Genomic DNA, 53,782 nt, shown 5'->3' on the forward strand with positions numbered 1-53,782 from the left:
CGCCTTGCCCTTCCTTCCACAGCCCCTGGGATTTGAGCCGGTCGGCCACATCCTTCGGCATATAGGTCTCGTCATGCTTGGCCAGCACGGTGTCGGCGACGAAGACATTCGTTCCCGGCGTAAACATGCCTTCGGTGACGACGCCCTGGCCCTCGCGGAAGAGATCGGGAAGGATGCCGGTATATCTCACCTTGACGGCATTGGCGCTGGCGTCGGTGACGGCAAATTCCACCGTCGAGCCGGTGCCGCGCACGACGCTGCCCTCGCCGACCAGGCCGCCGAGCCGGATGCGGGTTTCCGGCGCCACCGGCGTCTTCGCCAGATCGGCCGGCATGTAGAAATAGGCGACCGACTGGCTGAAGGCGAACATCACCAGCAGCACGGCGGCGGCGATGAAGCCCATGCCGCCGGCGATCACCGCAAGGCGCTTCTGCTTGCGCGTCATTGCGCCATTCCTTCCGTTGCTATGCCGAGTTCCCGGGCAAGCGCCAGCAGTTGTCGGCCTTGCTCTCCGGCCGGCGGAAAGGCTGCAAGCCCGCGCTTCAGGGCGCCGGCAGCACGATCCCTATCGTTCAATACGGCGTAAGAGCGGACGAGCCGCATCCATCCCTCGAAATTGTTCGGATCCTCGCTGAGCTTGGCATCGAGGCTTTCGACCATGCCGCGGATCATCTGCTGCCGGTCGCCGGCGTTCATGGTCTCGGCGGCCGCCACATCTTGCTGCGTGGGATTGCCCGGGGCAGCCGAACCGGCGCCCGGGGCAGCCGGATCGGCGCCCGGGGCAGCCGCATTGGCGCCCGGATTAACAGCTACCGGCGCGCCGCCGTTCTTGGCGATGTGTTGGTTGACCAGCGGCAGCCAGGGCGCATCGGGCGGCGATTGCTTCGCCAGCGCCTCGAAGGCCTGGCGCGCCTCATCGGGCCGTCCCGCCTGCTCGCTGCTGAGAGCGATGTAGAAGCGGGCGCGCGGATTGTCAGGCTCCAGCGTCAGCGACTGTTCCAGCACCTGGCGCGCCTCCTCCGTCACCACGCCGTCGGAGACCGCCATCAGCGTCTCGGCAAGGCCGTCGAGCCGGACCGGGCTCGGGCCGAGAAGCCGGATGGCATTGCGGTAGGCCACTTGCGCATCGTTGACGCGCATCGTGCGGAAATAGATCGGCGCCAGCACGTCCCAGCCCTTGCCGTCATCGGGCTTCTCGGCCAGGTGCCGTTCGGCCTTGGTGATCAGCACCGCCACATCGTTGCCGGGGTTTTCCAGCCGCGCTTCCAGCGGCTGCGAGGGCAGGTCCGGCCTGCCCGTCGCCAAGTAAAGACAGAGCCCGAGAACCGGCAGAACCAGGAGGACGCAGGCCTCGGTGAAACGGTGATGCCGTGCGGGTTTCGGCGTCTCAACCGGTTCGTCGGCAGAGACGGCGATCAGCCGGCGGCCGATTTCCGCCCTGGCGTAGTCTGCCTCCTCCGGGGTGATCAGCCCGCCACTGAGGTCGCGGTCGAGTTCACGCAGCTGGTCGCGATAGACTGCCGCCTCGCCCGCACGGATATTTTCCGCCGCCTTCGCTCCGCGCAGAAGGGGGTAGAGCAGGATGACGGCGACGACTGCCGTCAAAACGGCAACGAGAATCCAGAACAGCATACCGGCCCAAATACGTGAAGCGCGCCTTCATTCCAACTGCCAAAGCCGGAATGACGAAGATTTGAGGCTATAAGCCGCAATTCAGAGCGGCGACCAGCTGCCGTCCTCGTTGCGGCAGGCAGCGCCTCGCGCCACGGTGTCCTTGCCGTCGACGGTCAGCGTATGGGTATATTGCCGGCAGTTCTGCGAACCGACCTGATAGGGTGCGGCCGCGACGACCTTGCCGGTGACATCCTTGCCTGTCCACAGCACCGGTTGGCCGACGGCGGCGCCTTCCAGCGCCCGATATTCCGCCTCGAGCGCCCGCTGCTTGTCGCTATCGTTCAAGTTCACCCCGCTGCGGCCGACGATGCCGCCCTGCAGCGCGGTGATGAAGGTGGCCGATGCCGGGGGTTTGCCTGAAAAAATGCCGCGCGAAGCAGCGCTCTTCGTCGTCGTGCAGCCGGACAGCGCGACGGCGACGAGAAGAGCGGAAACGATCATGCCTTGCGAGCGTAAAATCATTGCGTCGAACCACGATCAGGGGTCAATTTCAGCCGATCGAAGTGCAGCGTCCCCGTGTCAGCATTAAGGCAAAGCATGCTATACATTTGCCAGTATCTTTGTGACATCAAGTAGTTGCTCATGCAACATCCTTTGTGATGCCGGGCAGGATAAGCTTCGCCTTCAACCCACCCCATTCGCCGCGGGAAAGCTCGAGCCGTCCCTGATACTCGCTGGAAATCTCGGTGACGATCGAAAGCCCGAGCCCGGTTCCGGGCTTGCTCTCGTCGAGCCTGCGGCCGCGCTTCAGCGCCTCGCGGATCTGGTCCGGCTCCAGGCCCGGCCCGTCATCCTCGACGGCGAGCTCCACCCAGTGGCGGCGTGCGCTGGCCTCCGCTCCCTTGACGTCGTCGCCGGCCTCGACGGCCGAAAGCCGCACCCTGCTTTTGGCAAAACGCGCCGCATTCTCCAGGAGATTGCCGACCGTCTCCTCGAGATCCTGCTGCTCCATGGCGACGGCCAGATGCGGCGGCGAGACGACGAGATCGAATTCGGTATCGACGTTCAGCCGGCGCATAACGCGCAGCAGCCGCTCCAGCGCCGGCTCGGCATCGGTGCGGGCGAGCACGGATTCTCGTTGCGCGGCGATGCGGGCCCGATTGAGATAGGACTGCACCTGCCCCTGCATCGATTCCGCCTGGCTGCGCACCAGCTCGCCATGGGATTTTTCCAAGACACGCGCCTCGTTCAAGAGCACGGCGATCGGCGTCTTCAGCGAATGGGCGAGATTGCCGACCTGCATGCGGGCCCGCTCGACGATGCGGCGGTTGCTGTCGATCAGCGCATTCACCTCGTTGGCGAGCGGCAGGATCTCGCGCGGGAAGTCGCCTTTCAGCTGCTCGCTCTCGCCGGCACGGATGCGCTCCAATGCGGCGCGTGCCTTGTCGAGCGGCTTCAGGCCGTAGAGAATCGCCAGCGCGTTGACGATCAGGCTGCCGACGCCGAAACCGGCAAGCGCCAAATAGAGGCTATGGGAAAAGGTGCGCACGTCGTCCTCGACGACATCGACATTGCCGGTGACGCGGACGCGGGCTGCGCGCCCGTCGGTATCGAGCACGACTTCGGTTTCGGCCACCTGCACGCGGTTTCCGGAGGCATCCGTCACCTGGTAGTAGCGCTCGTAATTCTTGTCGAAGGGCGCTTCGACCACCGAGGGAACCGGAATGAGCGCAGAGCCGAGTGACGGCGACACCAGCGGTGCTGTGGTATAGGTGCCAAGCGGTTCCACCACCCAGTACCAGCCGGTCTTCGGCTGGGCAAAACGCAAATCGCCGAGCTGCGGGCTGCCGCTGAGCGCGCCCTGATCGCCAATCGTCACCGAATTGATGACGTTATAAAGCTGCGCCCGCAACAGATCCTGAAAACCGCGTTCGGCGCTCTTGCGGTAAAGGGTGGAGATCAACAGGCCGATCACGACGAGCGCCACCGTCGACCAGACCGTGGTCAGCAGCAACACACGTGCGGTGAGCGACTTAATTCGCATGTTTCGGCGCTTGGATGCGGTAGCCGAGACCGCGCACCGTTTCGATCAGGTCGACGCCCATTTTCTTGCGCAGGCGGCCGACGAAGACTTCGATCGTGTTGGAATCGCGGTCGAAATCCTGGTCGTACATGTGCTCGACCAGCTCGGTGCGCGAGACGACCTCGCCCATGTGATGCATGAGATAGGCGAGCAGGCGATATTCGTGCGAGGTCAGCTTCAGCGTCGTGCCGTTGACCGTCGCCTTCGAGGATTTGGTATCGAGCCGCACCGGGCCGCAGATGATCTCGGATGAGGAATGCCCGGCCGCACGCCGGATCAGCGCCCGAATGCGGGCCAGCACTTCCTCGACATGGAAGGGCTTGGTGACGTAGTCGTCGGCGCCGGCGTCGATGCCGGCGACCTTGTCGCTCCAGCGGTCGCGCGCCGTCAGGATCAGCACCGGCACGCCGCGGCCGGCGCCGCGCCATTTTTCCAGAACGGTGACCCCGTCCATCTCCGGCAGGCCGATATCAAGGATGATGGCGTCATAGGGTTCGGTGTCGCCGAGGAAATGGCCCTCCTCGCCGTCGAACGCCTGGTCGACGACATAGCCCGCCTCCTTCAGCGTGTCGGCCAGCTGCCGGTTCAGATTAACGTCGTCTTCGACTACCAGGATGCGCATCGGTCCGCCTTCGTCCGCTTGAAATCATCAATGTCCTGAATAAGCCGATTCCGCTTACATCGGAACCTTTACCGTCACTTTGCGTGGACGCTGCCCATTGCCCTGCACAAGAACGGTGATGATGCAGGTATCGCCCACCGGTTGCACGGACAGGAGCTGGCCGCCCGTCTGCTCGACGACCTGGGCTGCGGCGGCGCTGCAATCGCCTGCCACGCGCAGGACAAGGGTGCTCGTGGCGTCCGATGAGGGCGCCGATACCACCAGTCCGGCGGCCAATGCTGCGACGCTCAGAGGAAAGGCCATGTGTTATGCTTTCAAGGTAATGCCAACTTGTCCCGAATATGTACTCACGCGACCTGAATGGCAAATGAATGCGCTGTAATGCAGGGCGTTTAGAACTGTTCTCGACTGTTCGGGACAGCCGGTTTCAGCGCCTGGAAACCACCGCCGCGGCAAGCTCCGACGGCCTTGCCCGGCGCTTGAAAATGATGCCCTCCGGCCTTGGTATCCACGCATTCTTCATCACCTCCCGCTAAGGCGTGGAGCCGGCAGGCCCCACCCCACGGCCATTGTCTGCGAATCGGCCACGCCGTTCCGATTCCGGCCGACGGCAGCCGGGATAGACCGGCCGATGTCCGCGCGCTTCAGCCCGCATCGGGTCGTCCTGAAATTGTACCGATGTTTCGTGTCATTCATGTCATCATTTCATCTTTTCGTCCGATCGGGGAAAGCGCAGATGGCGCGGCGGAATGCCGATCGCCGCTTTCGCCGACTGGTTGAAACTGTTATGTCCTTGCTGCTCCCCATTTCAGGCCGCTCAGCACCAATGCCAAAATCCTCCCGCTTCCGCTCGGCGCAGACGGTCACCGTGCTTGCCGTTACCCAGCTGATCGGCTGGGGCACAACATTCGACATGCTGGGTGTCATGGGCCGCGTCGTGGCGCCTGCTCTCGGCCTGCCGAACGAGGTGGCGTTTGCCGGCCTGACGATCATGATGATGGTCAGCGCCATTGCCGGCCCCGTGACCGGCCGCTGGCTCGGGCGCTACGGCGCCGCCCGCGTGCTTTCGGCCGCCTCGCTGACCTTTGCGCTTGGCCTGCTGCTGCTTGCCGCCGCAAACGGCATCGTGCTCTATGCCTGCGCCTGGGTCGTCATCGGCATCGGCGGCGCGTTCGGCCTGTCGGCGCCGGCCTATACCGCCGTCGTCGAGCGCGAAGGGGTAAACGGCAAACGCGTCATCGCCATCCTGATGCTGTTCACCGGACTATCGAGCGCCATCTTCTGGCCGATCCTCAGCCTGCTCAACGAGGCGGTCGGCTGGCGGCTCACCTTTCTCGTCTGCGCGGCGCTGCAATTCTTCGTCTGCCTGCCGCTGCATCTTTTCGCCCTGCCGAAACCGATCGTAGCGCAAGCCGAAGGCAGCACGGCCGGAATCGCTCCGGTACCGCTCACCAAGGCGGCGCGGCGCAAGGCCTTCCTGCTGATTGCCGCGGCGACGACGATCACGACCTTCATCACCTTCGGCATCTCGCCATCGCTGCTCGAAATCTTCCGCCAGTCCGGCGCCTCACCGGCCTTCGCGCTACAACTCGGCTCAGCGCGCGGCGTTCTCGGCATCTCGGCGCGTTTCCTCGACATGCTGCTCGGCCGGCGCGGCAATCCCATGCTCAGCGCTGTCATGGGCATCGGGCTGATGCTGATCAGTTTCCTGACGATGCTGGTCGCCAGTCCGTCGGCGCCGCTGCTCATCACCTTCGTGCTGCTCTACGGCTTCGGCGCCGGCGTCATGACCGTCGCCCGCGCGCTTCTACCGCTGGCGCTGTTCTCGCCGGGCGAATATGGCCTGCAATCGGCCCGGCTGCCGCTGCCGCAAAACCTCGCCAATGCCATCGCTCCCGTCGTCTTCACCGCCATCCTCGACCGCGCCGGCACCGGCCCGGCACTTTTTGCCTGCGCCGCTCTCGCGGCATTGTCACTGGCCTTCATATTGATGCTGATGGGGCTGGTGCGCGGCGCCCACGCATCGCAGCCAAGTCCGGTCGCTCCGTGAGAGCCCAGCCCGTAAAATCAGCCATTCTTAATCTGTCTTGATTATCATCGACATCGGGACGAGAGCACCTTTGCGTCCACCCAACGCGACCGCTGCAGCGATCTGGCGATGAACCGGCCGCCGCTTTTGGCGAATCTTTTGAATCGGTTGCCGTCGCCTTTTCGAAAATTGAATCCGGTGGCTCAGAAGTTGATTCAGATTCAGGGCGATGCGAATCCGGATGGCTTCTCATCCACTTGAAATTTCAACGAAATGTGGCTCGGCCGCCGGCTGCCTGGGGAAATCAGAGCGGCCGCGTCACCGCCGTGCGGCTCTCGTAGTCGGCGGCAATGCGCTTTTCCCGGAGCGGCCGCACGCGATCGATCGAGAGCTGATAATCGGGATGGGCCTTGTAGGCGGCAAGGGCCGCCTCGTCGTCGAATTCGCCGTAGACCACGAGATCGATCTCGGTGCCCAGTTGATCGGTCTTCACATTGGTGCCGATTTCCAAAAGCCGCGCATGCGGAATGCCGGTCAGTATGGAAAGCCCGGCCCTCACCTCCTGCAGATGTTCCTCCTGCACGGTGAAGAAGACGATATGGCGGATCACGCGCAAGCTCCTGTCAGATTTGTCAAAATGATGCAGCGACCTTGGCGCATCCTATCAGACGCGCGGCGCTCCAGATCTCAGCCGGGCGATAACACGCGCGCCCCAGGCCTTCAACCGCGCGCGCATGCCATGCGCAGCATCGGGACGTATCGCCGCATCGAAGGCCATGGCATAGGCTGCGAGCTTTTCCGCCCGGTCGGTACCATTGACGATGCGGCGCGCATTCACCCAGTCAGCGGTCGTCGCGTTCAGGTGATCGGCAAGCTTGTGGCCGGTAAAACTGCCCTGCAGCATGCCTTCGATCAGGATCGTCACTGCCGCGTCCATCTCCATCGCGCGGTCGGGATCGGCAACGAGGTCGATACCGGTCAGCACGCTCATCGCCTGATAATTCCGCTTATGGGTGAGTTGCACCAGGCCGCGACCAAGCCAGCTGCGGCCACCCTCATCCGGCCGCCAATAGGGCGTCTTTACCCAGGAAAGCCGGCCGGCGGCAAAGGCCGTCTCCAGGATTTCGACCGCGCGCCCATCGCTTTCGGCCAGCGTCTCCCGGACCGGCTGCATCGTGTAGGCGGTCTCGTGGTAAGCGGTTGCGAGGATATAGGCAAGCCAGCGCCAGTCGGCATCGGCAAACCGCCTTTCCCAGGCGTCGAGAATCGCCGTGATGCCCACTACCTGAGGCTGCGTCAGCTCTCCCTTGAAGAGTTCGCGCCGCACAGTATCGAAAAAGAAGGCCCGATCCATGTGGACAACCATTCCGCGCTTCCCATAAATTTCATGGTTAAAACCGTCTTAATCGATTAAAATCTATTTAATCGTTTAAAGTGTTTAAGCCACTGATTTACACACCTTTTGTCTTGTGCAATGCATCTTCTTGCCCTGAAGCCTTACCACGAAAAGAGGAGACTTCCGATGCAGATGCCCGCCAATGCCCCGACCACCATTCCCCAGCACGTTGTCGACCAGATGGAAAACGAATGGCGCCAGATTCGCCCTGAACGGGAAAATACGCGCCCGGCCCAACAGCCTCAACAACAACGCTGATATACGCAAAGCGATACCGATGTAAGCTCGAGCGCCACCCGCGCCCGATCAATGCCCCGGCCAGTCAATCGTGGCCGGGCGAATTTTCACAGTTGCCATAACGTCCCGATGGCCTGACTCATCACAGCACAGCATCAAGCCGTTTCGCCAGCGTTTCCAGCGATCGGGTGAAAACTGCTGTATCATCAAGCGCGCGCGACAGCACCAGCGCGCCTTGAATGCCCGCGACGGCCTCCTCGGCGAGCGCCAACGCCTCCTCCTCCGGACAGCCAGCCCGCATCAGCGCCGAGCGCAAGGCGCCGACCCAGCGGATGAAATAGTTGCCGATCGCTGCTGAAAACCGTTCCCGGGTCTCATCAAGCGCAAAGGCGCCGACGAGGCAGATGCGGCGGCCGGAGCGGAAATAATCGTTCACATTCGCCCACATCGCCGCGATCGCCTGATGGGCGTCGTCCTTCCTCAGCGGCCGATAGATCGCATGTTCGAACCAGGCATCGACCTCGGTGAGCACGGCGCCCGCCATCTCCTCCTTGCCGCCGGGAAAGAAGTGATAAAGGCTTCCCTTGCCGATGCCGGTGCGTTCGGTGATGCGGCTGAGCGACGTGCCCTCATAGCCGAACTCGCGGAAGATTTCGGCGAGCAGCGGTACGATGTCGGCGCGTTCGTAGAGGGTCTTCACCGGCGGGCTTTCCTGGTTCGCTCTAGAGACCGAGTTCGCTCAGGCCCGGATGGTCGTCCGGCCGTCGGCCGAGCGGCCAATGATATTTGCGTTCCGATTCCCGGATCGGCAGATCGTTGATGCAGGCGAAGCGGCGCTGCATCAGGCCGGCGGCGTCGAACTCCCAGTTCTCGTTGCCATAGGAGCGGAACCAGTTGCCGCTGTCGTCATGCCATTCATAGGCAAAGCGCACGGCGATGCGATGATCGGTGAAGGCCCATATCTCCTTGATCAGCCGGTAATCCAGCTCCTTTGCCCATTTGCGGGTGAGGAAGGCGACGATCTCGGCGCGGCCGGTGATGAACTCGGCGCGGTTCCGCCAGCGGCTGTCCGGCGTGTAGACAAGCGAGACGCGCTCGGGATCACGGCTGTTCCAGCCGTCCTCGGCGAGACGGACTTTCTGGGTGGCGGTCTCAAGGGTGAAGGGCGGGACGAGGCTGGACATAGGTTCTCCTGGACAAGGGGTTCTCCTGGACAAGGAGCTCTCCGGTACTGAATGGTTTCATTGTACCGATCGGTACAATGATTGGCAAGGTGGGGCGAAACGGTGTTTCCCCTCATAGGTCGCGAGGCAGGCTCCAGCGCAGCGGCAGGGAATCCGGGCGGAACACGACCGCTTCGGGGGTGAAACGCCACAGCCGTTCCGCCCGTGGAAAGGCGGTAATCTCAGGGGACTCCAGCAGCACCTCGGCTCTTCCCGTCATCTGCAGCATGTCGCCGGTTGCGAAATCGACGAAGGCCAACCCCGCCTTCGGATTGACGAGGAAATTGCCGAGCGTGTTGAAGAACCGATTGCCGGGAAAATCGGGAATGGTCAGCACGCCATCGGCGCCGACATCGATAAAGCCGGCGTAGCCGCCGCGATGCGACACGTCCACCTGCCGTTCACCATTGTTGCGATCGACATAGGAGGCGACAAAGAACGTATCGGCTCCCTCGACCATCCGCCGCGCCCGATCGTCGAGCTGGCCGGAATGAAGCGGCGGTATCGCTGTGGCCAGATCGGGATCGCGGACAAAGGCGGAAGAGCGAGGCTGGATATATTGCGGGCAATTGCCGAAACTCTGGCCGACGCGCACGTGGAAAGCTCCGGCATCCGCCCTGCGGATCACACCGTTCAGCCGATTGCGCCGCCGGGTCTCGAGCTGGATACCGAGCATCGCGATCGCATCGCCATCCTCCATGCCGGCGTCGGCAGGATCGGCCGGGTCGCGCGCCAGGCTGACATCAAGGATCTCCGGCTCCGGCGAGACCAAGAAACCCGGGTGGCCGGCCCGCACCGTCGCCCAGACCTCGCCCTTGGCATCGACCGCGCCGAGCACGATAAAGGGCAGCATCGGAAAGAAGGCGCGGTGCTGCTCCGGCATGGCCTTGCGGAGGAAATTGCGTCCCGGCCCGTCCATGCGCTCGACGACGCCGACGCTGCGCTGCATGGCGAGTTCACCTTCATGCCAGGGTGACGGCGCGTCCTGTCTTGTCTGCTCCAGCATCACGGGTCTCCTTGCGGGCATGGTTCGGGAAACCGGGACGGTGATCCGCCCCGGAGGATCTTATGCGGCAAGGCCGATCTTGGTCTTGCGAAAGCCGACGAAGCCCGGCAGCGCCTCGATGCGCGCAAGCCAGGCACGGACGTTTGGATAGGCCGAGATATCGACATTGCCCTCCGGCGCATTGGCAATGTAGCTGTAGAGCGCGATGTCCGCGATCACGGGATTGCCGCCGAGCAGGAAATTGCGGCCGTCGAGTTCCGCCTCGATCAGCGCCAGAATGCGATGCGCCCGGGCGATCACCTCGTCGGTGCGGAAGTCGGCGCCGAAGACGGTGACCAGGCGTGCAGCACATGGCCCGTAGGCGATCTCGCCTGCCGCAACCGAGAGCCATTTCTGTATCCGCGCCGCGGCCACCGCCTCTTCCGGCAGCCAGTCAGTGCGGCCGTATTTGCGTGCGAGATAGACGAGAATGGCAGAGGAATCGGCAATGACCGTGCCATTGTCGTCAAGGACCGGCACCTGGCCAAAGGGATTGAGCTTCAGGAAGCCCGGCGCCTTGTGGGCGCCCGCCGCCATGTCGACCTCGACCAGTTCATAGGGTACGCCAAGCAGCGACAGGAACAAATGGACCCGGTGCGAATGGCCGGAAAGCGGGTGATGGTAGAGTTTCATGATGGTTCCTTTGGTCTTCCTGATCGACGGGACGCGATTGCGATGGCCGTTTCGAAACCATCTGCTGCCAATTTACTGCCTTCCATCTGACTACAGTAGAATGCTAATCTGGAAGGCATACTCCCAATTCATGGAAGGATAGGATGGACCGCCTCGACGCCATGACCGTGCTTCTCGCCGTTGTCGAACAGGGCAGCCTGTCGGCCGCCTCACGGCATCTGCGATCCCCGCTCGCAACCGTCAGTCGCAAGGTTTCGGACCTGGAAGCCCATCTCAACGCCCAGCTACTGCAGAGAAGCAACCGGAAGATCACGCTGACAGAAGCGGGCCGCTCCTATGTCGAGGCGGCGCGGGAAATTCTCGACCGGGTGGAAGAAGCGGAACGGACTGCTGCCGGCGAATACAGTGCGCCGAAAGGCGAGTTGACGATGACCGCGCCGATCGTCTTCGGGCGGCTGCATGTCCTGCCCGTCGTGGTGGATTTCCTGAAAGCCTATCCCGATATCAATCTGCAGCTGATGCTCGGCGACAGGCTGTCGAACCTCGTCGAGGATCATATCGACGTGGCGCTCCGGATCGGCAACCTGCCGGACAGCAACCTGATCGCCACAAGGCTCGGCGCGATCCGCCGCACGGTCTATGCCAGCCCCGATTATCTCTTGCGGCACGCCCTGCCCCGGCATCCTGGCGATCTCGCCGCGCATGACTGCGTCACCTTCGAGGGCATGGCCTCGGCGCTGAGCTGGACCTTCACTGAAGGGAAACGCGATCTCACCGTGCCGATCCATTCGCGGCTTGCCGTCAACACCGCCGAAGCCGCGGTCGATGCGGCCGTCGCCGGTCTCGGCATCACCCGCGTGCTCTCTTACCAGGCCGCACGCGCCGAAATGGCCGGCCTGCTGGTGCCGCTGCTCCAGGATTTCGAACCGCCGCCGGCGCCGGTGCATCTCGTCTATCCCGCACAGGGGCTGGTGCCGCTGAAATTGCGGGCGCTGCTCGATTTCGCAACGCCGCGGCTGCGCGCGACGCTGAACAAGTCTCAGGCGAGCTTGCCCTCCTCCGCCTTGTAGAAATACTGGCTGGCGACCAGCCAGCCCTTCAGTGGCCGCAGCGGCGGAATGCAGGTGGCGAGCATGAAGGGGCCGGTGACCAGAAGCTGCACCCAGATCGGCGCCGAAAAGGCCACCTCCAGCCAGACGCCAAGCAGCACGCTCGGAATGCAGGCGAAGCAGATGACGAAGAAGGCCGGGCCGTCAGCCGGATCGGCAAAGGAATAATCGAGGCCGCAGACCTCGCATTGCGGCTGCAGCGTCAGAAAGCCCTTGAACATATGCCCCTCGCCGCAACGCGGGCAGCGTCCCCTGATGCCGGTCTGTATCGGAGGAAGTGGCGGATATTCGGTGTCCATGATGACCTCGTCCTATCTGGCGCGGAACATTGATTCCATCAATTCCGCACATTGAATGCATTCAATATAGTTACATTGCAAATGCATTACCAGTCAACTCGTCAGAATGCCGCAGGTTTCCTGCCGACTGGCCGGGGCTGATCAACGGCAAACATGAAAATGGAGATCAAAGCGGCGCCATAACGGGAGCGCACCGAATGCGGCGGCCGCATTCGGCCATCCCGAACGGTTCGAGTCGCGGCGGATTTGATGGGTGACCCTTCCGGCTTTCGGATGCGCCCGGTAGGTTCAGCCGCAACGCTTGAACGTCAGAAGAACGAGGCCGCCATCTCGGGCGGGCCTTCCAGCGCATGGGCCATGAATTCCAGCGCGCCCTGCAACTTCTCCCGGGTGATCGGTCCGCCGAGGCAGACGCGCACCGCCTCGGGCGCCGTGCCCTCCACCGTGAAGGCATCGCTTGCTACGACGCCGATGCCGGAGGAGCGGGTATGGCTGCCGAAGGTGGAGCGGGTCCAGCCGTTGGAAAGCGGCAGCCAGATGTTGAAACTGATCGGATCGGCGCGGTAGCTGCCGGCAGGCAGGATGGTGGCGACCATCTGCTGGCGGGCGGCGGCCTCGGCACGGATGAAGCGCAGGATCGTATCGGCGGTGCCATCCTCGATCCAGCGGGTGGCGAGCGCCACGGTCAGCGGCGAGGCCATGACGTTGTTGGCGCGCATGGCGCTGACGAAGGGCCATACGGCCTTGCTGTCGGGCGCCACGACATAGGCAAGGCGCAGGCCCGCACCGATGCATTTTGCCAGTCCGCCAATATGCCAGGTCAGATCAGGCGCTGTTGCCGCGAGCGGCGCCGGACCTTGCTGCGGAATGAAGCCGTAGGCATCGTCTTCGACAATCGGCACGTGATATTTGCGGGCAACGGCGCAGATTTCCTCGCGCCGCCTGACCGGGATGGTCAGCGTCGTCGGGTTCTGCAGCGTCGGATTGAGATAAAGCGCCTTCGGCTTCAATCTCTCGCAGGCCTCGGCAAAGGCGTCGGGCAGGATACCGTCCTCGTCCATCGGCAGGCCGGTCAGATTGAGCCGCAGCTGGGCGGCGATCGAGCGCATGCCGGGATAGGTGATGACTTCCGAAAGCACGGTTTCGCCGGGTTTTGCCAGCAGACCAAAAATCGCCAGCAGGGCCGGATGGGCGCCTGGCGTGACGAAGATCCGCTCCTGCGACGGCACCAGCCCGCGACGGCTGAGCCAGGAGGCTGCAGCCTCCTTGTCCATGCTGGAGCCGCCGAAACCCTGATAGCGCAGCAGCGGAATGAGGCTCGCCACTACTGCCGACATGCCCTCGCGCATGCGGGCAATCAGTTCCGGGTCATCCGGCTCCGGCGGCATGTTCATCGAGAAATCGACGACGGAGGCGCGGCGGGGATCGGGCGCGGCGTCGGGCGCAAAACCCTGGCGCTCCTTGTCGGCGCCACCGGTGACGAAGGTGCCGCGGCCGACATGCGAATCCACCAGCCCGCGCTTCTGCGCCTCGACATAACCTCTGGCTACCGTCGTGAAATCGACATTCAGCCGCTTGGCGAGTTCACGTTGCGGCGGCAGCCGGTCCCCAACCACCAGATGCCCGCTGCGCAAATCCATTTCGATCACGTCGGCGATCGCCATATAACGAGGACTGCTGCTGCGGCTGAGATCGGGATGCCAGTCTTTCATGTCGTGATCCGTGTCAGTCTGATTCCTGATGAGATTGACGGTATATTGTTGCACAATGCCGCTGTCACGAAAAATGTCGCGCGCCAAGTTGGGGAAGCGACGCTGGCCGGTATGGCGCAGCTTTTGCGCACTCCTTGATACGTTTTAATGACGGATTGTCGCCGGATTTGACTGCTATTTGCGCAAATACAATCTGGCACGTCAGCCGTCATCCACCGCGGGATCTCTTTTCCGGCAACATCCGCCCCGGCGAGGCGCTGCGGATCGAGTTGATCGGGCTTTCACCCGAGTAGTCCCGGGTGAGCCACGAGGACGGCAAGACAATCGGCAGCGTCTCAGCACGCATTGACGAGGGTTTGCCGCGAGCTATGGCTTCAGGCCGCCGCGAAAGCGTCAATGCCGGTCAACCTTGCCGACAGGATCCATAGGCGCGCTGCCTCCTCGGCATCGGCTGCATGGTCGCTGACACCGCCGGGTTCTCCATCCGTTGCGCGGATGGCGATATCGCAGTCCTCGCAATAGAGGCCTCCCATACCGTCGAGTTGCGGCGAGGTCGCCGCCCAGACCTGCGTGGCGGCCCCCTGGGATGGCGTCTTGAACGTCGGATCCATCGGATTGCCGTCCGCATCGATCCAGCCGGCACTGACCATTTCCTCCTTTGCGAGGTGGCGCTGCAAGGGGGTAAAAATCTTGCCCGGGTGCAGCGAGAAGGCGCGGATGCCGCTGTCGCGCCCGAGCCTGTCCAGATGCACGGCGAAAAGTGCGTTGGCAGTCTTCGACTGGCCGTAGGCCCGCCATTTGTCGTAACCGGTCTCGAATTGCATATCCTCCCATCGTATGGCGGAGTTGCGATGGCCACCGGAGGAAACCGAAACGATGCGAGCGCCGCGCGAGATTGCCGGCCAAAGGCGATTGACCAAGGCAAAATGGCCGAGATGGTTGGTCGCGAACTGTGCCTCCCATCCGTCGCCGACGCGCGTTTCCGGGCAGGCCATGATGCCGGCGCTGTTGATCACCATATCGATGCTGCGGCCAGACGCGACGAACCGCTCGGCAAAGACGCGAACGCTTTCGAGGTCGGAAAGGTCGATCCGATCAATCTCTACGCCATCGATGCCGGCGACCGCGCTGCGCGCCGCCTCGATGCTCCTTGCGCCGATGATCACCTTAGCGCCCGCGCCCGCCAGAGCCCGTGTGGCCTCGAGCCCGAGGCCGGAATGGCCACCGGTGACGATGGCGCGCTTGCCGGAAAGATCGAGACCGGCCAGAACCTCGTCGGCAGTCGTGTAGGCTCCAAATCCGGAGCCGATGGGGACTTGTTTGTCATTCATGATAACTACCCTTGTTCCGTGTTGCCGTCGCTCGGCACGACGACCGCGAGAATAAGGCGTGGCCTCCAGACGATCTATGCGCTAAAGTCCGTCATCTCTTCGCCATCGTCCGGATTTCTTATGGACCCATTATCCGATGTTCTCGCACTGCTCAAACCGCGCAGCTATGTTTCCGCTGGGCTTGACGCTGGCGGTGCGTGGGCGATCGATTTTCCGCCCCCTGATGGCATCAAGTTCAACGCGGTGATGTCAGGCGCGTGCTGGCTGAGCGTCGATGGCGTCCCCGAAGCTGTCCGCCTCGAGGAAAGCGACTGCTTTCTGCTGACGAGCCGCCGAGCCTTTCGTCTCGCCAGCGATCCGACTCTCGAAGCGATCCCGTCCGACGCGATCTATTCGATCGCCCGCGATGGGATTGCAACTTGCGGCGGCGGCGGCGATTTCTTCCTGATCGGCAGCCGTTTTTCCTTTTCGGGGGGAAATTCGGACATCCTTCTCGGAATCCTGCCGCCGATCGTCCATGTGAAGAAGGATTCCGATCACGCCGCCGTGCTGCGCTGGTGTCTCGATCGGATGACGCGCGAATTGCGTGACCAGCAGCCGGGTGGCTTTCTGATGGCGGAGCATTTTGCTCATGTCATGCTCATGCAGGTATTGCGCCTCCATATCGCATCGCCGAATGCGCGCGGCGTCGGCTGGCTTTTCGCGCTTGCCGACCGGCGGATCGGTGCGGCTATCCGTGCGGTGCACGCCGATCCGGCCCGCAAGTGGACCTTGCAGTCGCTGGCTGAACGGGCCTCGATGTCCCGGTCGAGTTTTGCTCTTCACTTCAAGGAAAAGGTCGGGCTTGCCCCGATGGATTATTTGACGCGCTGGCGCATGCTTCTCGCAGGTGACCGATTGACGAACTCGGCTGAAGCAATCGCCGGTGTCGCCCTGTCGCTCGGCTATGAATCCGAAAGCGCATTCAGCACTGCTTTCAAGAGAGTGATGGGATGCTCGCCGCGGCAATATGGTCGCGCTCAACCGCCCGGGGCCATGCGAGATAGTCTCGGCGCTCAGTGAAACCTTGATTGGTGCAGGCATCAGCGTTGGCCTGCCGAAATTCCGTCCGATACGGCCTTGCACCCGCCGTTCATTCTCTTACCTATTCAAGGAAGAATGCTCCGGCGCCCATCGGGATAAAAGCATGAATATCGATCCGATTCTGCGGTCAGTCGTGGCCGTCCGTTCCTCCATTCCGGAAGATGCCTTCACAGCGCAGACGCTGGGCACTGTCCGGGAGGGCAGCGGCGTGGTCATTCGCGACAACGGGCTGGTGCTGACCATCGGTTATCTCATCACCGAGGCTGAAGAAGTATGGCTCACGACCCATGACGGGCGCGTCGTTCCCGCGCATGCGCTTGCCTACGATCAGGAGAGCGGCTTCGCCCTGGTGCAGGCGCTTGGCCCGCTGAATGCGCCGGCGGTGGATCTCGGCGACGCGGCCACGGCCAAGCCCGGCGATTCTGTCGTGCTCGCCGATGGGATCGGAGAATTCGTCCAGGCAAACATCGTCGCCCGGCAGGAATTTGCCGGCTACTGGGAATATCTGCTGGACGAGGCGATTTTCACGGCACCGGCCCATCCCTCGTGGGGCGGTGCCGCATTGATCGGTTCGGACGGCAAACTTCTCGGCATCGGTTCGCTTCGCCTGCAGATGAGCCAGGGCGACGAGGTCGCCGATATCAACATGGTCGTGCCGATCGACCTTTTACCGCCGATCCTCGACGATCTGTTGAACCGGGGCCAGGTCAACAAGCCACCGCGGCCCTGGCTCGGTGCCTTCTCCGCCGAGAGCAATGGCGGCGTGGTGGTGATGAGCGTGGCCGAAGGCGGTCCGGCCGCCCAGGCGGGCCTGCGGCAGGGCGATATCATCTCGGAGATCCGCGACGAGGAGGTCGACGGCCTGGCCGATTTCTACCGCAAGCTATGGAGCAGCGGTCCCGCCGGCGCCGAGATCCCCATGCGGGTCCTCAGGAACGGCCGGGAAGCCTGGCTGCGCATCAAGTCCGCCGACCGCAACAGTTTTCTCAAGAAGCCTCAGTTGCAATAGGGGCGCGCCGGCGCCCCAAAACGCCGATTACATCCACCTCAAAGATTTTCCCGCGTGATCGTGAGGAAGCGCACTGGCTCGGCGCTGACTTCCACCTCGATGAGACCAAGCCTGTTCAGGGCAAGGTCTATCGAACGCCTCGCCTGGACCTCCGGCGCCTGATCGAGCACGATCGACATGATACCACGGCGGAGATAGTCCTGCGTCTGCCCGGTCAATTCGTGGCCGACCCAGAAGGGCCGCCCGGCCTTGTTGGCCGCGAGCACCCTGGCAACGCCCTTGTTGTCGCCGCCGGCGCTATAGACGCCGATGATGCCGGGCTCCCGCCTCAACGCCGCTTGCAGCAGTTCGATGGCATTGTGCTCGTCGTCGAGATCGAACATGACTTCGATGAAACGATGCTCGTTTGAAGCATGGTCCGAGAGATAGGCGGAGAAGCCACGGATCCGCTCCTTATGGTTCTCATAGGCGCCGCTATGGCAGAGAGCGACGAAGGAGCCGGGGCGCTGCGCCAGCATGCCCGACATGTAATGGGCGGCGGTGCGGCCGGCGGCGTAATTGTCGATACCGACATAGGGCAGTTCGGGGGCCGGACGGGTCATGATCTGGACGACGGGAATGCCGAGACCGGCCGCCTTCCGCACGCTGGTGACGACATCGGCATGGTCGGGCGCGACCACGATCAGCGCCGACCGGCGGGCCGTCGGGTTGGCGATATAGCGGGCAAATTGCGCCGGCTCGTTCTCGCGCACGAAGGTGCGGTGAACGACGATGCTGTCGTCGAGCGAGGCGGCGATGCGCTCGAACGCCCGGTTCAGGCGCGAATAGAAGCTGGTCTCCGGGCGAACCAGGATCACCTCGATCCGGATCAGGCCGCGATGGGCGACCGGCAGGCTTTGCCGGTATTCAAGCCGTCTTGCCGCTAGAAACACCTTCTCCACCGTCTCCGGCCGAACGCCGCCGCGATTATTGAGGACGCGCTCCACCGTCGCGGTGCCGACGCCGGCTTCCCGGGCCACATCCTTCAAAGTCACCTTCGTCACAGGCTTATTCACTCCCAAAGCTGACACAGCAGAGCATCCGCGCTTCGCACGGTCAATGATCAAATTTGATCATCGAAGCATTGGAATATCGAGGCGCCGCGGCAGTATCGTGGCGGCAATCCGGGAGGAGCACCGGAAGCATGAAACGAGATCAAGGAGCGTCCGCCGGCGATGGCTGGGGATGACGGAGGAACCAGATGAAGATCGCACTCGACCCGCATATGCACCGTCACCTCAACCTCAACGACCTCTGCCGCAAGGCGGCGGAGCTCGGCTATGAGCATATCGAGCTTTCGCCGCGTGACGATTTTCTGCCCTGGTGGGTGCGCCCGCGGGCACACAAGGAACGCATCGCGGAATTCAAGGCTGCGCTGAAGGATCATGGCGTCCAGCTCGCCTCGCTGCTGCCGATGTATCGTTGGGCGAGCCCGCATGAGGATGAGCGGCAGGCGGCGGTGCGCTACTGGAAGGAAGCGATCGAAATCGCGGCCGAAATGGGCTGCGATACGATGAACTCGGAATTCGGCCGCGGCCCGTCACCGGATCGCAGCCACCGCTCCAACTGCTGCGGCGGCATGCACACCCACGAGCACAGCGAGGCAGCCTGGTGGCGCTCGATGGAAGAGCTCGTTCCGGTGTTCGAGCGCGAGGGTGTCACGCTCAACATGGAGCCGCATCCGGAAGACTGGTGCGAAACGCTGCATCCGGCGATCGACATGCTGAAGACCATCGGCTCGAAGAACGTCAAGTTCCTCTATTGCGCGCCGCATACTTTCTATTTCGGTGACGACATGGCGCGGATGATCCGCGATGCCGGCCCGCTGATCGCCCATGTGCATGTGGCCGATACCTATAATCACAAGGCGTCGTCAGGGCTGCGCTACATCATCAACCCGCCGGGCGCCAAGGTCACGATCCATCAGCACATGGATATGTACCAGGGCGAGATCAACTGGGATGTGTTCTTCTCCTCGCTCGCCGCTGTCGGCTTCGACGGCATCATCACCGCCTGCGTCTTCGGCTGGGAAGACCGCGCCGATGAATCCGGCCGCTTCATGCGCGCCGAAATCCAGAAATATGTCGACAAATACTGGCCCGGGAAACGCGGCTGACCCTCGGCATCACCACTATCAGGAACAGAACCGTGACCATCACGATTACGACGGCCCCCTGCTGCTGGGGCGTTGATGACGTCAACAATCCAAACCTTCCCGCCTGGGAGCGCGTCTTCGACGAGGCCGCCGCCGCCGGCTATGGCGGCCTTGAGCTCGGGCCCTACGGCTACGTGCCGCTCGATGATGCGCTGGTCGCCAAGGCGCTTGCCGAACGCAATCTGTTCATCGTCGCCGGCACGATCTTCGACGATCTGGTCTCCGCCGACAATCGGGAGACATTGCTGCGGCAGACCGACGAAATCTGCGCCGTGATCACCCGGCTGCCGCAGCCGGAACAGGTGGCGGGCCAGCGGTTCAGGACGCCCTATCTCACGGTCATGGACTGGGGCCATGACGAGCGAGACTATGCCGCCGGCCATTCCGATCGTGCGCCGCGCCTCGACGACAAGGCCTGGGCCGGGATGATCGCCAATATCACGGCGATCGCCGAACTTGCTCAGCGCAAATACGGCGTTCGCGCCGTCATCCATCCGCATGCGGGCGGTTATATCGAATTCGCCGACGAGATCGAGCGGGTGGCGAACGACATTCCGCAGGCAGTCGCAGGATTCTGCCTTGACACCGGCCATACTTATTATGCCGGCATGGACCCGGTGGAGACGCTGCGCCGCTATGCCGACCGGCTCGACTACGTCCATTTCAAGGATATCGACCAGGCCGTCTTCGACCGCGTGCTCGGTGAAAGGATCCGCTTCTTCGAGGCCTGCGGACAGGGCGTGATGTGCCCGATCGGCCGCGGCATCATCGACTACCCCGCCGTCAAGCGGACGCTCGAGGAGATCGGTTATCACGGCTTCATCACCGTCGAGCAGGAGCGCGATCCGAGGAATGTCGCCGGCAGCCTCGACGATGTGAAGCAAAGCCGCGATTACCTCAGGTCCGTTGGTTTTTAGGGAAAACACTATGACGAATGACAGGCGAAAGCCGATCCGCTGGGGCATGGTCGGCGGCGGCAAAGGCAGCCAGATCGGCTATATTCATCGCTCGGCGGCGCATCGCGACGACGTCTTTGCCCTTGCGGCGGGCGCCTTCGATATCGATCCCGAGCGCGGTCACGCCTTCGGTCTCGATCTCGGACTCGACGCAGCCCGGAGCTACCCGGACTATGCGACGATGTTTGCCGCCGAAGCCGCACGCGCCGACGGTATCGAGGCGGTGTCGATCGCAACACCCAACAACACTCATTTCGCGATCTGCAAGGCAGCTCTCGAACATGATCTGCATGTGATCTGCGAAAAGCCGCTCTGCTTTACCATCGCCGAAGCCGAGGAGTTGAAGGCGCTTTCAAAAGCGCGCGGCCGGATCGTCGGCGTGACCTATGGCTATGCCGGCCATCAGATGATCGAGCAGGCGCGCGCCATGGTCAGGAATGGCGATCTCGGTGAGATCCGCATCGTCAACCTGCAATTTGCGCACGGCTTCCACAGTGCCGCGGTGGAGGAGCAGAACCCGTCGACGCGCTGGCGTGTCGATCCGAAATTCGCGGGCCCCAGCTATGTCCTCGGCGACGTCGGAACCCATCCGCTCTACATTGCCAAGGTCATTCTGCCGCACCTCAAGATCAGCCGCCTCCTCTGCACCCGCCAGAGCTTCGTCAAAAGCCGCGCGCCGCTGGAGGACAATGCGGTGACCCTGATGGAATACGACAATGGCGCGATCGCCACCATCTGGTCGAGCGCCGTCAATGCCGGCTCCATGCACGGCCAGAACATCCGCATCGTCGGCTCGAAGGCCAGCATCGAATGGTGGGATGAGCGGCCGAACCAGCTCTCCTACGAAATCCAGGGGGAACCCGCCCGCATTCTCGAGCGCGGCATGGACTATCTCTATCCCGAGGCCAGGATCGACGACCGCATCGGCGGCGGCCATCCGGAAGGCCTTTTCGAAGCCTGGGCGAACCTCTACCGTCGCTTCGGCTTTGCCATCAACAGAGCGCGCGGCCTCGCGCCGGCGGGCATTGAGGATCTGGTCTTTCCCGATGTCGATGCCGGGCTGGAAGGGGTGCGCTGGGTGGAAAACTGCGTGCGGTCCGCCGACGCCGGCGGGGTCTGGCTGGATTATCGCTAGGCCGTCAACCGCGGTGTGACGCTATGCTCAGATAAGCCGGTCGTCATCTTCCGCCGCCTGCGGCGCGCGGCGACGTGTGCTGTCGTTGGCGGCTTTTTTCTGCCCGTCGGCTGATGCCTCAGGGACTTTCTTGAGGCTTTCGCCGCCGGCGTCGTCTGCGGCTGGCTGCGGGTCGCTCTTTTTTTCAAAGCGGATCATGGGTCATTTCCTGCTTCAACAGTGGGAGCGCTCCGCAGATATATCGGAGCGCTCTGGAAGAACGGTGTCAGACGGCAAGCGCAGTGGCGCAGCCTTGAACACTTCGGCTGTCGGACGAGGTCTGCCCAGGCATGGTTGCCCAGCCGCCCGCCTCGACAAACTGACGCTGCTTGTAGCCATCGTTAAGCGCTTTGAACTCGATCAGTTTAGCGCTCGCATCCGGCGCCGCCTTGAAGCGCTCGACGCAAATGGCCGACGCCAATTCTCCGCGTGCGGTGTCGCCGGCGGCGGCTGCCGCTTTGCTTGACGTGCCGCCTGTGACCCAGCCTCCCCAGCTGAAGCCGATGATCATCGTGGCGATCGCCGTGACGACGCAGGCCCAGACGAGAAGCGTCTTGGATGGCTGGTAATTGTCGAAACGCTGGGTAATCGATGTCTTGCTGCTGCTCTGCACGGACATTGGAATTCTCCCTGTCTACTGTTCGGGTTGCGCCGTCCGGCGACGCCGGACCGGTTCAGGCTGGCCTCAGTATCCCATATCGCCCATGCCGCCATTTCCGGCTGCCGGGGCAGAGTCTCTTGCGGGAATGTCGGCGATCATCACCTCGGCGGTGATCAGAAGCGCCGCAATCGAGCCGGCGTCCTGCAGAGCGGTGCGTACGACCTTGGCCGGATCGACGATGCCGGCCTCGATCATATCAACATAGGTCTCCGTCTGTGCGTCGAAGCCCTGATTGTGATCATTGCTGCCGGCGAGTTTTCCGACGACGATGGAGCCTTCGAACCCGGCATTGTCGGCGATCTGCCGGATCGGGGCTTCAAGCGCCCTGAGCACGATCGAGATGCCGGCCGTCACGTCGGCGTTGTCGCCGGTCAAACCCGTCAGCGCCGACTTCGCGCGCAACAGTGCCACGCCGCCGCCCGGCACGATGCCCTCTTCGACCGCCGCACGGGTCGCGTTCAGCGCGTCGTCGATGCGGTCCTTCTTTTCCTTGACCTCCGTCTCGGTCGCACCGCCGACACGGATGACTGCGACGCCGCCGGCCAGTTTCGCCAGGCGTTCCTGCAGCTTTTCCTTGTCGTAGTCGGAGGTGGTCTCCTCGATCTGCGCCTTGATCTGCTGGATGCGCGCCTGGATGGCGGCTTTCTCGCCGGAACCGTCGATGATCGTGGTGCTCTCCTTCTCGATCAGCACGCGCTTGGCGCGGCCGAGCATATCGAGCGTGACGTTTTCGAGCTTGATGCCGAGATCCTCGGAAATCATCTGGCCTGATGTCAGCACGGCAATATCTTCCAGCATGGCCTTGCGGCGGTCGCCGAAGCCCGGCGCCTTGACGGCCGCGACCTTCAGGCCGCCGCGCAGCTTGTTGACGACCAGCGTCGCCAACGCCTCGCCTTCGACATCCTCGGAGATGAGCAGAAGCGGTTTACCGGTCTGCACGACGGCTTCCAGGATTGGCAGCATCGCCTGCAGGCTGCCGAGTTTCTTCTCGTGCAGGAGGATATAGGGTTCCTCCAGTTCCACGCGCATCTTCTCGGCATTGGTAACGAAATAGGGTGAGAGGTAGCCACGGTCGAACTGCATGCCCTCGACGACGTCGAGTTCGGTCTCGGCGGTGCGCGCCTCCTCAACGGTGATGACGCCCTCATTGCCGACCTTGTCCATCGCCTTGGCGATCATCTCGCCGACGCTGACGTCGCCATTGGCGGCAATGGTGCCGACCTGGGCGATCTCGCCTGACGATTTGACCTTCCTCGCCCGCGCCTGGATCTCCTTGACCACCGCAACGACGCCGAGATCGATGCCGCGCCTGAGATCCATGGGATTCATGCCGGCAGCGACGAGCTTTGCGCCTTCACGAAAGATGGAGGCCGCAAGCACCGTCGCCGTCGTCGTGCCGTCGCCGGCAAGATCATTGGTCTTCGACGCCACCTCGCGCACCATTTGCGCGCCCATGTTCTCGAACTTGTCGGCGAGCTCGACTTCCTTGGCGACGGTGACGCCGTCCTTGGTGATGCGCGGTGCGCCATAGGCCTTGTCGATGACGACGTTGCGGCCCTTGGGGCCAAGCGTGACCTTGACGGCGTTGTTGAGCAATTCGACGCCGCGCAACAGGCGATCGCGCGCATCGGTGGAGAATCTGATTTCCTTGGCAGACATGATATTGGTCCAGTTCGGTCTTGAGATACGGATCGGAATGCGATCGATCAGGCGGCCTTTTGAGAGGCCACTCCGATCTTTTCGACGATGCCCATGATGTCGGTCTCCTTCATGATCAGAAGGATCTCGCCCTCGATCGTGACCTCTGCCCCCGACCATTTTCCGAACAGAATGCGATCACCGACCTTGACGTCGAGCGGGTTGAGAGTGCCGCTATTGTCGCGCAGGCCCGGGCCGACTGCGACCACGTCGCCTTCCTGCGGCTTTTCCTTGGCGGCGTCTGGAATGATGATCCCGCCCTTGGATTTGACATCGCCTTCCGCACGTCGAATGACGACGCGGTCGTGAAGTGAACGGAATTTCATAGAGGTCTTTCTGCTGCCGGCGCATATGGCGGCTGCAACACATAAATAGCACCCGTGGCACTCGATTGATAGGAGTGCCAAGAAATATTATTCACGCTGAAAAATTCAGGAAATCATTTCGGCGGGATGTTTTGTAATAATTATGAATTGAATAGAATTTCTTGAGCCATTACGCTCCATTTTATTTACGTGACCGCGGAGTTAATTTGGCGTTTTTTATAGATAAATCCGAATTTATCTTGATTTAAACGCAATCCAGGCGTAACGATAAGTCTCGTCGATTTGGCCGACTTGGCTTCGCGGTGTCAGAGACCTACGACCCGCCATACACCACCGAATTCTCGATAGCGAATAATGACGTCGTTCCGGCGTGCATTTCGCGTATTCGATCCGGAATGAGCTTGGCGCTGACCGCGGATGTACCGGCAGCGCCGAGTTCGTCCGGTTCGGATCTCAACGATACAGGAAACGCATCGGCGTATTCCTGCGGAGGCCTTAGCCGTGACAAGCCGCACCACACAAACCGTCGTCCGCTTTTCATCTCCTTTCCGCCTGCCAGGTTTCGACGGGACACAGCCAGCCGGGGAATATCGCGTCGATTATGACGAGGAATTGATCGATGGCGTTTCCAGGCTTGCCTGGCGACGCGTCGGCGCTTTCATCCACCTGCCGGCGATCGCCGCACAGAGTTCGACGCTGCAGATGATGCCTATCCATCCGTCAGATCTCGAAATCGCACTCGAACAGGATCACCAGCAATCATGACCGCTACGCGCAACCCGCAACGCAACGGACGCCCCGTCCGACGCGAGGCAGCAACACATATCTTCAAGGTGGGGCAGACCGTCCGGTTGAAGGACGGGTTCTTCATCGTTCCCTCCAAACTCCCCGATACATACCGCATTACCGCCACGCTGCCTCCGAGAGGCAATGTGCTGCAATACCGCATCCGCAGTGACGACGAACGTCACGAGCGGGTGACGACGGAAGACAGCCTGGAACCGCTAAACCTATCGCCCGGCAGCGGCGCAACACTGATCGAGACAACGTTTGGCCACGGCCCGAATGACGGAAGGTTGACATCGTGAACAGTCATGAAGACGAAGGAAGACCGAACGCCTTTGCTGTCGGCAACAACAAGGGCGGCGCGGCCGGCCACTACGCCATGGACATCGGACGCGACCGCCGGATCGAACCCGCCCGTTCGTGGACCGTCTATCACGCGAGCGTTCCGACGCACGCGGACCATGCCGTGAACGGCGCGAGCCGTTCGCAGGCTGGGAGAGACATGCTGTCCTTCAATCTTCTCAACATCGGATACCGGAAGGAATGGCTCAGGCTATCCGACGCTGCGCAGATCGCTCGTGACACCCCGCCGGCTCATCCGTGGCGTTAGGATCCGGCCCCTACTCCGCCCTTCCCCCAAATCACGTGACAGCGTCGCAGGGCTTGCGCTGAACAGCGGCAATTCGGCGCGCCGATTTCTTCGCCAAGGCGCTCGAGCGGATCGCCAGCCTTTTTGAACGACGCCCTTTCGTTGACTTCGGACCGCGGTTGAAAGATGTTGGCGTCGTGCCATCTTGAGGGATGAGCCGTCCTTCGGAGACCAAGGGAAGTCAGGGAGTTTGCGTCCATGTTCGATCACGTCTCCATCGGCGTAAAAGACATCGAAAGAGCCCGCCGTTTCTACGACGCGGCGCTGGCGCCGCTCGGATATGAGCGGCTGTCCAATTCCGACACGATGATCGGCTACGGCCCGGAAAGGGTCGGCCTCTGGGTGATGCAGGTCGAACACCCCGTTGTTGCCGATCTGCGATCCGGGCTGCATTTCTGCTTCGTCGCCCCGAACGAGGCTGCGGTCGATGCCTTTCACGCGGCGGCCGTCGCCTCCGGCGGCACGGATAATGGCGAACCGGGGATCCGGCCGGATTACGGACAATTCTATTACGCCGCCTTCATCATCGACCCGGACGGCTACCGGCTCGAAGCCTATTTTCATAAAGGCGAGCTGTAACAAGCCGACTGACCGTCAGAAAACCGCGCATTTTCCCTTATAGGCTGATCTCAATAAGCCGATCCCGAGGGGTCGTTCAAATTATGGCGCTCGGATCCCTCGAGCGGCGGATTGAAGACGCTGACGAGGATCATATCCTGGTCACGGCCGCCGCGCAGCAGATGCTTGTCATGCTTGTCGAGCACATAGATATCGCCTTGACGGATCGGAAAGACGGTGCCGTCCATATCCTCCACCTCGCCCTCGCCGGCGATGCAATAGCAGGCTTCGAGATGCTGGCGGTATTCGAGAAGCGAAACGGTGTTGGCGCGCACGATCGTATGACAAACGGTAAACCCCATCCCGTCCTTTTCCGTCAGCAAACGGTGGCTCGTCCCATTGCCCCATTCCACAAAATAGTCGGTTGCTTCGACATCCTTCAGGCTGCGCACATACATTCCGCTCTCCTGGTGTAAGAAAATTTGACACGTCAGCGATACTGTTCAGATCCGCTTCCTGCAGTCATACTGGTGATCTCCATATTCGGACAAATGATGATTTCTATCGGATAGCTGAGGAAAACTTACAGATGACACTTCCATTCGGCGCATTGAGAGCCTTCGAAGCGGCAGCGCGTCTTTCAAGTTTCTCACGCGCCGGCGACGAATTGCGCGTCACGCATGCCGCGATCAGCCATCAGATCCGTCATTTGGAGGAATGGTTCGGACGTGCCTTGTTTCTGCGTGAAAAACGCGGCGTGCGGCTCGCACCCGAGGCCAAAAGCTTTGCCGAAACCCTATCGAGTAGTCTTGAAAGAATTTCCGCAGAAGCGGAATTATTGAAGCTCAGGACGAGATCCGAGATCACCGTCGGCTGCATCCCGTCCATCGCGACGCGATGGCTGATACCATCGCTCAGCGATTTCCTGGCGAGGCATTCGGATGTCACAATAAAGGTGGTCTACGCCATGGCCGAACAGCGTCTGCGTGAAACCGGCTGCGATGTACTGATTACGCTTGGCGCCGACACCTTCGAAGGCGTCGTTTGCCACCAGCTTTTCTCCCGCGCCACTCAACCTGTCGCCAGTCCGCGCTATCTTGAAAGAAAGGGCAGCATCGACCACGCGACACAGATCGCAACGGCAGACCTGCTCCACGACGAGACCACAGCGCATTGGGCGCAGTGGCTCGACAAGGCGGGCGTGCCGTTGACGCCAACGCTAAAGGGGCCGGTGTTTCAAGACTTCAATTTGCTCGCAACCGCCGCCATTGCCGGTCATGGCGTGGCACTTTGCCCGGTCGAGTTATGCCGCCGCGAAATCGAGAATGGCGACCTGATCGTGCTCTCGGACATCGCGATTCTCGCACAGGAGAGCTATTTTCTGATCTGCAGGGCTTCTCCCCAAAAATCAATTTCAGCCTTCTGTACGTGGTTCAAATCGGTCATTGAATAGACGGCGGCCGGGGCGACAATCTCGATGCAATCACCCCTGAGTCAAGCCGCAGCTCTCGATATCGATACGCGGCAGCCGGAGGCTTCGAGCGCCTCGCTGGCGACGTCAAGGAACAGGCCGCGGAACCAGCGCGCCCGGCCGTCCGCCTGGTCGACGCGGCGATAGAGCATGGTCACGGGATCGGCCGGCAGGGAAAGCGGCGGCTGGCAGATCGTCAGCCCATGCAATTGCGCCATGCAGCGACCGATCGATTCCGGCACCGTGGCGATGGCCGGCATGGCCCTGAGCGCCGTCGGCAAGGCGGAAAAACGCGGCACCGTCGCCACCACCTGCCTGACGTGGCCAGTGCGGCTCAGCGCGCTATCGATGCTGGTCGCGGCATTGCCTTCGAACGAAACGGTGACATGGGCGACATTGGCGAAATCCTTGAGGCTCAACGGCGCCTTCAGCCGGAGCTGGGCTTCATCGTAGATGCAGATCGAGGCCTGATCGAACAGCGGCGCGCGGATGTGCCAGGAGGCCGGCTCTTCGTGCACCGAGACGCTGAAGTCGAAGACGCCCTCGTCCAGCCGGCGCGCGGCATCGCGCTTGTCGGAAGCGATGCCGATCAGCCGGGCGCCGGGTGAGAGCTGGAGAAGACGGGCGGCAAGCGGGCCGAAGAAGGCCGATTCGAGATTGTCGCACATGCCGATGCGGAACTCGCCCTGCCAGCTGGCCGGATCGAATTCGGCCTGCGGGCGGATGGCACGCTCGATGCCCGACAGCGCATCCTCGATCGCCGGGGCGATGGAAAGGGCCCGTGGCGTCGGCTGCAGGCCGCGGCCGACGCGCACGAACAATTCGTCATCCAGTGCCTCGCGCAGGCGCCGCAAAGCGGCCGAAAGACCGGGCTGGCCAAGCAGCAGCCGCTCTGCGGCGCGGCTGACATTGCGCTCCTGCATCAGCACCGAAAAGGCCAGCAGCAGATTGAGGTCGATCTTGCGAAGAGTGGCATCATTCATCATCACCAGTAATACCTGGCATGGCTACTATCAATTTGCAATAGGAAAGGAAGCTGTACATTTTCTCGTTCCCTGCCGCCCGGCAACCTCCCCCGATGAGGCGGCAGCAAATAAGGAACGATTTCGATGACTCTTTCCAAATCGCGAAACGGGGCAGGGCTGGCATTGCTGCTGCTCTGCGCCGCCAATTTTCTCGACGCCATGGATGTCTCCACCATCGGCGTCGCGCTGCCTGCCATCCAGGCCGAACTCGGCATGGAGGCGACCTCGCTGCAATGGGCCGTCAGCGCCTATGTGCTCGGCTATGGCGGCTTCCTGCTGCTCGGCGGCCGGGTCGCCGACGTCTTCGGCCATCGCCGCGTCTTCCTCTGGTCGCTGGCAATTTTTGCCACCGCCAGCATCGCCGGCGGCTTCGTCGACAGCGGCCCGACACTGATCGCCGCCCGGTTGATCAAGGGCATTGCCGCCGCCTTCACCGCGCCGGCCGCCCTGGCGCTGCTGCTCTCCGTCTTCGGCGAGGGAACGGCGCGGGCAAAAGCGCTCGGCGTCTTCTCCTCCACCGGCGCCGCCGGCTTCGTGCTCGGCATGGTGATCGGCGGTGCTGCGACGATCTTCAGCTGGCGGGCGACGCTCGTCATGGGCGCGCCGGTCGCCATCCTGACGCTCCTTCTTGCGCCGCTGGTGCTGCCGGCCGACCCGAAAAGAACCGGACCGCGGCCGGCCTTCGACTGGGCCGGCGCGCTGACCATCACACCCGGGCTCTTGCTCTTCGTCTTCGGGATCACCAACGCTGCGGCAGCGGGCTGGCAGGCCTTCCCGACCTGTTGCTCGCTCATCGCGTCGCTGGTGCTGATCCTGCTCTTCCTCGCGGTCGAAGCGCGCCATGCCGATCCGATGGTGCCGCTCGGCATGTTCCGTCGGGCCAAGCTTCGGCATGCCAATGCGATTGCCGCCCTCTTCCAGGGCGCCTATGTCGGCTTCCAGTTCCTGGCGACGCTCTACTATCAGAACGCCATAGGCTGGTCGGCCTTCACCACCGGCTTCTGCTTTGCGCTTGGCGGCGTCTTCGTGATGTTCCTGGCGCCACGTTTTGCCACACTCGCGCAAAATCGCGGCGCCACCGGGCTGATGGCGGTGGGTGTCGGCCTGCAAGCCTTCAGCTACATCTTCTGGGTGACCGCGCTCGGACATGTCGACCCGATCCTGCTCGTTCTGTTCTCGCAGATCCCGCTCGGCCTCGGTTACGCCCTGACCTACCCCTCGGTGCAGGTCGCGGCCCTTTCCGATGTGGAGGACGACAAGGCTGGACTCGCCTCGGGACTGCTCTTTGCCTCCTTCCAGATCGGCGGCGGCATCGTGCTTGCGGCCGCCTCGGCGGTCTTCGGCGCCGCGCCGCATTTCGGCTGGGACCCTTATGTCGCCGGCATCGCCTTCGTGGCGTTGCTTGCCATCGCCATCACCCTGCTTGCAGCCGCCGGTCCGCGGACATCGGCCGCCCGGAGACCCAGCTATCAGGCGGCGGAATAACCATCTCGGCCCGCACCCTGACCGGTGCGGGCTGCCCATCAACCGGTGCGATATCCGCAGCAAGATTCCCGTTGCGTTGCCTCAGCGAAAGGCGCATGGTCCCGCCTTCGGCAGCCATCGCACGGGCGCTGCCGACTGAGGGTTTTTATACCCTCGCCCCGACGAAAGGAGGACCGATGTCTTCCACCTCAGAAAAGCCGCATCTGACCTCGTCCGATCTCGACATGCTTCAGGGCGTGCTCGACGACGCCGGCTACGACGCCAGAATCCTGATCGATGACGAACGGGTTTTCAACGTCGCGGCCATCCTGCTGATCAGGCTGTTCCAAGAGGGCGTCACCTCGCCGGCCATGCTCTCACGGGCGCTCGAACACCATTTCGGCAAGCCGAAGGCCCCGCCGAAAGTGGTAACTCCTGTCTGTAACCGATATGCGATACAGGGATTGCCCCGCGAAAGACGTGCCGCCGGCTAGCCAGCCGCCCGGCTCCGAAGGATTATTGTGCGGAAAACCCTCTTGCTTTGTATCTCAGTCGCAGCGGCCGCCTATTTCGGATGGGTGCAATTCGGAGCTTACCAGCAACGGCAGCAGGACAAGGATCTTGCAGACATCGACAAGGAGCGCCGGGTGGCGCTCCTTGAGATCGACGGCTGCCAGGCGAAAGTGGATCTGCTTCTGTCGATGACCGACCGCCTTCTCAAGGCCGGTGGCATGCGGGTGCCACTCGATATCGGGCGGGATATCGAACTCTGTTTGGCTCGCGGCATCATGTCGGCATCAGGCCTGGCCGAGATGGAAAGAACGAAGCTGATCCGGCTGTTTCCATTAAATGAATAAGCCCTGTGGAAATATGGCTTTCCTGCGGCGATGGCCTTAATGGCACCTCAATTTTATTCTATGAAGAGGGCTCGCTGATTTGGCCGATGCGGCATTTGCGGTGACCGGTTTTCCGGCCCCGCCATTTTCCCGATCGCGAAAGCATGGTGACGTCCCGTCTCAACGTCGGGTTTGGCTTTCGGTGACCTCTCCGGTCATCCGCCTCCAGACTGCGATGCGGTTTCAGCAGGCATCATTTTCATTCCATCCCTGCGGCCCGGTGTTGTCGGGTTGCCCCTCATGACGATCCCGCGATCTCCAGTCGCGACCGACAAGCGGGGCGAATACCACGCAGGCCGCGGTTTTTAATGTCGATCCAAAGGGAGACTCATCCATGGCAAAAGGACAGGTAAGAAGCAATCGCGAGGTCCGGAAGCCAAAAAAGGACAAGCAAGCTGCGAAAGTGGAAAGCACATTCGCCAACCAGATGAAGACGGCGACCAAAGCCGCCCCGCAGGGCAGTGCTCCAAAAAAATAGGGGCTCGTCTCGAGCCCTGGACGGGGCTCTCATCATCGATGGCGCATAACAGCGCAAATCAAGATCGATTTGCGGAAGGATTATGCGCAGATTCAAAGTCACAGCGTGCCCTTTCGGGCACGCCGCGCTCTGGCGCGACGGGATCACGCATGAACGTGTTTTAAAGAAAACGGAAGGTGCCACACAAAATGACCCCTCTTCATACCATGTACCGCTTCGACTATCCGCTATTCCTCATTCGCTCAGCCGTGGTGATTGCACTCGGCTTTTCGACTGTCGCTGCCTTTCACGGCGCTATTCTGTGATCGAATCTGCGCGCCGCAGCGAGTGCGAGGAAATCCGGGTTGCCCCTTCGGGCGAGCCTGACGAAAACCCGAAGCGATCCGAAGATCAAACCGCCCTTTTCACCGAGAAGGGCTGGTTGAAGATCCTTGCCCAATATCGCCAGCCACGGGCCGGACGCAGCGCCTTCGAGCTTGCCGTCACGGTCGTCCCCTTCGCGCTGTTCTGGGCCGCCGCATGGGCGGCGGTTCATTACAGCTTCTGGCCAGGTCTCATCCTCGTCGTTCCCGCCGCCGCTTTCCTGCTCCGGCTGTTCATGATCCAGCATGATTGCGGCCACGGCTCGTTTTTCGCCCGTCGCGGCGTCGACGACTGGGTTGGACGCACGATCGGCATCCTGACGTTGACGCCTTACGACTATTGGCGTCGGGCGCACGCAGAACACCACGCCTCGGCCGGGAACCTGGACGAGCGCGGCGTTGGCGACATCGAGACGCTGACGATTGCCGAATACAACGCGCTGTCGCGCTGGGGCCGGATCGGCTACCGGCTCTACCGGCACCCGATCGTGATGTTCGGCATTGGACCGGCATGGCTGTTTCTCATCAAGCAGCGCCTGCCTTTCGGCATGATGCGCTCCGGCGCCCTGCCCTGGATCTCGACCATGGCGACCAATCTTGCCATCGCAGCGGCCGCCGCACTGCTGATCTGGGCAGTCGGGATCGTCCCCTTTCTGCTGGTGCATCTGCCGATCGTGCTGCTGGCCGGCGCTGCCGGCGTCTGGCTGTTCTACGTCCAGCACCAGTTCGAGGAAACACATTGGTCGAAGAAGCCGGACTGGCAGTTCCAGCATGCGGCCCTGCACGGTGCCTCGCATTACGACCTGCCGCCGGTGCTGCGCTGGATCACCGGCAATATCGGCATCCACCACGTGCATCATCTGTCGAGCCGGGTGCCCTACTACCGGCTGCCGGAGGTGCTGCGAGACCATCCTGAGCTTGCCGATATCGGCCGCATCACGCTCATGGACAGCCTGCGCTGCGTCAAACTGGTGCTGTGGGACGAACAGGCGAAGCGGCTGGTGTCGTTTCGCGACGCAGCCCGGCTCGCCGCAGCAAGATAACCGGCGGGCTCTGAGCGGTTCCGCTTTTGAAGCGCAGACCGCTCTGACCTTTTGTTTTTACGAAAATCCAGGGAAACCGGTTGACGGTTTCCCTGGAATCGGTCGGGCTTTTGCAGACGCAAAACCCCGCGCAGTTTCGCTTTAGCGATAACCCGTCACATCCGCCGGCCTGCCCGGCTCCTGCACTTCCACCAGGTAGCGCCAGCAATCCGGCCGCGAACCGTCGATGTCGTCGAAGCCGTAGGTCTTCGCCACGCCGCCACTCGATAGCGACTGGCCGTTCCAGCGGCCGCGGTCGGGATCGGCGGCAATCGCCGCAACGGCGCGGCCGAGGAAACGCGGGGTTTCGGAAATGGCGAAATGCGGCTGTATCTTCGTCGCATCGCGCCAGTTCTCCTCGCGCACACCGTAGGCATCCAGCATCATTTCGGAGCGCAGCCAGCCGGGTGTGATCGACACGGCGGTGGCGCCGTGTTTCGCCAGATCCTGCGCATGCGCCCAGGCCATGCGGGTGACGCCTGTCTTGACGAGATCGTAGAAGGGCGAAAGCCGGTAATGCGTGTCATTGTATTCGGCCGTTCCGTCGGTTACTTCCACCAGCAGTCCACCCGGCCGCTCGATCATCAGCGGCAGCGCGTAGTGGGCGGTAATCAGATGTGTTTCGATGCCGAGCCGCAGCATGTGCAGGCCCTTGTCCAGCGAATGCTCCCAGACTGATTTGTCCCATTCGAACAGCTTCTCGCAGCCCCAGATGTCGTTGACGAGAATATCGAGCCGGCCGGCTTCCTCGCGAATGCGGGCGACCAGCGCCTCGACCTGTTGATTGACGAGGTGGTCCACCTGCACGGCAATGCCCTTGCCGCCGGCAGCGGTCACCAGCTCGGCCGTCTCCTCGATCGTCTCCGGTCTCATATATTCGGATTGCTGCGCGCGTGTCGTACGCCCGGTGACATAGACGGTGGCGCCGGCGGCGCCGAGCTCCATCGCAATGCCCCGGCCGGCGCCGCGCGTAGCTCCCGCCACCAACGCCACTTTCTCCCGCAAGTTCGCTGTCACTTCTCCATCCTCCACGCTAAAACGGCTCTCACGCCGAAATGGAAAGCGCCCCGGGTTTCCGGGGTTGGTTGTATATAAACGAATGATCGTTTACATTCAACATGAATGCGAGAGGAATTTCATGCCGCGCCGCCGCACAGTTTCCGATGAACAGCTTCTCGCCATGGTGCTTGCGCTGATCCAGGCACAGGGGCCGGATGCGGCGACCTTTGCGGCGGTGGCGAAAGCAAGCGGCCTTTCCGGCTCGACGCTGGTGCAGCGTTTCGCAACGAAGGCGGCGATGCTGCGCGCAGCATTGCTTTATGCCTGGGACAGGCTTGACGCGGAAACGGCGCGACTTGCCGGGACCGTGCCGAAAACCCCGGACGGTGCCGTCGCGTTGCTCGTCGGCCTGTCGCAGGACTACGGGGACGATGCCGCCGCCTATGGCGAAGGACTGCTGGTGCTTCGCGAGGATTTCCGCGATCCGGTGCTGCGCGCCCGGGGTGCTGCCTGGGGAACAGCGCTGATGGCTGATATCGCGCAATGTTTCGGATCGGCGAAGGCGCCGGAGACGATCGCCCGGCTGATGCTGTCGCAATGGCAGGGTTCGCTGCTCTGGTGGGGTTTTGGCGCCGAAGGGCCGGTGGCTGCCTATGTCGAGACCGAGTTGCGGCGTTTCCTCGGCGCGGTACCTGTCCATTCAGCCTAGGAGGCCGTGAAGATCATCGCCTTGATAAAATAAAGCAAGGCGGCGGTCGCGACGATCGTCGCCGATGTGAGCAGCAGTCCGATCAGGGTGACGAGACCATCCCGCTCCATCAGGGCAACGGCGAGCACCACCAGCGACAACACCGGCAGAATATTGCCGAAGGGGATCGGCAGCGCGATCACGACGGCGAGCAGAAAGACAGGAATGCCGAGAAGCGCCTGTACCGTTCGGCCGGTGAGGGCCTGCAGCCGGCCGGCGCGCACGAGCTTTTCCACCCGGGCGATCACCGGGACCGCGTGACCCACGATAAGATCAAGCGCCACGGACGAAACCCGGCGATCCCTGATGATAGCGGGCAACCAGACCTTCCGGCCACCCGCGACGATCTGGAGGGAGACCAGCGCAAGCGCGGTGCCGAAAACCATTCCGAACGGCCCGGGGATCGGGGTTAGAGCCGGGATTGCCAGGAACAGGATGGTGAAGGCGATGCTGGTCGGGCCCATCGCCTCCAGAGCCTCGCCGATGGAGAGTCCGCCTTTCGCCCGGGCGAGTTCCAGCATCTCCCGAAGCCGCGCGGTGGCCACACCGCGCGGTCGTCTATTTCCGTCGTGATCAATCACACGGTCCATTTTCAGCTGGTCGCGGTCACGCACCCTCGCCGGCTCCCTTCAGGGCGCTGGCAAGGGCTGCGCATTGTGGGTCGCTGCCGTCGAGAAGTTCTGCCGGCGCAGTATAGCCGATCGCTATGCTGACGACTGTGGCCGCCGCCCAGCCGTAGTCGCCGGCGGCGCGCTCGATGAGCTGCGGCCCCTGGGATGCCAGGCAGGCCTGGGACTGGCGGACGATCTCCACGGGAAGCCGGGCGCGCTCAGCCTGCTCCTGTATCTCAGCCTGCAGCGGACCGACGACGAGGAGGGCAAAAATCCAGCCGATGAAATTCGAAATCATATCCGGTTCCTTCCTTTGTTAGCGTTTGCGTGTGCAGAGCCCGCTCAGGCGGGCTGCTGCGGATCCCGCGTCTTCAGAAGGCTCCAGACCACGCCGGCGGCGATGATCGTGAAAGTGATGCTGAGCGAGAGCGCGGCCGGGAATTTTTCCAGGCCCAGCAGATCGGCGAGGAAGATCTTCGAGCCGATGAAGATCAGCACGATGGCAAGCGCGGGCTTCAGATAGCGGAAGCGATGAATCATCGCCGCCAGCGCGAAATAGAGGGCGCGAAGGCCGAGAATCGCGAAGATGTTCGAGGTGTAGACGATGAACGGATCGGTGGTGATCGCGAAGATCGCAGGCACCGAATCCACGGCGAAGATGACGTCTGCCACTTCGACCATCACGAGCGCCATGAAGAGCGGAGTGATGAACCAGGTCATCCCTCCCGTTTTGGGGTTTGCCTTTCTGACGAAGAACCGCTCGCCGTGATGTTCGTCGGTGACGTTAAAGCGGCTGCGCATGAAGCGGACGAGGACGTTCTTCGAGACATCAGGCTCGGCCTCCTTGACGAACAGCATCTTGATGCCGGTGACGATCAGGAACGCGGCAAAGATATAGAGAAGCCAGGCGAATTCGGCGACCAGCGTGGCGCCGACGCCGATCATGATGGCGCGCAACAGGATGACGCCCAGAATGCCCCAGAAGAGCACCCGGTGCTGGTAGATGCGCGGCACGGCAAAGAAGGAGAAGATCAGGGCAATGACGAAGACATTGTCGAGGGCCAACGTCTTTTCGACGACGAAGCCGGTCAGATAGGCAAGGCCCGCCTCGGATCCGAGATACCACCATACCCAACCACCGAAGGCGAGGCCGAGCGCGATATAGAGGGCGGAAAGCCTGACGCTTTCGCCGACGCCGATTTCCTTGTTCTGCTTATGAAGAATACCGAGATCGAACGACAGAATGGCGATGACGAGGGCGAAAAAGCTCGACCACATCCAGAGCGGCGTTCCCAGCCACTCGACGAACAAAAAAGAGAGATTCAAGGATAGTCCCCTGTCGGCACTGGTTGTCGGAGAAGAGGTCCGACATCGCAAGAGTGCCGAAGCTCTCGCCAGAGGGGCCCGGACCAGCGGGTCGCACCGCAAGTGGGGTCTCACTTTTCAATAATCAAGCAGCGGCCGGCGCCAATTTTATATCTCGCACGGGAGGCGGCAGTGCGAATGCGTCACTCGCCCCGCAACAGAAAGCCGGGAGCGCCGGCCGCCTCAGGCTTCCTCATCGTCCTTTACCTCACCCACGGTCAGCGGCCAGTCGACGACGTAGTCCTCGAGATCGTCGATATCGATCTCGTTTTCGCTGATCGTGCGGCCTCGCGCGGAAATGCCGGCGGCATGAACGGTTTCCGGGTCACCGGAGACGAGCGGGTGCCACCAGTAGAGGTCATGGCCTTCATTGACCAGCCGGTAGCCGCAGGTGGGCGGCAGCCAGGCGATATCGGGCACGTTCTCCTTGGTCAGCTGCACACAATCCGGCACGAAGTCCCAGCGGTTCTCATAGCTGGAGCAGCGACAGCTTTCGCCGTCGAGCAGCTTGCAGCTCACCGAGGTGAAATAGATATCGCCGCTGTCCCATTCCTCGATCTTGTTGAGACAACAGAGGCCGCAGCCATCGCAGAGGCTTTCCCACTCGGCGACGGTCATTTCGGCCAGCGTCTTGCTCTTCCAGAAGGGCAGATCGTTCATCGTTCGTTTCTTGCAACAGCGGCCCGCAAATTCGCGTGACCCTCATGCATCTCTCTTGTTATCAGCCGCAAAATCAATCAATTCTTCAATATACTCCTGGTACTCGGAGAATTCTCTCCTGGTATCGGAGAGCTTTGCGGCCATATGCGGGCCTTGCGCTTTCGTCGGAGATGACCGAAGCACGATCAGGCGGGAATACAGGACGTGCAGGATCCGGACAACCCAGAAAACGGGCCAGACAACGAGCCCGGAAAAGTGGCGAACGGGGCGGCGGACAAGCGGCCTAGGAAGAGCCGTCACATTCTGTTGCGCATCGATTCCTGGATCGATTCGACCGTCTGGAACGCCGGCTTCCGCGCCGCCGAGATCTGGGAAGACATCACCATCTTCTTCCGCCGCTTCCGCGTGCGCGGCTGGAAGCGCATGGTCTTCGAACTTGCCGGCGAAGGGCTGACGCTCGGAGCGGCCGGCTCGGTGCTGATGCTGCTGCTCGCCCAGCCCGCCTTCGAGGCGACCAAGGAGGACTGGCGCAATCGCGGCGATTTCGCTGTCACCTTCACCGACCGCTACGGCAACGTCATCGGCCATCGCGGCGTCATCCACCAGAATTCCGTGCCGATCGACGAGCTGCCGGATTCGCTGATCAAATCGGTGATCGCCACCGAGGACCGGCGCTTCTTCGACCATTTCGGCATCGATTTCATCGGCCTCTTCCGGGCCATGAGCGAGAATGCGCGCGCCGGCGAAGTCGTCCAGGGCGGCTCGACGCTGACCCAGCAGCTCGCCAAGAACCTGTTCCTGTCTAACGAACGCTCGATCGACCGCAAGGTCACCGAGGCCTTCCTGGCGCTGTGGCTCGAGGCGAACCTTTCCAAGAAGGAAATCCTCTCCACCTATCTCGACCGGGCCTATATGGGCGGCGGTACGTTTGGCGCCGCCGCGGCGGCACAGTTCTATTTCGGCAAAAACATCACCGATGTGAACCTTGCCGAATCCGCCATGCTTGCCGGCCTGTTCAAGGCGCCGGCGAAATATGCGCCGCATGTCAACCTGCCGGCAGCGCGTGCCCGCGCCAACGAAGTGCTGACCAATCTGGTGCAGAGCGGACTGATGACCGAAGGCCAGGTGATCGCCGCCCGGCGCAATCCGGCGACCGTCGTCGACCGCAACGAAGTGGAATCGCCTGACTTCTTCCTCGACTGGGCTTTCGACGAGGTGCAGCGGCTTTCACCGCGTTTCCACCAGCATTCGCTGATCGTGCGCACGACGATCGACATGGGCATCCAGCAGGCGGCCGAGGATTCGGTCGAAACGTCGCTGCGCGAATATGGCGAGGCCTATCACGCCAAGCAGGGTGCCATGGTGATGATCGAAAACGGCGGCGCCGTGCGCGCCATGGTCGGCGGCCGGGATTATGGCGAGAGCCAGTTCAACCGCGCCACCAGGGCACTGCGCCAGCCGGGCTCCTCCTTCAAGGTCTACACCTATTCGGTGGCGATGGAGAGCGGGATGACGCCGCAGACGACGATCGTCGACGCGCCGATCTCCTGGGGCAATTGGAGCCCGCATAATTATGCCAACCGCTATGCCGGCCGCATCACGCTCGAGACCGCGATCGCCCAGTCGATCAACACCGTGCCGGTGCGGCTCGCCAAGGAAAAACTCGGCATTCAGCCGATCCGGGCGATGGCGAAGAACCTCGGCGTCGAAACGCCGATCCGCGACGACGTCACCATCCCGATCGGCACCTCCGAGGTGACGGTGCTCGACCAGGCGACGGCCTATGCCACCTTCCCGGCCGGCGGCTACCAGTCGCGCCGCCACGGCATCACCCAGATCCTCGATTACGACGGCGACGTGCTCTATGATTTCGACCGCGACGAGCCGGCGCCGAAACGTGTGCTCTCGGAACAGGCCGACGCCTATATGAACCAGATGCTGTCGCGCGTTCCCTATGTCGGCACGGCGCGCAAGGCAGCCCTCGACAACGGCATTGTGACCGCCGGCAAGACCGGTACGACCCAGGCCTATCGCGACGCCTGGTTCGTCGGCTACACCGGCAACTACACCTGCGCCGTCTGGTTCGGCAATGACGACTATACCTCGACCAACGAGATGACCGGCGGCTCGCTGCCGGCGATGACCTTCAAGCGCGCTATGGACTATGCCCATCAGGGTGTGACGCTGCGCCCCATTCCCGGCATCGAAAACCCCCTGCCCTCGGAAAAGGACCTCGCCAAAACCGCCGCCGCCAAGCCGCAGGACGGTTTGCCGCAGCTCATCCGGCCGCGCATGCTCTCGGTTCAATCGACCGACATCCTCAAGAAGCTCGGCGAGAAGCTGAAGAATGCCGCTCCGCTCGCGCCTGCGAAGGTGGCGAGCGCGGAGTAGTTGGCGGCATCACGCGCGGATTCAGAAATCCTCGACCCGGCAGATCTTCGGTGCCTGCCCCTCATCCGGCTGCCGCCACCAACCGGGGATCAATCGGCGCCTATGTCGCGGCGCGGCATTCCACCCCGCCAGAATCAGTGGTAACCCTTTCATCCGATATGGTTTCCAAGGTCTTGACGTGTTTCGATTCCCCCTCTTTATCGCGATCACGCTGATCGTCGCCTTCGGCGGCGGGATCATGATTTCGCTTTATGCGCTGGATGCGACGCAGGGTTTCGGGGCGATCAAGCTCGGCGCCTGGGAGGCGTTTCCGGCGCTGCAGACGGTCGAAGCCGACCCTTACGCCAAGTCGCACCGGGCGCGCGCCGGCAAGCTGCTCTATGGCAGCGCCGAGGGCCTGACCTTTACGGCGAGCGTCGACGACGAGGGCGGCCGGCTGAATGCCAACTGCCGCTACCGCATCAGCGGGCAGACGCCGCCTGCCCGGCTCTGGACCCTCTTTACCGCCGACAATGGCGGCAATCCGGCGGCGGTGAAGACCGGGCATCCCTCGGCGCTGAATTCCTGGACGGTGCTGCGCCAGCCGGACAGCAGCTTCTCGATCGAGATCGCAGCCGTCGCGCAACCGGGCAACTGGCTGGCCTTGCCGGAAGCCGGCACCTTCCGGCTGGTGCTGACGCTGTTCGACACCCCGACCGCCGGCAGCTCCGGCGTGATCGACCTCGCCATGCCGAAGCTCACCAAGACCGGATGCGGCAATGCTTAGGATATTCTTCGCTATCCTCACCGGTCTTTTCGGCGCAGCCCTGCTGCATCTGGTCATCATCCTGTCGCTGCCGCATTTCACCGGCAGGGATGCGGCGACCCGTGTGGAGGCGGAGGGCGACCTCAACAATTTCTATCTGCTCGCCGACCGGTATGACGAGGCCGGCCTTGCCAATGGCGACCCCTTCGTGCGCACCGCTGTCTGCTCCTTCGACATCGAAGATGGGCCGGTGCATTTCACCGCCAAGGGCAATGTGCCCTTCTGGTCGATCGCGATCTATGACAGCGCCTCCAATGAGGTCTTCAGCATGAACGACAGGACGTCGGTCGGCGGGGCGCTCGATGTGCTGGCCGGCGGTCCGATCCAGTTGACGGACCTGCGCAAGAACCTGCCGCAGGAATTGCAGCAGGCGATCCTGGTGGAAATGGCACGGCCGGACGGCTATGCCGTGCTGCGGACGCTGGCGCCGCAGGCAAGCTTTAATGAGGCCGCGCGCAACTTTCTCACGGAAGCCGGCTGCGAGCAATTCACCGCTCGCTGAGGTTGAACAAGCGGTTACTTCTTGTTGACGCGCGGCGCGGGCGCCGGACGATGTTTCGGGCTCTCGGCCAAGCGCTCGTAGCGAACGCCGGTGAACCAGAGGATCTTGGCTTCGCGGGGCTCTTTGTCCGGACGACGCGGCGCCCGCGGCCGCCGATCCGCCAATGCGACTACTATTGCCATTCTCGTCTCCATGCACTGCCCGAGACGGATGAACTTGCGATGGATTTCACCCTGCCCGCCAATGTGCGGGCCGGCGCGTCCTGCAGAACCGGGATGACCGGACCGAGGGCATTCGCGCCTTTCCCACGGCACCTGATTGAAATACCGTGATGCGGAGTTTCAACGATCCAAACACTCAAATCGCGTCGTTCCTATCCGAATTGAGACAGATGACAGTTAACAGTTTACTAATATTCGGCGGATGCCAAACACAGTTCACCTCACTTCCTCTGTAACGCGCGAAGAGTTGATTTGGTTTCACGCCGCCCACGGAAAGACAGGGTTGAAGATCGACGCGTAAAATTAGAAACAATTCATATAGTTGGCATTGAGGCGGCAAGCTTGCACGCGCGGAAAAAGGCAGTGTTGCAAAAATGCTTCATGAAAATATTTAATTGCGAGCGACTGAGATGCGCGTATTGTTGCTCTCATCGATCATACGTTTCCGGGCCCCGATCTTTCTCGCCTGAGGATCTCGACGTGCTGCGCAGTGCGCTCGACGACTGGTGCGCGGAACGGCGCATCGACATCAGAAGCGTCGAGGCGCAGTTTGCGGCATCCACCGCACTCGACCTCTATCAAGCCGGTTACGACAGCCGCGAAAAGCTGCTGCACGCGTTGCGCGATCACAGGATCGCCTGAACTTTTCCGCAATCACAGCGGCGATACGCAGGCGGCCCAACGCCCTTTCAAACCGCGCATTCTGATATTGCCGGCCAACCGTGCCGCGACACGCGTTGCGTGTATATTTCTGTTACATTTTAATAAAATCTTCAGCATGCATTAACCGTACCGGTGTAGGATTTATTCATAACCGTATGGCCCGACATGCGTTCCGCCAGCGCATATCGGCCTGTGGTCCCCTTATTCTGCGTTTTCGGGGTATTGTTGTGCGTGACCGGTTTCGAGACCTAGAAGGCCCCTTGGCCGTCAGGAAAAAGGACGTGGTATTGATGGCGACTGTCAGCAGTTTCGAGAACCTGTCGCATCCGACACGGTCCGAACTGCGCCAATTTGCCGAGCTTTTCATGCCGCTGTTCCAAGCCTCCTCCGACGAGGCCAAGCGCCAGGCGGTCGCAGCCCTGTCCCAATGCGAGAACATGCCGGCCGCCGTGGCGCTGTTCATCGGCAATCAGCCGATCGAGATCGCCGCCCCTTTTCTTGCCGCCTCAAAGGCAATTGCCGACGATACGCTGATCACCATCGCGCGCATGCAGGGTGCTGCGCATGTCAAGGCGATCGTCAGCCGAGATTCACTCTCGCCGAAGGTCATTGATGCGCTGGTGGCGCTGCGCCAGACCCAGCCGCGATCGGCCGCCGCCTCGGCGCCGATCACGGACTCGCCGGCAGTCCCGCTTTCGCCGACGCCCACCGAAACCAATGAGGCGGATGCGCTGGAGGAACAGCGGGTGGCCAACGAAGAGGCGTTGCGCGAGCGCCTTCTCGGGCTTGCCGGTCATCTCGGCCGTGCCGACGAGGACAGGCTCGGCCTGCGCACGCTCACCGACATTCAGGAGGCGTTGCTGGTGCGCTTCGCCCGCTCCCGCGAGGCGGCGCATTTCGCAACAGCCCTTGCCGATGCGCTGTCGGCCAGCCGCTGGCTTGCCGAGCGCATCATGCTTGATCTTTCCGGCCAACAGCTCGCCACGACGCTGACCAGCCTCGGCATGGGTTTTCTTGATGCCGTCTTCGTGCTCGAAAGGCTCTATCCGCATCTTGCCGAACAGCAGCACAACGTCACACGCGGCTGGATGGTGCTCGATGCACTTGATCCGGAAGAATGCCACGACCGTGTGGACGCCTGGCGGCGCGCCGATCGCTACACCTATAAGCCGGAGGCGCCGAATGTGACGCCCCCTCAGGAAACGCCGAACCACCGCTTCATCCGCCAGACGCCGCCGCAACGCGACATGCGCGTCATGGGACGGCGGTATCGCTGAGCCGACGAGGGTGCGGCTGTCAGCCGTCCTTGGCAAGCGGGACCACGTCTCCCAATTCCTCCGCCTCCAGCTCGACGATCCAAAGATCGGGATCGAACCTGCGTTCACGCTCCAGCATGGCGCGCACCGATTCCGGCTCGGCTCGCAACAGGCGGATCTCGAACAGCCGGTCGCCGGCCTGGCCTTCGTCGAAGGCGGTCTGCGGCGCCGGCGCATAGAGCGTTTCCAGGCCGTCGCGAAAATGCTGGCGGATGAAGATCGCACCCGCCTCCTCCGCCCCCTTTTTCTCGACGGCGGCAAAATCGCCGCTAGCGAAGACGCGACGCAGGAGGGCGGAAACGAAGATGTCGGCGCGTAATCTCATCGGCGCGGTATAGACCGGCGCGCCGGCGGCGGCAATGCAGGGTCAGTGTTTGACCCATGGAGTCAGAGTTTGACGAGGGTCAGACTTTGACTGCGAGCCGCAATCCACCCCAATGCCGTCCGCGGACGGTGATCGGAGCGGAGATATCCTTCATCATCACGAAATTGCCGCCGCCCATGTCGCGCCGATAGGTCTGGACGAGGAAGGGCGCGGTGCTGCGGCCGGCGGCAAGGCCGACGCGATCGGCAAAAATACGGCGGTTGCGGCAATTGGCGGTGTTCCAGACGACGTCGCCGGGGCGCTGCGGCTGCGAGAATTTACGGTTGTGGGTCGGCAGATAGCCGTTCTCGTCGATTGCCGCGCAGAAGGCGATACGCTCGTCCGAAGCTGCCGCGGGTTCCTGGATCGGTGGCAGCAGGCGATCGGTGAGTTCGGTGAAGGCAGCCATCACCTGGGCCGGATCCGAGCCCGGTATCGGCCGATAATGCCGGTCGAACAGAGCATCGAGCCCGATCTGTCCCTCGGCAGCGGCGCGTTCGAAGGCGGCGGAAATCTGCCTTGCCACCGACTGCGCTTCCTCGATCCAGCGGCTGTCGGCGGTCTTGACGCCGGCGCTCGCCGTCAGCTGGATCAGGGTTTCCGAGAGGCAGACGACGCTGTCGACGCGTTTTGCCGCCTGCTGCAACCTGACATTCGAGCCGGCGACCTCGGCCGACATCTCGCCGAGTTTCCCGACGAAGCCGGCGCATTGCAGGTCGACGGCCTCGGTGGTGTTGGCCATGACAGTCGAACTGTCGAGGATGCGGGTGATGACATGTTCCAGGCTTTCGAAGGCCCCGCGCATCGCCTCCGACTTGTCGCGCACACCGGCCGCACTGTCGCGCGCATCGCTGCCGACGGCCGACAGCCGGTCGATCTTCACACGCAGTTCGTCGAGCGTCTGCTGGATGGAGCCGGTCGCCTTCGAGGTCTGCAGCGACAGCGCCCGGACCTCGGCGGCAACGACCGCAAAACCCTTGCCGGCATCGCCGGCGCGCGCCGCCTCGATCGCGGCGTTCAGCGCCAGCAGGTTGGTCTGGCGGGCGATAGTACTGATCTCCTCGGCGATGTTGTCGACATCGGCAAGCGACTTGGAGAAGCCGGCGATCTCAGTGCCGATCTCGTTCGAGGACTGAATCATGTGGCCGATCTCGGCGACCGAGCCCGTCAGACGGTCGGCCGATTCCTTCAACATGTGACGGGCCTCTGCCGCCGTGCGGTCGGTTTCGCGCAGTGATACGGCGACCGAGCGGTTGGTCTCGGCGATCGAAAGCGCGGTGCGGGTGACATCATCGAAGGCGGAGGCATGCCGGGCCGACATTGCCGCCATATCCTGTATGGCGCCGGCGATATCGACGAGATCGATGCCAAGGGTGGAAGCCTCTTCGGCAAGGCGCAGCAGGATATGGCGCAACGCCTCGGGATCAGGGCCTTCCGCTTCGACCGCCGGTTCTCCGGCCAGATCGTCTATCGCCTTCAGCGCATGCATGCCGACGCTCCCCCGCCTCAATCAGAAAAGCTTCAGGCAACATGGTTAACAAGTTGCAAACAGCGGCCCCACCTTAGACTTAGGTTGTAGAGAGAAGGCCCGCTCGGTAACTGCGGAGCCGCTAGATCGCGCCAATTTCCTTGAGCTTCTTCAGCACCGCCTCGGTCGGCTCGCCGTTTTCGGGCAGGTTGTAGTGCTTCTGGAAATGCCGGATGGCTGCGCGGGTCTGCTCGCCGGCGACGCCGTCGACGCCGACATTGGCATAGGCCATGTTGGAAAGGCCCTTTTGGATCTTCAGTACCAGATCGACATTGGTGAGTCCGCCAGAGGGAACCTGCTTTGCGGCCGATGGAGACGTTTTGACCGTCTTTTCGGCGCTGCGGATCGCGGCTGCCACCGGGTCTTCCGCCGCCGCCTTCGAGCTCACATCCTCAGCCGGCTTTTCGGCGGGCACGGTCGAAGGGCCTGATGCATCGGTCTTCAGCGCCGCCAGCACCTCCGGCGTCGGATCGCCGGTCTGGGCCATGCCGACGGTCTCCTCGAAGAAGAGGATGGCTGCACTGGTGCGCGGACCGATGATGCCGTCGGGGGTGCCGTTATAGAGGCCGCGGCGCACCAGCTGCTGCTGGATCTCCATGACGAGCTGGCTCGGCTGCTGAGCGGGTGCCGCCGGCGCTGGCGTCGCGTTGGTGGTGGCGGCATCCTCCGGCCGTTCGATCCGGAAGGTGGTGACGTCGCCCTGTTGCTCCTCGGCCAGGCGGCGGGCGCCGAGCACGGCTGGAGATTGGGGATCGCGGGTGCGGAAGATCGGGTGCGGATGCAGACCCGGCTGATACCAGAGCGCATTGGCGGCGACGAAGGAGAAGATAACGACGAAGGTGATCGTGCCGCCGGCGACCGACGGATTGCGGCCGATGACGCCGCCGAGCGCGGATGCGCCCTGCAGGCCGAGCCCGCCAAGGGCGGCAGCGCCTGACATCAGTAGGCCCGGCTGCTGCCGTCCCCTTTTTCCCTTAGGCGATTTTCGCTTGCGCGCGGCCATCGAAGCGCCCCTCTTCCAGTTCTGCACCTGTATTGACCGCGCCCTTCAGCCGCGGCGGAAACTCGACAGCCGCACCATGGCCGGCGTCTTCGGCGTGTTTGGCGCCCGAGCCGTCCACCGCGATCTCGATGGTGATAATCGTGCCTTCGCCCGGCTGGCTGGCGATGGCGAAATATCCGCCATGCAGCGCCACCAGTCCCTTGACCAGGGAAAGGCCGAGGCCGGAGCCTTCGAACCGGCGGGTATAGTCGTTCTGGATCTGGACGAAGGGCTGGCCGAGCGAGGCCAGCTTGTCGGCCGGGATGCCGATGCCGGTATCGCTGACCGTCAGCTTGAGGATGCCGTCGCGCGCCGCCGCATCGACCGAGACGACGCCGCCGGCCTCGGTGAACTTTATGGCATTGCCGACGAGATTGATGAGGATCTGCTGGATGGCGCGCTGATCGGCGACGATCTCGCCGAGGCCGCGCTGGATACGGCTGGTCAGCGTGAGGCCTTTGGTCTTGGCCTGCAATGCCAGCATCGATTCGCAAGATTTGACGGAGCTCGAAATATCGAAGGCTTCAAGGATCAGCTCATAGCGACCGGCTTCGATCTTGCTCATGTCGAGCATGGTGTTGACGACGGACAGCAGATGCGCGCCGGATTCGCGGACCAGACCGACATATTCGCGCTGGCGGTCGTTTTCGAACTTGCCGAAATATTCGCCGATCAGGATATCGGAAAAACCGAGAATGGCGTTCAGCGGCGTGCGCAGCTCATGGCTGACGGCGGCGAGGAAGCGCGATTTGGCGTCGTTTGCCGATTCGGCATCGGCCGCGCGGTTCTGGGCTTCGTCACGCAGCTGCTGCTCGACGGAGACATCCCGCAGCTGGGCAATGATGGCGGCAAGTTCGCCGTCGGCATCGCGCCGGGCCGTCATGTCCATTCTGAGATAGGCGAACTGGCGCTGATCGCGCGAGACCGAGGGCCGATCGAGGCGCAGATCGACGCTTGCCGCATCCTCGCCCCGGCGCATGTCATCGAGCGCCTGCAGGAAAAGAATGCGGTCGGAGACATGCACCTGCTCCAGAAAGCCCCTGCCCTTGGGATCGCGCATCCAGGCGAGGAAATCGCGCCGGTCGCGACCGCCGACGGTCGCCACACTGCCGTGCGGGTCGAGGAAGAAGACGAGGCCGGGAGTGGCGGCAAGGAAGAAATCCTCGGCCGACTGCGTGGCGATACCGGCGGACGAACCCTGACGGGCGAGCGCGATGCTGCCGACGGCGGAAAAGAGAAAGGCGGCGCAGACCATGGCGACACCGGCCGGCAGCGCGACAGCCGGACTGGTGACCGCCGAAAGACCGATGGGCGCGGCGACAAGAGCGACCGACGAGAACAGCACGAGGCGGCGCAGGATCGCGAGCTCGCGTTGACGCACGGCTTCACCGCCCCCGGTCCGGGAGAGCCAGCTTGTCGCTGCCCGGTCTACGAGGGCCGTCACCCAGCCGCCAATGTTACTCAATACACGCACGCAATACCCGCCCAAAAGGCTGTCTATCGATCCGGACAATAGGCCTTGGCGACTTAAAGAAAGGATAAGGCAAAAGCGCAGTTCACAGCCTGAAACGACCGAATTTCCCGTTTTGAGGCATCTGGAAGCGTCTTTGCCTTTTGTGGTTAATAGCAGGTAAGCGACGGATTTTCCTCATATTTCAGCATTGCGTTAACTCCTGTGGCAAGGCGAGCCGGCAAAAGCCCTGCAATTGCAAGGAGGTCCTGCCCTGATGCTTAACGCCGATCGCTCGCATTCGACTAAAATGTCCCTCAAATGCCGTTCGCTAAAATTTGAACTAAATTTGCCGCAAATGCGCGTGAGTTTCGAAAAGCGGCATTCGCAACTTGGCGGTAGGGTGAAAACACACCGGACAACCGGCCTGATTCGGCGACAAGAACCGGACGGGAAACAGGATGGGCAACGACAATGTGGTTTCTGATCAAAGGATCCTTCTGGTTTGGCCTTGTGCTCGTGCTTCTCTCCGTCTTCAGCACGGAGAGTTCCGACAAGTTCGCCAGCGGCCCGCAATTGCAGCTTTCTGACGCCTTCACCGCGGCCAGCGGCGCCTATGACTATCTCACCGGCATGTGCTCGGAAAAACCCGAGGTCTGCGCCAAGGGCGGCGAAACCCTCACCGCACTCGGTTACCGGGCCCGCGAGGGCGCCCGCGTCGCCTATGAACTTCTCGACAGCCAGTTCAAGGACGAGGCGCCGGCGACCGCTAAGCTTGGCGAACCGCAGACGCCGGTCGCACTCAACATGCCTTCGCTGGCAGCACCCACCATCCAGGAAAAGGTGCGCGAGGCAAAGGCCGCGCTCAACCAGCCGATGCCTTACCGCCCGCCCGTCGAGGATGATGCCGCAGCCGAGACGGTGGTAACGGGCGCGATTCCGCTGCCGACGCCAAAGCCGGCGATCTGACGAAATTTCGCGGGCACCCGCCCGCAGTGCCTTTCGGTTTTACAGCTTGCATCGGTGGTCCGCATGACGCGGAGATGCCCCATGCCTGACGTGCCTGCCCTGTTTAATTCAGCATGTTGCTGCGTCGTGAGGATGCCCATCCCTCACGGCGTTTTTTCTATTGTTTGCGCAATTCCTGGCCAAACCGCTTCGCGCTTTGCCTGGGAAAACCGCTTCACACTTTTCCTGGAATTGCTCCGGTCTGCGCAATTCCCGGCAAAACCGCTTCGCGCTTTGCCTGGGAAAACCGCTTCACACTTTTCCTGGAATTGCTTTAGTGGTTCAAAACTGCCGGTCTTTCACCTATATGCACATCTAGAGCATTTCCTCACGCATTCCGGACGCAAAACCGCTGCGCACTTTTGCTGGAACTGCTTTAACAGTGAAAGGCTTCTCCATGGCATCCCTCGACCAGATCATCGACGACTTCGCTTTCCTGGACGATTGGGAAGACCGCTACCGCTATGTCATCGAACTCGGCAAGGCGCTGCCCGACCTGGCCGAGGAGAAGCGCACCTCCGAGAACAAGGTGATGGGCTGCGCCAGCCAGGTCTGGCTGGTGACGCATACGACAGGCGATCCCGACAACCCGGTCATGAGTTTCGAGGGTGATTCCGACGCCCATATCGTGCGCGGTCTCGTCGCCATCGTGCTGGCCACCTATTCCGGCAAGCCGGCATCCGAAATTGCCGGGCTCGATGCCTTCGAGATTTTCTCGAAGATCGGGCTGGTGGAGAACCTATCATCGCAGCGCTCGAACGGACTGCGCTCGATGGTGAACCGGATCCGCGAAGAGGCGAAAGTCCGCGTCGCGGCTTGAACGCGATCATGGCCGATCGGCTTTGAAGCAAACAGGCGGTGGATTCGCAAGCGCCCGCTCTGGTGAATCCAGTATATTCACACTTTCTCATAGTATAGGAATACATTCTAAGTCCGCCGGCAAAGCATAAGACGGGATCGCGCACGCTCTCTGGACATCCGCACGAATCATTTGCGCAGGCTCGAAATACTGGAAAGATTATTTTCCTCGCCTTGAAACGGCACACAAAAACATGAGACCGGCCCCTCACTCTAACCTACCGGGTTCGAGCCACAGGGTCTCGACCCATCCTTCGGCCCCCGTAAACGGGGCGAAGGTGATGCCGCGCCTGCGCGAACCGGACAGCAATGGCATGACGCCGTGTCGAGAGCGAAGTTCCACAAATTGAAAAGCCGGGCACTAGGCCCGGCTCTTGTCGTCGACGCTTTCGAAAAAGCTCAGCCGCGGCCGCGCTTGCGGCGCTGACCCAGGCCCATCTCCTTTGCCAGGCGCGAACGCGCTTCGGCATAAGCGGGCGCTACCATCGGGTAATCGGTCGGCAGGTCCCACTTCTCGCGGTATTCTTCCGGCGAGAGGCTGTGATGCGTCATCAGGTGACGCTTGAGGGACTTGAAGTTGCCGCCGCATTCCAAACACGTGATCTGCTCGTCCTGTACGGACTTGCGGACAGAAACTGCAGGCTTCTGCTTTTCGACGATCGCCGCAGCAGGCTGCGGAACGGACGTGTTGCTCAGTGCCGAATGCACGTCGGAAATCAGATTGGCCAAGTCGCTGACCGGTACAACATGGTTGCTGACATAAGCCGCGACGATGTCGGCCGTCAGTTCCACAAGCAGCTCCGGCGCATTGCCGGTCGCTATATCCGTCATATTCTTTCTCCTGTTAGCATGCTCAAACGGTCTTTGACTGACACGTCAAAGACCCGCCTCGTAGAAGCGAACAGCAAAAGTACAGGAAGCGACCTTCTGTTTCGAAAAACGCGAAATCCACCCCTAGATTCCGAAGACCGATACCTATTCTTATACTGCCTGACTGGAAACCACTACGTCATGCTCCACGCGACGGCCTCAGTTTAGACATTAAAAATCAAAACTGAGGGACTTGGAAGCAGTACGATTGCAATTCACAATCAGAACTCTACTTGCATTTTCAAATACCATCGTTTGGCCAAAAGGCCAATTATTATTTGTCGTTTTTCTTGAGAAAAAATGACAGATGAAGAATTGAAGGGCTTTCCGGCAAGCTTTACTCACAGCTTCCTGTGCATAAGTTTTGCATAAATCTGGTAAAGTCGCCAAACAGCACAGGCTCAGCGATCCGGCATATCGTCACGAACCGAGAGTGCAGCGAGATCATATCCCGAATGATGGGCAGCTCTGGCAAGCAGATGGGCAGACACCGGCGCTGTCAGCAGGAAGAAGACGAAGCCGGCAATGGCGCGGGCGAGAATCGCCAGATCTTGCGAATAGAGGCCGGCGGCAAGCAGCAGCAGGCCTGAGCCGACCGTACCGGCCTTCGAGGCCGAGTGCATGCGCATGTAGAGATCGGGCAATCTGACCAGGCCGATCGCCGCCGCCAGCGCAAAGAACGCCCCGGCAATCAGCAACGCAGCGGTGATCGCAGCCACGAGATAATCCATCATCGCGTCTTGCCCCCTGCCCGGCGCTTATTCCCGCCACCCTTTGCTGCAGCTGCGGAAGGCGGCGATTTGATGTTGCCGCGCGACAGCACGAATCGGGCGAAGGCGACCGTCGCCAGGAAGCCAACGAGACCGAGCGAGATGGCGATATCGATATAGAGCGAAAAGCCGGTTTTGACCGCGATGACGCTGATGAAACCGATGGCGATGCCGGTCAGCATGTCGAGCGCCAGGATACGATCCGGCAATGTCGGCCCGGCGACGACGCGCCAGACCGTCAGAATCAGCGCCAGGCCGAGGATGACGAGTGCGGCCGAGGATGCGACCGCGACGATGGCGGCAGGTGTGATCACCGGAAGGCCTCCATGATCTTGCGTTCAAAACCGTTGGCGATGTCACGCTTGCTCGCCTCCGGATCGGAACAATCGAGCGCGTGGACATAAAGCGTGCGGCGATCTGTGGAGACGTCGACCGAAAGCGTGCCGGGCGTCAGGGTGATGAGGTTTGCGAGCAAGGTGATCTCGAAATCGCTCGTCACCGTCAAAGGGAAGGCGAAGATGCCGGGCTTCAGCTTCATATCGGGCGAGAGCACGGTGACCGTGACCTTCCAGGCCGACAGCGACAATTCCTTCAGGAACAAAGCGGCGAGCGAGAGCAGCGGGCCGATGCGAGGGATATGCCCCCCCTTGCCGCCGAAAGAGTCGCGGATGACGACCAGCGCCAGGGCCCCAAGCAGGAAGCCGAAGACGAGATTGTGCAGCGAGGCGCTGCCGGTGACGGCGACCCAGGCAATGGCCAGCAGCAGGTTGAAGAGGAAGGCGATCACCGCGCGCCTCCCGGGAAGACCGAATGAAGATAGGCCCCTGGTTCGACAAGGCCGGCGGCCGCCGATTGCGACAGCGCCAGCAGCCGCTCCGGCAGGATGCCGAAGCCGATGACCAGCGCCGTCAGCGCGGCGAGCGGCAGGCCGGTGCGCCAGTTCGCTCTCGACGGAGCGAGCACCATCGCCGCCGGGCGCCAATAGACGAGCAGGAAGAGGCGGCCGAAGGCGATCGTCGTCAAAAAACCGCCGACGAGAATCGCCGCCGCCAGCCACCAGGCGCCGCTATCGAGCGAGGCCTTGACGAGCATGACTTTCGGCCAGAAGCCGGAAAAGGGCGGCAAGCCGCAGGCAGCCAGGAAGAGCACCAGGGAGAGCGCGGTGAAGCCGCCGCTTTGCCGGTAGAGCCCGCCGAGGGCTGACAGTGAAAAGCCGCCGCCGCGCCGGGCGATCTCGCCGGCGGCAAGATAAAGTGCGGTCATCAGCACCATGGAATGGAGCGCATAGAAGACCGCGCCGCTGATGCCGCCAAGGCCGCTGACGCCGCCGAGAGCGACGCCGGCGAGCATGTTGCCGATGCCCGATATGACGACATAGCCGAACAGCCTGCGGATATCGTTTTCGGCAAGAGCGCCGAGAGCGCCGACGACAATGGTAGCGGCAGCGGTGAGCGCGATCAGCGGACTCAGTTCCGCGCGTTCCACCGGCAGCAGCATGACGATCACCCGTATCAGCGCGTAGATGCCGACCTTGGTGAGCAGGCCGGCAAACAGCGCGGAGACCACGATGCGCGGCGTATGATAGGCGGCGGGCAGCCAGAAATTCACCGGGAAGGCGGCCGCCTTCATACCGAAGGCGAGCAGGAAGAGGCTCGCCAGCGTCATCAGCGGTGCGGTGCCGCGCAAATCCCTCGCTCTTGCGGCGATATCGGCCATGTTGAGCGTGCCGAAGGCAGCATAGAGAATGCCGACGCCGATCAGGAACAGCGTCGTGGCGATGAGATTGAGCACCGCATATTTCAGCGCGCCGTCGATCTGTTCACGTTCGGAGCCGAGGATGATCAGCCCGAAGGAAGAGATCAGCAGCACCTCGAACCAGACATAGAGATTGAAGATATCGCCTGTGAGAAAGGCGCCGGTGACGCCGGCCATCAGCAGCATGAGCAGCGGGAAGAAACCGTACCGCCGGCCGCTCTGACCGATATCGGCCAGCGCATAGATGCCGCCGGCGAGCGCCGCAAGAGCTGCTGTGAAGGTCATCAGCGCACCGAAGAGATCGACGGTGAAGGCGATGCCGAAGGGCGGCAGCCAGCGCCCCATGACCATGGTCAGCGGCCCTTCGGCTGCGACCTTGGCGAGCAGCGCCGCATCGATCAGCGCCAGGCCCGCAAGCCCTGATATGGCAAGCCAGGCCTGCACACGTGGATAGCCACGGAGCATCAGCAGAACCGCACCGAGCGTGATGCAATGGGCGACCGGCAGGATGGCGAGCCAATGGGCGAGCGGCACCGGGGCGGCGATCAGGGCATCGGAGAGATCGACGGTGGTTGGGGCGGCCATCAGGTGACGCCTCCACTACCGCGAGAAAGGGTTTGCCATGGGGCAAGCATCCGCACCAGCATCCGC

The 53,782-nt window shown here is 62.3% G+C and carries 63 protein-coding genes; 26 read left to right on the top strand and 37 right to left on the bottom strand.

The features are described 5' to 3' along the window. From ccmE to EEQ99_RS10435, 6 genes are all read right to left on the bottom strand, one after another. Nucleotides 1-445, bottom strand: a 445-nt coding sequence (ccmE, locus tag EEQ99_RS10410) for a cytochrome c maturation protein CcmE (RefSeq protein WP_127430367.1), incomplete at its 3' end; no start/stop codon positions are given. Continuing rightward, nucleotides 442-1,632 carry a c-type cytochrome biogenesis protein CcmI gene (gene ccmI, locus EEQ99_RS10415; RefSeq protein WP_127430368.1) on the bottom strand — a complete coding sequence of 397 codons (1,191 nt, stop codon included), beginning with the start codon at nucleotides 1,630-1,632 and terminating at the stop codon, nucleotides 442-444. The genes ccmI and ccmE, both read right to left, overlap by 4 nt. An 81-nt stretch (nucleotides 1,633-1,713) precedes the next feature. Continuing rightward, complete coding sequence (locus EEQ99_RS10420) at nucleotides 1,714-2,136, bottom strand: membrane protein (protein ID WP_025554682.1); 423 nt, start codon at nucleotides 2,134-2,136, stop codon at nucleotides 1,714-1,716. Nucleotides 2,137-2,254: 118 nt separating this feature from the next. After that, a complete protein-coding gene (locus EEQ99_RS10425; protein WP_127430369.1) occupies nucleotides 2,255-3,658 on the bottom strand; it encodes a sensor histidine kinase in 1,404 nt (467 codons plus the stop codon). Continuing rightward, nucleotides 3,648-4,319: a response regulator transcription factor gene (locus EEQ99_RS10430; protein ID WP_018241306.1), complete on the bottom strand. Its 672-nt coding sequence runs from the start codon at nucleotides 4,317-4,319 to the stop codon at nucleotides 3,648-3,650. The genes EEQ99_RS10425 and EEQ99_RS10430 overlap by 11 nt, the downstream gene beginning before the upstream one ends. Before the next feature lie 54 nt (nucleotides 4,320-4,373). Continuing rightward, entirely contained in the window at nucleotides 4,374-4,622 is a 249-nt protein-coding gene (locus EEQ99_RS10435; protein WP_025554677.1) for a hypothetical protein, read from the bottom strand. A 523-nt stretch (nucleotides 4,623-5,145) separates the two neighbouring features. Here EEQ99_RS10435 and EEQ99_RS10440 point away from each other — a divergent pair. Continuing rightward, a complete protein-coding gene (locus EEQ99_RS10440) occupies nucleotides 5,146-6,369 on the top strand; it encodes an MFS transporter (protein WP_127430370.1) in 1,224 nt (407 codons plus the stop codon). Nucleotides 6,370-6,652: 283 nt separating this feature from the next. On the opposite strand, the gene EEQ99_RS10445 is transcribed toward EEQ99_RS10440, so the two are convergent. Both EEQ99_RS10445 and EEQ99_RS10450 read right to left on the bottom strand, forming a co-directional pair. Then, nucleotides 6,653-6,958: a Dabb family protein gene (locus EEQ99_RS10445; RefSeq protein ID WP_127430371.1), complete on the bottom strand. Its 306-nt coding sequence runs from the start codon at nucleotides 6,956-6,958 to the stop codon at nucleotides 6,653-6,655. A gap of 54 nt (nucleotides 6,959-7,012) precedes the next feature. Further along, a complete protein-coding gene (locus EEQ99_RS10450) occupies nucleotides 7,013-7,714 on the bottom strand; it encodes a hypothetical protein (RefSeq protein ID WP_127430372.1) in 702 nt (233 codons plus the stop codon). A gap of 156 nt (nucleotides 7,715-7,870) precedes the next feature. On the opposite strand from EEQ99_RS10450, the gene EEQ99_RS35365 reads away from it, so the two are divergent. Continuing rightward, nucleotides 7,871-8,002 carry a hypothetical protein gene (locus EEQ99_RS35365; protein WP_280178068.1) on the top strand — a complete coding sequence of 44 codons (132 nt, stop codon included), beginning with the start codon at nucleotides 7,871-7,873 and terminating at the stop codon, nucleotides 8,000-8,002. A gap of 121 nt (nucleotides 8,003-8,123) precedes the next feature. Here EEQ99_RS35365 and EEQ99_RS10455 read toward each other — a convergent pair whose 3' ends face one another. The 4 genes from EEQ99_RS10455 to EEQ99_RS10470 all read right to left on the bottom strand — a co-directional run bounded on the left by EEQ99_RS10455 (nucleotide 8,124) and on the right by EEQ99_RS10470 (nucleotide 10,882). Beyond that, nucleotides 8,124-8,681, bottom strand: a complete 558-nt coding sequence (locus tag EEQ99_RS10455) for a TetR/AcrR family transcriptional regulator (RefSeq protein WP_127430373.1) — start codon at nucleotides 8,679-8,681, stop codon at nucleotides 8,124-8,126. Nucleotides 8,682-8,703: 22 nt separating this feature from the next. Further along, complete coding sequence (locus EEQ99_RS10460) at nucleotides 8,704-9,165, bottom strand: nuclear transport factor 2 family protein (RefSeq protein WP_025554821.1); 462 nt, start codon at nucleotides 9,163-9,165, stop codon at nucleotides 8,704-8,706. A 112-nt stretch (nucleotides 9,166-9,277) separates the two neighbouring features. Then, nucleotides 9,278-10,210 (bottom strand): pyridoxamine 5'-phosphate oxidase family protein, encoded by a 933-nt coding sequence (locus tag EEQ99_RS10465; RefSeq protein ID WP_127430374.1) that lies wholly within the window; start codon nucleotides 10,208-10,210, stop codon nucleotides 9,278-9,280. Between the two features lie 60 nt (nucleotides 10,211-10,270). Continuing rightward, nucleotides 10,271-10,882, bottom strand: coding sequence for a glutathione S-transferase family protein (locus tag EEQ99_RS10470; protein ID WP_025554897.1), 612 nt, complete (start codon nucleotides 10,880-10,882; stop codon nucleotides 10,271-10,273). Nucleotides 10,883-11,025: 143 nt separating this feature from the next. Between EEQ99_RS10470 and EEQ99_RS10475 the strand changes: the two genes are divergently transcribed. Continuing rightward, complete coding sequence (locus EEQ99_RS10475; RefSeq protein ID WP_025554896.1) at nucleotides 11,026-11,952, top strand: LysR substrate-binding domain-containing protein; 927 nt, start codon at nucleotides 11,026-11,028, stop codon at nucleotides 11,950-11,952. Here the strand turns inward: EEQ99_RS10475 and EEQ99_RS10480 are convergent. From EEQ99_RS10480 to EEQ99_RS10490, 3 genes are all read right to left on the bottom strand, one after another. Next, nucleotides 11,922-12,290, bottom strand: coding sequence for a DUF983 domain-containing protein (locus EEQ99_RS10480; RefSeq protein ID WP_025554894.1), 369 nt, complete (start codon nucleotides 12,288-12,290; stop codon nucleotides 11,922-11,924). The genes EEQ99_RS10475 and EEQ99_RS10480 overlap by 31 nt on opposite strands. A gap of 308 nt (nucleotides 12,291-12,598) precedes the next feature. Further along, nucleotides 12,599-14,002, bottom strand: a complete 1,404-nt coding sequence (locus EEQ99_RS10485; protein ID WP_127430375.1) for an aminotransferase-like domain-containing protein — start codon at nucleotides 14,000-14,002, stop codon at nucleotides 12,599-12,601. Between the two features lie 374 nt (nucleotides 14,003-14,376). Further along, on the bottom strand, nucleotides 14,377-15,333 hold the full coding sequence (locus tag EEQ99_RS10490; RefSeq protein WP_097623204.1) for an SDR family NAD(P)-dependent oxidoreductase: 957 nt from the start codon (nucleotides 15,331-15,333) through the stop codon (nucleotides 14,377-14,379). A gap of 120 nt (nucleotides 15,334-15,453) precedes the next feature. On the opposite strand from EEQ99_RS10490, the gene EEQ99_RS10495 reads away from it, so the two are divergent. Then, nucleotides 15,454-16,395: an AraC family transcriptional regulator gene (locus EEQ99_RS10495; protein WP_127430376.1), complete on the top strand. Its 942-nt coding sequence runs from the start codon at nucleotides 15,454-15,456 to the stop codon at nucleotides 16,393-16,395. 124 nt (nucleotides 16,396-16,519) lie between these two features. Continuing rightward, complete coding sequence (locus tag EEQ99_RS10500; protein ID WP_127430377.1) at nucleotides 16,520-17,425, top strand: S1C family serine protease; 906 nt, start codon at nucleotides 16,520-16,522, stop codon at nucleotides 17,423-17,425. Between the two features lie 38 nt (nucleotides 17,426-17,463). Here the strand turns inward: EEQ99_RS10500 and EEQ99_RS10505 are convergent, their stop codons facing one another. Beyond that, nucleotides 17,464-18,468 carry a LacI family DNA-binding transcriptional regulator gene (locus EEQ99_RS10505; RefSeq protein ID WP_097595718.1) on the bottom strand — a complete coding sequence of 335 codons (1,005 nt, stop codon included), beginning with the start codon at nucleotides 18,466-18,468 and terminating at the stop codon, nucleotides 17,464-17,466. Between the two features lie 197 nt (nucleotides 18,469-18,665). Between EEQ99_RS10505 and EEQ99_RS10510 the strand changes: the two genes are divergently transcribed. Genes EEQ99_RS10510 through EEQ99_RS10520 form a run of 3 tightly spaced genes read left to right on the top strand, consistent with a single transcriptional unit; the run spans nucleotide 18,666 to nucleotide 21,710 of the window. After that, nucleotides 18,666-19,580, top strand: a complete 915-nt coding sequence (locus EEQ99_RS10510) for a sugar phosphate isomerase/epimerase family protein (RefSeq protein WP_047614347.1) — start codon at nucleotides 18,666-18,668, stop codon at nucleotides 19,578-19,580. A gap of 32 nt (nucleotides 19,581-19,612) precedes the next feature. Then, nucleotides 19,613-20,536 carry a TIM barrel protein gene (locus tag EEQ99_RS10515; protein WP_127430378.1) on the top strand — a complete coding sequence of 308 codons (924 nt, stop codon included), beginning with the start codon at nucleotides 19,613-19,615 and terminating at the stop codon, nucleotides 20,534-20,536. A gap of 10 nt (nucleotides 20,537-20,546) precedes the next feature. After that, nucleotides 20,547-21,710 (top strand): Gfo/Idh/MocA family protein, encoded by a 1,164-nt coding sequence (locus EEQ99_RS10520; protein ID WP_127430379.1) that lies wholly within the window; start codon nucleotides 20,547-20,549, stop codon nucleotides 21,708-21,710. 27 nt (nucleotides 21,711-21,737) lie between these two features. Here EEQ99_RS10520 and EEQ99_RS34540 read toward each other — a convergent pair whose 3' ends face one another. From EEQ99_RS34540 to EEQ99_RS10535, 4 genes are all read right to left on the bottom strand, one after another. After that, entirely contained in the window at nucleotides 21,738-21,908 is a 171-nt protein-coding gene (locus EEQ99_RS34540; protein WP_164735918.1) for a hypothetical protein, read from the bottom strand. Between the two features lie 67 nt (nucleotides 21,909-21,975). Continuing rightward, a complete protein-coding gene (locus EEQ99_RS10525; RefSeq protein WP_047614341.1) occupies nucleotides 21,976-22,368 on the bottom strand; it encodes a hypothetical protein in 393 nt (130 codons plus the stop codon). A 66-nt stretch (nucleotides 22,369-22,434) separates the two neighbouring features. Next, a complete protein-coding gene (gene groL / locus EEQ99_RS10530; protein ID WP_097542689.1) occupies nucleotides 22,435-24,069 on the bottom strand; it encodes a chaperonin GroEL in 1,635 nt (544 codons plus the stop codon). Nucleotides 24,070-24,116: 47 nt separating this feature from the next. After that, nucleotides 24,117-24,434 (bottom strand): co-chaperone GroES, encoded by a 318-nt coding sequence (locus EEQ99_RS10535; RefSeq protein ID WP_127430380.1) that lies wholly within the window; start codon nucleotides 24,432-24,434, stop codon nucleotides 24,117-24,119. Between the two features lie 501 nt (nucleotides 24,435-24,935). Here EEQ99_RS10535 and EEQ99_RS10540 point away from each other — a divergent pair. The 4 genes from EEQ99_RS10540 (at nucleotide 24,936) to EEQ99_RS10555 (ending at nucleotide 26,448) form a co-directional block, all read left to right on the top strand. Continuing rightward, entirely contained in the window at nucleotides 24,936-25,199 is a 264-nt protein-coding gene (locus EEQ99_RS10540) for a hypothetical protein (protein ID WP_127430381.1), read from the top strand. Then, on the top strand, nucleotides 25,196-25,522 hold the full coding sequence (locus EEQ99_RS10545; RefSeq protein ID WP_127430382.1) for a hypothetical protein: 327 nt from the start codon (nucleotides 25,196-25,198) through the stop codon (nucleotides 25,520-25,522). The genes EEQ99_RS10540 and EEQ99_RS10545 overlap by 4 nt, the downstream gene beginning before the upstream one ends. Continuing rightward, a complete protein-coding gene (locus tag EEQ99_RS10550; protein ID WP_127430383.1) occupies nucleotides 25,519-25,830 on the top strand; it encodes a hypothetical protein in 312 nt (103 codons plus the stop codon). The genes EEQ99_RS10545 and EEQ99_RS10550 overlap by 4 nt, the downstream gene beginning before the upstream one ends. Nucleotides 25,831-26,067: 237 nt before the next feature. After that, on the top strand, nucleotides 26,068-26,448 hold the full coding sequence (locus tag EEQ99_RS10555; RefSeq protein WP_047614333.1) for a VOC family protein: 381 nt from the start codon (nucleotides 26,068-26,070) through the stop codon (nucleotides 26,446-26,448). A gap of 50 nt (nucleotides 26,449-26,498) precedes the next feature. On the opposite strand, the gene EEQ99_RS10560 is transcribed toward EEQ99_RS10555, so the two are convergent. Next, entirely contained in the window at nucleotides 26,499-26,885 is a 387-nt protein-coding gene (locus tag EEQ99_RS10560) for an ectoine synthase (RefSeq protein WP_048338366.1), read from the bottom strand. A gap of 131 nt (nucleotides 26,886-27,016) precedes the next feature. On the opposite strand from EEQ99_RS10560, the gene EEQ99_RS10565 reads away from it, so the two are divergent. Then, entirely contained in the window at nucleotides 27,017-27,880 is an 864-nt protein-coding gene (locus EEQ99_RS10565) for a LysR substrate-binding domain-containing protein (protein ID WP_063476667.1), read from the top strand. A 41-nt stretch (nucleotides 27,881-27,921) separates the two neighbouring features. Here EEQ99_RS10565 and EEQ99_RS10570 read toward each other — a convergent pair whose 3' ends face one another. After that, entirely contained in the window at nucleotides 27,922-28,884 is a 963-nt protein-coding gene (locus tag EEQ99_RS10570; protein WP_063476666.1) for a LysR family transcriptional regulator, read from the bottom strand. Nucleotides 28,885-29,007: 123 nt separating this feature from the next. On the opposite strand from EEQ99_RS10570, the gene EEQ99_RS10575 reads away from it, so the two are divergent. The 5 genes from EEQ99_RS10575 to EEQ99_RS10590 all read left to right on the top strand — a co-directional run bounded on the left by EEQ99_RS10575 (nucleotide 29,008) and on the right by EEQ99_RS10590 (nucleotide 33,166). After that, the gene (locus EEQ99_RS10575) at nucleotides 29,008-30,408 is read left to right on the top strand and encodes an MFS transporter (RefSeq protein ID WP_063476665.1); all 1,401 of its coding nucleotides are present in this window, start codon (nucleotides 29,008-29,010) and stop codon (nucleotides 30,406-30,408) included. 95 nt (nucleotides 30,409-30,503) lie between these two features. Further along, nucleotides 30,504-30,881, top strand: a complete 378-nt coding sequence (locus tag EEQ99_RS10580; protein WP_174824448.1) for a hypothetical protein — start codon at nucleotides 30,504-30,506, stop codon at nucleotides 30,879-30,881. Nucleotides 30,882-30,908: 27 nt separating this feature from the next. Beyond that, nucleotides 30,909-31,244: a hypothetical protein gene (locus EEQ99_RS10585; RefSeq protein WP_047614326.1), complete on the top strand. Its 336-nt coding sequence runs from the start codon at nucleotides 30,909-30,911 to the stop codon at nucleotides 31,242-31,244. 373 nt (nucleotides 31,245-31,617) lie between these two features. Continuing rightward, entirely contained in the window at nucleotides 31,618-31,761 is a 144-nt protein-coding gene (locus EEQ99_RS34545; protein ID WP_164735919.1) for a hypothetical protein, read from the top strand. A 301-nt stretch (nucleotides 31,762-32,062) separates the two neighbouring features. Further along, nucleotides 32,063-33,166, top strand: a complete 1,104-nt coding sequence (locus tag EEQ99_RS10590) for a fatty acid desaturase (RefSeq protein ID WP_047614325.1) — start codon at nucleotides 32,063-32,065, stop codon at nucleotides 33,164-33,166. Nucleotides 33,167-33,307: 141 nt separating this feature from the next. Here EEQ99_RS10590 and EEQ99_RS10595 read toward each other — a convergent pair whose 3' ends face one another. Beyond that, nucleotides 33,308-34,222, bottom strand: coding sequence for an SDR family oxidoreductase (locus EEQ99_RS10595; protein WP_063476663.1), 915 nt, complete (start codon nucleotides 34,220-34,222; stop codon nucleotides 33,308-33,310). Nucleotides 34,223-34,343: 121 nt separating this feature from the next. Here EEQ99_RS10595 and EEQ99_RS10600 point away from each other — a divergent pair, with 121 nt between their 5' ends. After that, nucleotides 34,344-34,913 (top strand): TetR family transcriptional regulator, encoded by a 570-nt coding sequence (locus EEQ99_RS10600; protein WP_063476662.1) that lies wholly within the window; start codon nucleotides 34,344-34,346, stop codon nucleotides 34,911-34,913. Here the strand turns inward: EEQ99_RS10600 and EEQ99_RS10605 are convergent. From EEQ99_RS10605 to EEQ99_RS10620, 4 genes are all read right to left on the bottom strand, one after another. Further along, the gene (locus tag EEQ99_RS10605; RefSeq protein ID WP_063476710.1) at nucleotides 34,910-35,533 is read right to left on the bottom strand and encodes an exopolysaccharide biosynthesis protein; all 624 of its coding nucleotides are present in this window, start codon (nucleotides 35,531-35,533) and stop codon (nucleotides 34,910-34,912) included. The genes EEQ99_RS10600 and EEQ99_RS10605 overlap by 4 nt on opposite strands. Nucleotides 35,534-35,558: 25 nt before the next feature. Further along, nucleotides 35,559-35,861, bottom strand: coding sequence for a hypothetical protein (locus EEQ99_RS10610; RefSeq protein ID WP_127430384.1), 303 nt, complete (start codon nucleotides 35,859-35,861; stop codon nucleotides 35,559-35,561). 44 nt (nucleotides 35,862-35,905) lie between these two features. Next, nucleotides 35,906-36,889 (bottom strand): TerC family protein, encoded by a 984-nt coding sequence (locus EEQ99_RS10615; RefSeq protein WP_127430385.1) that lies wholly within the window; start codon nucleotides 36,887-36,889, stop codon nucleotides 35,906-35,908. A gap of 222 nt (nucleotides 36,890-37,111) precedes the next feature. Beyond that, the gene (locus EEQ99_RS10620) at nucleotides 37,112-37,588 is read right to left on the bottom strand and encodes a YcgN family cysteine cluster protein (RefSeq protein WP_048338360.1); all 477 of its coding nucleotides are present in this window, start codon (nucleotides 37,586-37,588) and stop codon (nucleotides 37,112-37,114) included. Nucleotides 37,589-37,792: 204 nt separating this feature from the next. Between EEQ99_RS10620 and EEQ99_RS10625 the strand changes: the two genes are divergently transcribed. The 3 genes from EEQ99_RS10625 to EEQ99_RS10635 all read left to right on the top strand — a co-directional run bounded on the left by EEQ99_RS10625 (nucleotide 37,793) and on the right by EEQ99_RS10635 (nucleotide 41,286). Continuing rightward, nucleotides 37,793-39,979, top strand: coding sequence for a transglycosylase domain-containing protein (locus EEQ99_RS10625; protein ID WP_127430386.1), 2,187 nt, complete (start codon nucleotides 37,793-37,795; stop codon nucleotides 39,977-39,979). A 178-nt stretch (nucleotides 39,980-40,157) separates the two neighbouring features. After that, nucleotides 40,158-40,745, top strand: a complete 588-nt coding sequence (locus EEQ99_RS10630) for a DUF1214 domain-containing protein (protein WP_048338358.1) — start codon at nucleotides 40,158-40,160, stop codon at nucleotides 40,743-40,745. After that, on the top strand, nucleotides 40,738-41,286 hold the full coding sequence (locus tag EEQ99_RS10635) for a DUF1254 domain-containing protein (RefSeq protein ID WP_047614314.1): 549 nt from the start codon (nucleotides 40,738-40,740) through the stop codon (nucleotides 41,284-41,286). Before EEQ99_RS10630 ends, EEQ99_RS10635 begins: the two co-directional genes overlap by 8 nt. Nucleotides 41,287-41,300: 14 nt before the next feature. On the opposite strand, the gene EEQ99_RS34550 is transcribed toward EEQ99_RS10635, so the two are convergent. Beyond that, complete coding sequence (locus tag EEQ99_RS34550; protein WP_003546657.1) at nucleotides 41,301-41,468, bottom strand: hypothetical protein; 168 nt, start codon at nucleotides 41,466-41,468, stop codon at nucleotides 41,301-41,303. 519 nt (nucleotides 41,469-41,987) lie between these two features. Here EEQ99_RS34550 and EEQ99_RS10640 point away from each other — a divergent pair. Next, nucleotides 41,988-42,149, top strand: coding sequence for a hypothetical protein (locus EEQ99_RS10640; RefSeq protein ID WP_244604790.1), 162 nt, complete (start codon nucleotides 41,988-41,990; stop codon nucleotides 42,147-42,149). Nucleotides 42,150-42,397: 248 nt separating this feature from the next. Next, nucleotides 42,398-43,447, top strand: a complete 1,050-nt coding sequence (locus EEQ99_RS10645; RefSeq protein WP_127430387.1) for a DUF2336 domain-containing protein — start codon at nucleotides 42,398-42,400, stop codon at nucleotides 43,445-43,447. 19 nt (nucleotides 43,448-43,466) lie between these two features. Here the strand turns inward: EEQ99_RS10645 and EEQ99_RS10650 are convergent, their stop codons facing one another. The 4 genes from EEQ99_RS10650 to EEQ99_RS10665 all read right to left on the bottom strand — a co-directional run bounded on the left by EEQ99_RS10650 (nucleotide 43,467) and on the right by EEQ99_RS10665 (nucleotide 47,894). Further along, the gene (locus tag EEQ99_RS10650) at nucleotides 43,467-43,811 is read right to left on the bottom strand and encodes a DUF1491 family protein (protein ID WP_127430388.1); all 345 of its coding nucleotides are present in this window, start codon (nucleotides 43,809-43,811) and stop codon (nucleotides 43,467-43,469) included. Between the two features lie 79 nt (nucleotides 43,812-43,890). Continuing rightward, a complete protein-coding gene (locus EEQ99_RS10655; RefSeq protein WP_127430389.1) occupies nucleotides 43,891-45,339 on the bottom strand; it encodes a methyl-accepting chemotaxis protein in 1,449 nt (482 codons plus the stop codon). A 121-nt stretch (nucleotides 45,340-45,460) separates the two neighbouring features. Continuing rightward, nucleotides 45,461-46,381 carry a peptidoglycan-binding domain-containing protein gene (locus EEQ99_RS10660; RefSeq protein WP_127430390.1) on the bottom strand — a complete coding sequence of 307 codons (921 nt, stop codon included), beginning with the start codon at nucleotides 46,379-46,381 and terminating at the stop codon, nucleotides 45,461-45,463. Beyond that, nucleotides 46,353-47,894 (bottom strand): sensor histidine kinase, encoded by a 1,542-nt coding sequence (locus EEQ99_RS10665; RefSeq protein ID WP_047614304.1) that lies wholly within the window; start codon nucleotides 47,892-47,894, stop codon nucleotides 46,353-46,355. The genes EEQ99_RS10660 and EEQ99_RS10665 overlap by 29 nt, the downstream gene beginning before the upstream one ends. A gap of 450 nt (nucleotides 47,895-48,344) precedes the next feature. Between EEQ99_RS10665 and EEQ99_RS10670 the strand changes: the two genes are divergently transcribed. After that, a complete protein-coding gene (locus EEQ99_RS10670) occupies nucleotides 48,345-48,839 on the top strand; it encodes a DUF5330 domain-containing protein (RefSeq protein WP_028757572.1) in 495 nt (164 codons plus the stop codon). Nucleotides 48,840-49,275: 436 nt separating this feature from the next. Beyond that, entirely contained in the window at nucleotides 49,276-49,698 is a 423-nt protein-coding gene (locus EEQ99_RS10675) for a SufE family protein (protein ID WP_028757571.1), read from the top strand. 437 nt (nucleotides 49,699-50,135) lie between these two features. Here the strand turns inward: EEQ99_RS10675 and EEQ99_RS10680 are convergent, their stop codons facing one another. The 5 genes from EEQ99_RS10680 to EEQ99_RS10700 form a co-directional block, all read right to left on the bottom strand. Next, nucleotides 50,136-50,567, bottom strand: a complete 432-nt coding sequence (locus tag EEQ99_RS10680; protein ID WP_003557810.1) for a Ros/MucR family transcriptional regulator — start codon at nucleotides 50,565-50,567, stop codon at nucleotides 50,136-50,138. Nucleotides 50,568-51,007: 440 nt separating this feature from the next. Beyond that, nucleotides 51,008-51,340, bottom strand: a complete 333-nt coding sequence (gene mnhG, locus EEQ99_RS10685) for a monovalent cation/H(+) antiporter subunit G (RefSeq protein WP_097542706.1) — start codon at nucleotides 51,338-51,340, stop codon at nucleotides 51,008-51,010. After that, a complete protein-coding gene (locus EEQ99_RS10690; RefSeq protein WP_063476654.1) occupies nucleotides 51,337-51,690 on the bottom strand; it encodes a cation:proton antiporter in 354 nt (117 codons plus the stop codon). Before EEQ99_RS10690 ends, mnhG begins: the two co-directional genes overlap by 4 nt. Then, nucleotides 51,687-52,163 (bottom strand): Na+/H+ antiporter subunit E, encoded by a 477-nt coding sequence (locus tag EEQ99_RS10695; RefSeq protein WP_127430391.1) that lies wholly within the window; start codon nucleotides 52,161-52,163, stop codon nucleotides 51,687-51,689. Before EEQ99_RS10695 ends, EEQ99_RS10690 begins: the two co-directional genes overlap by 4 nt. After that, on the bottom strand, nucleotides 52,160-53,716 hold the full coding sequence (locus tag EEQ99_RS10700; RefSeq protein WP_047614294.1) for a Na+/H+ antiporter subunit D: 1,557 nt from the start codon (nucleotides 53,714-53,716) through the stop codon (nucleotides 52,160-52,162). The genes EEQ99_RS10695 and EEQ99_RS10700 overlap by 4 nt, the downstream gene beginning before the upstream one ends. Nucleotides 53,717-53,782: the final 66 nt, after the last annotated feature.

The organism is Rhizobium anhuiense (assembly GCF_003985145.1).
GTDB lineage: Bacteria > Pseudomonadota > Alphaproteobacteria > Rhizobiales > Rhizobiaceae > Rhizobium > Rhizobium anhuiense.

Coding starts and splice junctions, on each gene's coding strand:
- EEQ99_RS10450 (WP_127430372.1), bottom strand. CDS start 7,714: ATGGTTGTCCACATGGATCGGGCCTTCTTTTTCGATACTGTGCGGCGC.
- EEQ99_RS10520 (WP_127430379.1), top strand. CDS start 20,547: ATGACGAATGACAGGCGAAAGCCGATCCGCTGGGGCATGGTCGGCGGC.
- EEQ99_RS10475 (WP_025554896.1), top strand. CDS start 11,026: ATGGACCGCCTCGACGCCATGACCGTGCTTCTCGCCGTTGTCGAACAG.
- EEQ99_RS10580 (WP_174824448.1), top strand. CDS start 30,504: ATGGTCCCGCCTTCGGCAGCCATCGCACGGGCGCTGCCGACTGAGGGT.
- EEQ99_RS10560 (WP_048338366.1), bottom strand. CDS start 26,885: ATGTATGTGCGCAGCCTGAAGGATGTCGAAGCAACCGACTATTTTGTG.
- EEQ99_RS34540 (WP_164735918.1), bottom strand. CDS start 21,908: ATGATCCGCTTTGAAAAAAAGAGCGACCCGCAGCCAGCCGCAGACGAC.
- ccmI (WP_127430368.1), bottom strand. CDS start 1,632: ATGCTGTTCTGGATTCTCGTTGCCGTTTTGACGGCAGTCGTCGCCGTC.
- EEQ99_RS10655 (WP_127430389.1), bottom strand. CDS start 45,339: ATGCATGCGCTGAAGGCGATAGACGATCTGGCCGGAGAACCGGCGGTC.
- EEQ99_RS10430 (WP_018241306.1), bottom strand. CDS start 4,319: ATGCGCATCCTGGTAGTCGAAGACGACGTTAATCTGAACCGGCAGCTG.
- EEQ99_RS10480 (WP_025554894.1), bottom strand. CDS start 12,290: ATGGACACCGAATATCCGCCACTTCCTCCGATACAGACCGGCATCAGG.
- EEQ99_RS34550 (WP_003546657.1), bottom strand. CDS start 41,468: ATGGCAATAGTAGTCGCATTGGCGGATCGGCGGCCGCGGGCGCCGCGT.
- EEQ99_RS10700 (WP_047614294.1), bottom strand. CDS start 53,716: ATGGCCGCCCCAACCACCGTCGATCTCTCCGATGCCCTGATCGCCGCC.
- EEQ99_RS10610 (WP_127430384.1), bottom strand. CDS start 35,861: ATGATTTCGAATTTCATCGGCTGGATTTTTGCCCTCCTCGTCGTCGGT.
- EEQ99_RS10575 (WP_063476665.1), top strand. CDS start 29,008: ATGACTCTTTCCAAATCGCGAAACGGGGCAGGGCTGGCATTGCTGCTG.
- EEQ99_RS34545 (WP_164735919.1), top strand. CDS start 31,618: ATGGCAAAAGGACAGGTAAGAAGCAATCGCGAGGTCCGGAAGCCAAAA.
- EEQ99_RS10660 (WP_127430390.1), bottom strand. CDS start 46,381: ATGGCCGCGCGCAAGCGAAAATCGCCTAAGGGAAAAAGGGGACGGCAG.
- EEQ99_RS10525 (WP_047614341.1), bottom strand. CDS start 22,368: ATGTCCGTGCAGAGCAGCAGCAAGACATCGATTACCCAGCGTTTCGAC.
- EEQ99_RS10600 (WP_063476662.1), top strand. CDS start 34,344: ATGCCGCGCCGCCGCACAGTTTCCGATGAACAGCTTCTCGCCATGGTG.
- EEQ99_RS10465 (WP_127430374.1), bottom strand. CDS start 10,210: ATGCTGGAGCAGACAAGACAGGACGCGCCGTCACCCTGGCATGAAGGT.
- EEQ99_RS10620 (WP_048338360.1), bottom strand. CDS start 37,588: ATGAACGATCTGCCCTTCTGGAAGAGCAAGACGCTGGCCGAAATGACC.
- EEQ99_RS10545 (WP_127430382.1), top strand. CDS start 25,196: ATGACCGCTACGCGCAACCCGCAACGCAACGGACGCCCCGTCCGACGC.
- EEQ99_RS10500 (WP_127430377.1), top strand. CDS start 16,520: ATGAATATCGATCCGATTCTGCGGTCAGTCGTGGCCGTCCGTTCCTCC.
- EEQ99_RS10675 (WP_028757571.1), top strand. CDS start 49,276: ATGGCATCCCTCGACCAGATCATCGACGACTTCGCTTTCCTGGACGAT.
- EEQ99_RS10440 (WP_127430370.1), top strand. CDS start 5,146: ATGCCAAAATCCTCCCGCTTCCGCTCGGCGCAGACGGTCACCGTGCTT.
- EEQ99_RS10420 (WP_025554682.1), bottom strand. CDS start 2,136: ATGATTTTACGCTCGCAAGGCATGATCGTTTCCGCTCTTCTCGTCGCC.
- EEQ99_RS10490 (WP_097623204.1), bottom strand. CDS start 15,333: ATGAATGACAAACAAGTCCCCATCGGCTCCGGATTTGGAGCCTACACG.
- EEQ99_RS10425 (WP_127430369.1), bottom strand. CDS start 3,658: ATGCGAATTAAGTCGCTCACCGCACGTGTGTTGCTGCTGACCACGGTC.
- EEQ99_RS10565 (WP_063476667.1), top strand. CDS start 27,017: ATGACACTTCCATTCGGCGCATTGAGAGCCTTCGAAGCGGCAGCGCGT.
- EEQ99_RS10670 (WP_028757572.1), top strand. CDS start 48,345: ATGTGGTTTCTGATCAAAGGATCCTTCTGGTTTGGCCTTGTGCTCGTG.
- mnhG (WP_097542706.1), bottom strand. CDS start 51,340: ATGATGGATTATCTCGTGGCTGCGATCACCGCTGCGTTGCTGATTGCC.
- EEQ99_RS10435 (WP_025554677.1), bottom strand. CDS start 4,622: ATGGCCTTTCCTCTGAGCGTCGCAGCATTGGCCGCCGGACTGGTGGTA.
- groL (WP_097542689.1), bottom strand. CDS start 24,069: ATGTCTGCCAAGGAAATCAGATTCTCCACCGATGCGCGCGATCGCCTG.
- EEQ99_RS10650 (WP_127430388.1), bottom strand. CDS start 43,811: ATGAGATTACGCGCCGACATCTTCGTTTCCGCCCTCCTGCGTCGCGTC.
- EEQ99_RS10470 (WP_025554897.1), bottom strand. CDS start 10,882: ATGAAACTCTACCATCACCCGCTTTCCGGCCATTCGCACCGGGTCCAT.
- EEQ99_RS10535 (WP_127430380.1), bottom strand. CDS start 24,434: ATGAAATTCCGTTCACTTCACGACCGCGTCGTCATTCGACGTGCGGAA.
- EEQ99_RS10555 (WP_047614333.1), top strand. CDS start 26,068: ATGTTCGATCACGTCTCCATCGGCGTAAAAGACATCGAAAGAGCCCGC.
- EEQ99_RS10460 (WP_025554821.1), bottom strand. CDS start 9,165: ATGTCCAGCCTCGTCCCGCCCTTCACCCTTGAGACCGCCACCCAGAAA.
- EEQ99_RS35365 (WP_280178068.1), top strand. CDS start 7,871: ATGCAGATGCCCGCCAATGCCCCGACCACCATTCCCCAGCACGTTGTC.
- EEQ99_RS10495 (WP_127430376.1), top strand. CDS start 15,454: ATGGACCCATTATCCGATGTTCTCGCACTGCTCAAACCGCGCAGCTAT.
- EEQ99_RS10680 (WP_003557810.1), bottom strand. CDS start 50,567: ATGACGGATATAGCGACCGGCAATGCGCCGGAGCTGCTTGTGGAACTG.
- EEQ99_RS10485 (WP_127430375.1), bottom strand. CDS start 14,002: ATGAAAGACTGGCATCCCGATCTCAGCCGCAGCAGCAGTCCTCGTTAT.
- EEQ99_RS10570 (WP_063476666.1), bottom strand. CDS start 28,884: ATGATGAATGATGCCACTCTTCGCAAGATCGACCTCAATCTGCTGCTG.
- EEQ99_RS10635 (WP_047614314.1), top strand. CDS start 40,738: ATGCTTAGGATATTCTTCGCTATCCTCACCGGTCTTTTCGGCGCAGCC.
- EEQ99_RS10510 (WP_047614347.1), top strand. CDS start 18,666: ATGAAGATCGCACTCGACCCGCATATGCACCGTCACCTCAACCTCAAC.